At 65.9% G+C, this 54,857-nt stretch carries 55 protein-coding genes (2 of these 55 only partly in view); 24 read left to right on the forward strand and 31 right to left on the reverse strand.

What is annotated here, in order from left to right; all coding sequences use genetic code 11:
* The 3 genes in view from ACSSV8_RS13385 to ACSSV8_RS13395 are tightly spaced (at most 35 nt apart) and all read right to left on the reverse strand, a layout consistent with a single transcriptional unit that may run on beyond the window.
* Positions 1-177: the start of a hypothetical protein gene (locus ACSSV8_RS13385; RefSeq protein WP_354539234.1), read on the reverse strand. It extends 177 nt beyond the left edge of the window; 177 of the gene's 354 nt are visible here — the first part of the coding sequence; its start codon is at positions 175-177; its stop codon lies beyond the left edge, outside the window.
* Between the two features lie 35 nt (positions 178-212).
* On the reverse strand, positions 213-914 hold the full coding sequence (locus tag ACSSV8_RS13390) for a DUF599 domain-containing protein (RefSeq protein ID WP_454282766.1): 702 nt from the start codon (positions 912-914) through the stop codon (positions 213-215).
* 3 nt (positions 915-917) lie between these two features.
* Positions 918-1,328 (reverse strand): CopD family protein, encoded by a 411-nt coding sequence (locus tag ACSSV8_RS13395; RefSeq protein WP_354539232.1) that lies wholly within the window; start codon positions 1,326-1,328, stop codon positions 918-920.
* A gap of 118 nt (positions 1,329-1,446) precedes the next feature.
* Between ACSSV8_RS13395 and ACSSV8_RS13400 the strand changes: the two genes are divergently transcribed.
* From ACSSV8_RS13400 to ACSSV8_RS13425, 6 genes are all read left to right on the forward strand, one after another.
* Positions 1,447-2,880 (forward strand): FAD-linked oxidase C-terminal domain-containing protein, encoded by a 1,434-nt coding sequence (locus tag ACSSV8_RS13400; protein WP_354539231.1) that lies wholly within the window; start codon positions 1,447-1,449, stop codon positions 2,878-2,880.
* A gap of 34 nt (positions 2,881-2,914) precedes the next feature.
* Complete coding sequence (glcE, locus tag ACSSV8_RS13405) at positions 2,915-4,024, forward strand: glycolate oxidase subunit GlcE (RefSeq protein ID WP_454282767.1); 1,110 nt, start codon at positions 2,915-2,917, stop codon at positions 4,022-4,024.
* 10 nt (positions 4,025-4,034) lie between these two features.
* Positions 4,035-5,357: a glycolate oxidase subunit GlcF gene (gene glcF / locus ACSSV8_RS13410; protein WP_454282768.1), complete on the forward strand. Its 1,323-nt coding sequence runs from the start codon at positions 4,035-4,037 to the stop codon at positions 5,355-5,357.
* A gap of 66 nt (positions 5,358-5,423) precedes the next feature.
* Positions 5,424-6,221: a trypsin-like serine peptidase gene (locus ACSSV8_RS13415; RefSeq protein ID WP_354539228.1), complete on the forward strand. Its 798-nt coding sequence runs from the start codon at positions 5,424-5,426 to the stop codon at positions 6,219-6,221.
* The gene (locus ACSSV8_RS13420; protein WP_454282769.1) at positions 6,218-7,012 is read left to right on the forward strand and encodes a trypsin-like serine peptidase; all 795 of its coding nucleotides are present in this window, start codon (positions 6,218-6,220) and stop codon (positions 7,010-7,012) included. The genes ACSSV8_RS13415 and ACSSV8_RS13420 overlap by 4 nt, the downstream gene beginning before the upstream one ends.
* A gap of 134 nt (positions 7,013-7,146) precedes the next feature.
* Positions 7,147-7,617 carry an Hsp20 family protein gene (locus ACSSV8_RS13425; RefSeq protein ID WP_354539226.1) on the forward strand — a complete coding sequence of 157 codons (471 nt, stop codon included), beginning with the start codon at positions 7,147-7,149 and terminating at the stop codon, positions 7,615-7,617.
* A gap of 45 nt (positions 7,618-7,662) precedes the next feature.
* On the opposite strand, the gene ACSSV8_RS13430 is transcribed toward ACSSV8_RS13425, so the two are convergent.
* Genes ACSSV8_RS13430 through ectA form a run of 4 tightly spaced genes read right to left on the reverse strand, consistent with a single transcriptional unit; the run spans position 7,663 to position 11,396 of the window.
* Positions 7,663-9,102 carry an aspartate kinase gene (locus ACSSV8_RS13430; RefSeq protein WP_454282770.1) on the reverse strand — a complete coding sequence of 480 codons (1,440 nt, stop codon included), beginning with the start codon at positions 9,100-9,102 and terminating at the stop codon, positions 7,663-7,665.
* Between the two features lie 34 nt (positions 9,103-9,136).
* Positions 9,137-9,529 carry an ectoine synthase gene (locus ACSSV8_RS13435; protein ID WP_354539224.1) on the reverse strand — a complete coding sequence of 131 codons (393 nt, stop codon included), beginning with the start codon at positions 9,527-9,529 and terminating at the stop codon, positions 9,137-9,139.
* Between the two features lie 6 nt (positions 9,530-9,535).
* Positions 9,536-10,828, reverse strand: a complete 1,293-nt coding sequence (ectB, locus tag ACSSV8_RS13440; protein ID WP_454282771.1) for a diaminobutyrate--2-oxoglutarate transaminase — start codon at positions 10,826-10,828, stop codon at positions 9,536-9,538.
* 49 nt (positions 10,829-10,877) lie between these two features.
* Entirely contained in the window at positions 10,878-11,396 is a 519-nt protein-coding gene (ectA, locus tag ACSSV8_RS13445; protein ID WP_454282819.1) for a diaminobutyrate acetyltransferase, read from the reverse strand.
* A gap of 244 nt (positions 11,397-11,640) precedes the next feature.
* Between ectA and ACSSV8_RS13450 the strand changes: the two genes are divergently transcribed.
* A complete protein-coding gene (locus ACSSV8_RS13450; RefSeq protein ID WP_354539221.1) occupies positions 11,641-12,117 on the forward strand; it encodes a MarR family winged helix-turn-helix transcriptional regulator in 477 nt (158 codons plus the stop codon).
* Positions 12,118-12,123: 6 nt separating this feature from the next.
* Here ACSSV8_RS13450 and ACSSV8_RS13455 read toward each other — a convergent pair whose 3' ends face one another.
* Entirely contained in the window at positions 12,124-12,465 is a 342-nt protein-coding gene (locus ACSSV8_RS13455) for a DUF2853 family protein (protein ID WP_454282772.1), read from the reverse strand.
* A gap of 208 nt (positions 12,466-12,673) precedes the next feature.
* On the opposite strand from ACSSV8_RS13455, the gene ACSSV8_RS13460 reads away from it, so the two are divergent.
* Positions 12,674-13,348 (forward strand): GNAT family N-acetyltransferase, encoded by a 675-nt coding sequence (locus tag ACSSV8_RS13460; protein ID WP_454282773.1) that lies wholly within the window; start codon positions 12,674-12,676, stop codon positions 13,346-13,348.
* Here the strand turns inward: ACSSV8_RS13460 and ahcY are convergent.
* On the reverse strand, positions 13,342-14,730 hold the full coding sequence (gene ahcY, locus ACSSV8_RS13465; protein WP_454282774.1) for an adenosylhomocysteinase: 1,389 nt from the start codon (positions 14,728-14,730) through the stop codon (positions 13,342-13,344). The two genes, ACSSV8_RS13460 and ahcY, sit on opposite strands and share 7 nt — an antisense overlap.
* 70 nt (positions 14,731-14,800) lie before the next feature.
* Positions 14,801-15,115 (reverse strand): hypothetical protein, encoded by a 315-nt coding sequence (locus ACSSV8_RS13470; RefSeq protein WP_454282775.1) that lies wholly within the window; start codon positions 15,113-15,115, stop codon positions 14,801-14,803.
* Between the two features lie 155 nt (positions 15,116-15,270).
* On the opposite strand from ACSSV8_RS13470, the gene ACSSV8_RS13475 reads away from it, so the two are divergent.
* Positions 15,271-16,170 carry an FkbM family methyltransferase gene (locus ACSSV8_RS13475; RefSeq protein ID WP_454282776.1) on the forward strand — a complete coding sequence of 300 codons (900 nt, stop codon included), beginning with the start codon at positions 15,271-15,273 and terminating at the stop codon, positions 16,168-16,170.
* A gap of 393 nt (positions 16,171-16,563) precedes the next feature.
* Here ACSSV8_RS13475 and carB read toward each other — a convergent pair whose 3' ends face one another.
* Positions 16,564-19,863, reverse strand: a complete 3,300-nt coding sequence (gene carB, locus ACSSV8_RS13480) for a carbamoyl-phosphate synthase large subunit (protein ID WP_454282777.1) — start codon at positions 19,861-19,863, stop codon at positions 16,564-16,566.
* A 112-nt stretch (positions 19,864-19,975) separates the two neighbouring features.
* Positions 19,976-20,500, reverse strand: coding sequence for a hypothetical protein (locus tag ACSSV8_RS13485; protein WP_454282778.1), 525 nt, complete (start codon positions 20,498-20,500; stop codon positions 19,976-19,978).
* Positions 20,501-20,660: 160 nt separating this feature from the next.
* On the opposite strand from ACSSV8_RS13485, the gene ACSSV8_RS13490 reads away from it, so the two are divergent.
* Positions 20,661-21,782, forward strand: coding sequence for an aminodeoxychorismate synthase component I (locus tag ACSSV8_RS13490; RefSeq protein ID WP_454282779.1), 1,122 nt, complete (start codon positions 20,661-20,663; stop codon positions 21,780-21,782).
* Positions 21,783-21,786: 4 nt separating this feature from the next.
* On the opposite strand, the gene ACSSV8_RS13495 is transcribed toward ACSSV8_RS13490, so the two are convergent.
* The 3 genes from ACSSV8_RS13495 to ACSSV8_RS13505 form a co-directional block, all read right to left on the reverse strand.
* Positions 21,787-23,016, reverse strand: coding sequence for a cyclopropane-fatty-acyl-phospholipid synthase family protein (locus ACSSV8_RS13495; RefSeq protein WP_354539312.1), 1,230 nt, complete (start codon positions 23,014-23,016; stop codon positions 21,787-21,789).
* 306 nt (positions 23,017-23,322) lie between these two features.
* Positions 23,323-24,102, reverse strand: a complete 780-nt coding sequence (locus ACSSV8_RS13500; RefSeq protein ID WP_354539212.1) for a Bax inhibitor-1/YccA family protein — start codon at positions 24,100-24,102, stop codon at positions 23,323-23,325.
* 132 nt (positions 24,103-24,234) lie between these two features.
* Positions 24,235-24,429 carry a DUF1127 domain-containing protein gene (locus tag ACSSV8_RS13505; protein ID WP_354539211.1) on the reverse strand — a complete coding sequence of 65 codons (195 nt, stop codon included), beginning with the start codon at positions 24,427-24,429 and terminating at the stop codon, positions 24,235-24,237.
* 123 nt (positions 24,430-24,552) lie between these two features.
* Between ACSSV8_RS13505 and ACSSV8_RS13510 the strand changes: the two genes are divergently transcribed.
* Positions 24,553-25,446, forward strand: a complete 894-nt coding sequence (locus ACSSV8_RS13510; protein ID WP_354539210.1) for a LysR family transcriptional regulator — start codon at positions 24,553-24,555, stop codon at positions 25,444-25,446.
* A 54-nt stretch (positions 25,447-25,500) separates the two neighbouring features.
* Here ACSSV8_RS13510 and ACSSV8_RS13515 read toward each other — a convergent pair whose 3' ends face one another.
* Positions 25,501-26,481 carry an NADPH:quinone oxidoreductase family protein gene (locus tag ACSSV8_RS13515; RefSeq protein WP_454282780.1) on the reverse strand — a complete coding sequence of 327 codons (981 nt, stop codon included), beginning with the start codon at positions 26,479-26,481 and terminating at the stop codon, positions 25,501-25,503.
* Positions 26,482-26,796: 315 nt separating this feature from the next.
* Here ACSSV8_RS13515 and ACSSV8_RS13520 point away from each other — a divergent pair, with 315 nt between their 5' ends.
* A complete protein-coding gene (locus tag ACSSV8_RS13520) occupies positions 26,797-27,159 on the forward strand; it encodes a helix-turn-helix domain-containing protein (RefSeq protein ID WP_454282781.1) in 363 nt (120 codons plus the stop codon).
* 54 nt (positions 27,160-27,213) lie between these two features.
* A complete protein-coding gene (locus ACSSV8_RS13525; protein ID WP_454282782.1) occupies positions 27,214-28,005 on the forward strand; it encodes an inositol monophosphatase family protein in 792 nt (263 codons plus the stop codon).
* A gap of 2 nt (positions 28,006-28,007) precedes the next feature.
* On the opposite strand, the gene ACSSV8_RS13530 is transcribed toward ACSSV8_RS13525, so the two are convergent.
* The gene (locus tag ACSSV8_RS13530) at positions 28,008-28,244 is read right to left on the reverse strand and encodes a hypothetical protein (protein WP_454282783.1); all 237 of its coding nucleotides are present in this window, start codon (positions 28,242-28,244) and stop codon (positions 28,008-28,010) included.
* A 136-nt stretch (positions 28,245-28,380) separates the two neighbouring features.
* Between ACSSV8_RS13530 and mgtE the strand changes: the two genes are divergently transcribed.
* Together mgtE and ACSSV8_RS13540 are read left to right on the forward strand one after the other, a co-directional pair.
* Complete coding sequence (mgtE, locus tag ACSSV8_RS13535; RefSeq protein ID WP_454282784.1) at positions 28,381-29,778, forward strand: magnesium transporter; 1,398 nt, start codon at positions 28,381-28,383, stop codon at positions 29,776-29,778.
* Complete coding sequence (locus tag ACSSV8_RS13540; RefSeq protein ID WP_454282785.1) at positions 29,775-30,344, forward strand: 5-formyltetrahydrofolate cyclo-ligase; 570 nt, start codon at positions 29,775-29,777, stop codon at positions 30,342-30,344. Before mgtE ends, ACSSV8_RS13540 begins: the two co-directional genes overlap by 4 nt.
* A 13-nt stretch (positions 30,345-30,357) precedes the next feature.
* Here the strand turns inward: ACSSV8_RS13540 and murD are convergent, their stop codons facing one another.
* Positions 30,358-31,767, reverse strand: coding sequence for a UDP-N-acetylmuramoyl-L-alanine--D-glutamate ligase (murD, locus tag ACSSV8_RS13545; protein ID WP_454282786.1), 1,410 nt, complete (start codon positions 31,765-31,767; stop codon positions 30,358-30,360).
* Positions 31,768-31,942: 175 nt separating this feature from the next.
* Here murD and ACSSV8_RS13550 point away from each other — a divergent pair, with 175 nt between their 5' ends.
* The 3 genes from ACSSV8_RS13550 to rpmG all read left to right on the forward strand — a co-directional run bounded on the left by ACSSV8_RS13550 (position 31,943) and on the right by rpmG (position 35,554).
* The gene (locus ACSSV8_RS13550; protein WP_454282787.1) at positions 31,943-34,483 is read left to right on the forward strand and encodes a putative PEP-binding protein; all 2,541 of its coding nucleotides are present in this window, start codon (positions 31,943-31,945) and stop codon (positions 34,481-34,483) included.
* A gap of 172 nt (positions 34,484-34,655) precedes the next feature.
* A complete protein-coding gene (locus tag ACSSV8_RS13555; RefSeq protein WP_454282788.1) occupies positions 34,656-35,270 on the forward strand; it encodes a cell wall hydrolase in 615 nt (204 codons plus the stop codon).
* A gap of 116 nt (positions 35,271-35,386) precedes the next feature.
* On the forward strand, positions 35,387-35,554 hold the full coding sequence (gene rpmG, locus ACSSV8_RS13560) for a 50S ribosomal protein L33 (RefSeq protein ID WP_007799108.1): 168 nt from the start codon (positions 35,387-35,389) through the stop codon (positions 35,552-35,554).
* Positions 35,555-35,695: 141 nt separating this feature from the next.
* Here the strand turns inward: rpmG and gap are convergent, their stop codons facing one another.
* From gap to ACSSV8_RS13575, 3 genes are all read right to left on the reverse strand, one after another.
* Positions 35,696-36,697 (reverse strand): type I glyceraldehyde-3-phosphate dehydrogenase, encoded by a 1,002-nt coding sequence (gene gap, locus ACSSV8_RS13565; RefSeq protein ID WP_454282789.1) that lies wholly within the window; start codon positions 36,695-36,697, stop codon positions 35,696-35,698.
* Positions 36,698-36,852: 155 nt separating this feature from the next.
* Positions 36,853-37,548, reverse strand: a complete 696-nt coding sequence (locus ACSSV8_RS13570) for a sirohydrochlorin chelatase (RefSeq protein WP_454282790.1) — start codon at positions 37,546-37,548, stop codon at positions 36,853-36,855.
* A 17-nt stretch (positions 37,549-37,565) separates the two neighbouring features.
* Positions 37,566-37,904: a TraR/DksA C4-type zinc finger protein gene (locus ACSSV8_RS13575; RefSeq protein WP_454282791.1), complete on the reverse strand. Its 339-nt coding sequence runs from the start codon at positions 37,902-37,904 to the stop codon at positions 37,566-37,568.
* An 83-nt stretch (positions 37,905-37,987) separates the two neighbouring features.
* Here ACSSV8_RS13575 and cysE point away from each other — a divergent pair, with 83 nt between their 5' ends.
* Positions 37,988-38,809 (forward strand): serine O-acetyltransferase, encoded by an 822-nt coding sequence (gene cysE / locus ACSSV8_RS13580; protein WP_454282792.1) that lies wholly within the window; start codon positions 37,988-37,990, stop codon positions 38,807-38,809.
* Positions 38,810-38,814: 5 nt separating this feature from the next.
* Positions 38,815-39,168 (forward strand): DMT family protein, encoded by a 354-nt coding sequence (locus ACSSV8_RS13585; RefSeq protein ID WP_454282793.1) that lies wholly within the window; start codon positions 38,815-38,817, stop codon positions 39,166-39,168.
* 36 nt (positions 39,169-39,204) lie between these two features.
* Here the strand turns inward: ACSSV8_RS13585 and ACSSV8_RS13590 are convergent, their stop codons facing one another.
* The 5 genes from ACSSV8_RS13590 to ACSSV8_RS13610 form a co-directional block, all read right to left on the reverse strand.
* Positions 39,205-40,506: a pyruvate dehydrogenase complex dihydrolipoamide acetyltransferase gene (locus tag ACSSV8_RS13590; RefSeq protein ID WP_454282794.1), complete on the reverse strand. Its 1,302-nt coding sequence runs from the start codon at positions 40,504-40,506 to the stop codon at positions 39,205-39,207.
* An 11-nt stretch (positions 40,507-40,517) separates the two neighbouring features.
* Positions 40,518-41,903 carry a pyruvate dehydrogenase complex E1 component subunit beta gene (locus ACSSV8_RS13595; protein ID WP_454282795.1) on the reverse strand — a complete coding sequence of 462 codons (1,386 nt, stop codon included), beginning with the start codon at positions 41,901-41,903 and terminating at the stop codon, positions 40,518-40,520.
* Between the two features lie 15 nt (positions 41,904-41,918).
* The gene (locus tag ACSSV8_RS13600) at positions 41,919-42,143 is read right to left on the reverse strand and encodes a hypothetical protein (RefSeq protein ID WP_354539193.1); all 225 of its coding nucleotides are present in this window, start codon (positions 42,141-42,143) and stop codon (positions 41,919-41,921) included.
* Complete coding sequence (gene pdhA, locus ACSSV8_RS13605; RefSeq protein WP_454282796.1) at positions 42,140-43,159, reverse strand: pyruvate dehydrogenase (acetyl-transferring) E1 component subunit alpha; 1,020 nt, start codon at positions 43,157-43,159, stop codon at positions 42,140-42,142. Before pdhA ends, ACSSV8_RS13600 begins: the two co-directional genes overlap by 4 nt.
* A gap of 105 nt (positions 43,160-43,264) precedes the next feature.
* Complete coding sequence (locus tag ACSSV8_RS13610) at positions 43,265-43,561, reverse strand: FtsB family cell division protein (RefSeq protein ID WP_354539191.1); 297 nt, start codon at positions 43,559-43,561, stop codon at positions 43,265-43,267.
* Positions 43,562-43,692: 131 nt separating this feature from the next.
* Between ACSSV8_RS13610 and ACSSV8_RS13615 the strand changes: the two genes are divergently transcribed.
* The 3 genes from ACSSV8_RS13615 to ACSSV8_RS13625 all read left to right on the forward strand — a co-directional run bounded on the left by ACSSV8_RS13615 (position 43,693) and on the right by ACSSV8_RS13625 (position 47,140).
* The gene (locus ACSSV8_RS13615; RefSeq protein WP_354539190.1) at positions 43,693-45,333 is read left to right on the forward strand and encodes an acyl-CoA dehydrogenase family protein; all 1,641 of its coding nucleotides are present in this window, start codon (positions 43,693-43,695) and stop codon (positions 45,331-45,333) included.
* 276 nt (positions 45,334-45,609) lie between these two features.
* Positions 45,610-46,905 carry an adenylosuccinate synthase gene (locus ACSSV8_RS13620; RefSeq protein WP_354539189.1) on the forward strand — a complete coding sequence of 432 codons (1,296 nt, stop codon included), beginning with the start codon at positions 45,610-45,612 and terminating at the stop codon, positions 46,903-46,905.
* A gap of 10 nt (positions 46,906-46,915) precedes the next feature.
* A complete protein-coding gene (locus ACSSV8_RS13625) occupies positions 46,916-47,140 on the forward strand; it encodes a DUF2842 domain-containing protein (RefSeq protein ID WP_454282797.1) in 225 nt (74 codons plus the stop codon).
* A 35-nt stretch (positions 47,141-47,175) separates the two neighbouring features.
* Here the strand turns inward: ACSSV8_RS13625 and ACSSV8_RS13630 are convergent, their stop codons facing one another.
* The 3 genes from ACSSV8_RS13630 to ACSSV8_RS13640 all read right to left on the reverse strand — a co-directional run bounded on the left by ACSSV8_RS13630 (position 47,176) and on the right by ACSSV8_RS13640 (position 50,593).
* Complete coding sequence (locus ACSSV8_RS13630; RefSeq protein ID WP_454282798.1) at positions 47,176-48,396, reverse strand: MFS transporter; 1,221 nt, start codon at positions 48,394-48,396, stop codon at positions 47,176-47,178.
* Between the two features lie 44 nt (positions 48,397-48,440).
* Complete coding sequence (locus tag ACSSV8_RS13635; protein ID WP_354539186.1) at positions 48,441-48,947, reverse strand: flavin reductase family protein; 507 nt, start codon at positions 48,945-48,947, stop codon at positions 48,441-48,443.
* 119 nt (positions 48,948-49,066) lie between these two features.
* Positions 49,067-50,593 (reverse strand): polysaccharide biosynthesis protein, encoded by a 1,527-nt coding sequence (locus ACSSV8_RS13640; protein WP_454282799.1) that lies wholly within the window; start codon positions 50,591-50,593, stop codon positions 49,067-49,069.
* A gap of 221 nt (positions 50,594-50,814) precedes the next feature.
* Between ACSSV8_RS13640 and ACSSV8_RS13645 the strand changes: the two genes are divergently transcribed.
* Positions 50,815-51,930, forward strand: a complete 1,116-nt coding sequence (locus tag ACSSV8_RS13645; protein WP_354539184.1) for a polysaccharide biosynthesis/export family protein — start codon at positions 50,815-50,817, stop codon at positions 51,928-51,930.
* Positions 51,931-51,942: 12 nt separating this feature from the next.
* Here ACSSV8_RS13645 and ACSSV8_RS13650 read toward each other — a convergent pair whose 3' ends face one another.
* Both ACSSV8_RS13650 and gyrA read right to left on the reverse strand, forming a co-directional pair.
* The gene (locus tag ACSSV8_RS13650) at positions 51,943-52,488 is read right to left on the reverse strand and encodes a hypothetical protein (protein WP_354539183.1); all 546 of its coding nucleotides are present in this window, start codon (positions 52,486-52,488) and stop codon (positions 51,943-51,945) included.
* 144 nt (positions 52,489-52,632) lie between these two features.
* Positions 52,633-54,857, reverse strand: partial view of a DNA gyrase subunit A gene (gyrA, locus tag ACSSV8_RS13655; protein ID WP_354539182.1) — the 3' portion only. Its footprint extends 514 nt past the window's final position; the window shows 2,225 of its 2,739 coding nt (coding positions 515-2,739); its start codon lies off the right edge, out of view; it ends in the stop codon at positions 52,633-52,635.

Genomic DNA, 54,857 nt, shown 5'->3' on the forward strand with positions numbered 1-54,857 from the left:
ATCGAGCACTTCCCAGCCGTCGGCATAGTGATCCCAACCGGTATCCGGATGCGCGATCGTCACATCCACGCGATAGGCCGCATCGGTTCGCGTCAGGGTGGCATCGACGATTTCCGGCTCTGCCGCCATCGCGGGAGTGGCGGCAAGGCAGGCACAAAGGGCAAGCACATGTCTCATGACACCATTATAACGCAAACTCTTCCGCCGCGCAGTCACTTATCCGGGCGCATCAGCACCGCGCGCGATTCAGAGGCGAATTCGCGCCGCAAGAGCACCCCGAGCGTCAGCGCCACCGCCAGCAAGAGCGGCCAGGGTCCCAGCAGCCAGGCCGCCGCCGCCAGCGCGAAATAGAGCGCGCGCAAACCCCGGTTGAAGCCGCGCGCGGCGGTGATGTTGATCGCGCCGGCCTTGTGCGCACGCGGCAATGCGGCAGGGTCCGCAGGGTCATTGGGCACCGCCGCCATGACCACGGCGCAATAGCCGAAAAGGCGATTGGCCCAGACGAATTTCAGGAAGGCATTGGTCAGGAAGATGATGATGGTCAGGATCTTCACCTCCCAGACGATCACCGGATCGGTGCCGGCCGTCAGGTCGTCCGCGATCCCGATGAGCCGCTCCACATCCCCCAGAAGCGCCAGCGCGCCACCAATGGCAATCAGGGTGGCCGAGGCAAAGAACGACGTGCCCTGCCGCAGCTGTCCGATCACCTGCGAATCGAAGATACGCGGATCACGGGCGACGAATTGCACCATCCATTCGCGGCGATACCGCGCCATCAGGTTCGACGTGGAGGGAAACCGCGCGGGCGCGTGTTCGATCAGAAGCGTGACACAGGCCCATCCCATGATCAGCGCCGCCACCGCCCACAGGTCGAGCGTGGTGAAATGGCCAAGCGCCTGCGCCAGCACCTCCATCGCTCAGAACGGCTGCACGACCACGGTCCAGAGCACCGCGATGGCCCCGAACACGCTGATTTCGTTGAAAACGCGCAGGTAGCGGTCGCTCTCGGTAAAGACGCCCCGCCGCGCCCGCAGCACCAGCCGCCCGGTCCAGCCGTAATGCAGCGCCAGCGCCAGCACCAGCGCGATCTTGAGATGCGTCCAGCCCGGCCAGCCAAGCCAATGCGCGAGCAAAAGCCCGGTGGCGATGGCGATGATCCCGAGGCCGAGCGAGAAGCGGTAGAGCCGGATCGTCAGATCCCCGAGCGGGCCGAACTCGCCCAGCCGGTCCCATTCGCGGTGCCAGTAGATGAGGGCGCGCGGCACGGCGAAAATCGACGTCATCCAGCCCATGACGCAGAGAATATGAATGATCTTGACCCAGTCCATGTGCGATGACTGCCCGAGGCGCTCTGTCTGTGCAAGGGTCCGGGCTAGGCTAGGGTGAAAAAGGACTCGCCACATGGCAAAATTGGTTATATATTGTTACCAATTATGGGAGATGCTCATGGAAATGCCCGTTCCGAACCCGGCGATCCTGTCTCGCAAGGCCGAACTTGTGGCGCGGCTGCTCAAGGTCCTGCCCGCTGACGCGGTGATCTCGGACCCGGCGGAAACCCGCGCCTATGAATGCGACGCGCTCACCGCCTATAAATGCCCGCCGCTGGTCGCCATACTGCCCGGCTCGACGCAGGAGGTCTCGGACGCGCTGGCGATCTGTCATGAAATGGGCGTGCCGGTGGTGCCGCGCGGCTCGGGCACCTCGCTCGCGGGGGGCGCGCTGCCGACGGCGGACAGCGTGATCCTCGGTGTCGCGCGCATGAACGCGGTGCTGGAGACCGATTACGACAACCGCCTGATCCGCGTGCAGACCGGGCGCACCAATCTGAGCGTGACCGGCGCGGTGGAGGAACACGGATTTTTCTATGCCCCCGATCCCTCGTCGCAGCTTGCCTGCGCCATCGCGGGCAATATCGCGATGAATTCGGGCGGCGCGCATTGCCTCAAATACGGTGTCACCACCAACAACCTGATGGGCGTGACCATGGTGCTGATGGACGGCACGGTGGTGGAGCTGGGCGGCGCGCATCTCGATGCGGCGGCGTATGACCTGCTGGGCCTTGTCTGCGGTTCCGAGGGGCAGTTGGGCGTGGTGACCGAGGCCACGTTGCGCATCCTGCGCAAGCCCGAGGGCGCGCGCCCCGTGCTGATCGGGTTCGACAGCAATGAGGTCGCCGGGGCCTGTGTCTCGGACATCATCAAGGCGGGCGTGCTGCCGGTGGCGATCGAGTTCATGGACCGCCCCTGCATCCGCGCCACCGAGGATTTCGCCCATGCCGGATACCCCGATTGCGAGGCGCTGCTGATCGTCGAGGTCGAGGGCTCGGATACGGAAATCGACGCGCAACTCGCGCTGATCGAGGCGATCGCCCGCCGCCACGACCCGGTGGAACTGCGCCAGAGCAAATCGGCCGAGGAAAGTGCCAAGATCTGGCTGGGACGCAAATCCGCTTTCGGGGCGATGGGGCAGATCAACGATTACATGTGCCTCGACGGCACCATCCCGGTGAGCGCGCTGCCGCTGGTGCTGCGCCGCATTGGTGAGATGTCAAAGGAATATGGCCTTGATGTGGGCAACGTGTTCCATGCGGGCGACGGCAACATGCACCCGCTCATCCTCTTTGATGCCAACAAGCCGGGCGATCTGGAACTGTGCGAGGAATTCGGTGCCGAAATCCTCAAGCTCTGCGTCGAGGTGGGCGGGTGCCTTACCGGCGAGCATGGCGTGGGCATCGAGAAGCGAGACCTGATGGCGCATCAATACGCCCCCGACGATCTGGCGGCGCAGATGGATGTCAAGGACGTGTTCGATCCGGGCTGGCTTCTGAACCCGGCCAAGGTCTTTCCGCTCGAGGCCTCCCAAGGGCGGCGCGCCGCCTGAGAGCGATTGGCTTGAGTATTTTTGGAACAGTGAAATGACACCCCAGACAGAGGCCGAACTGGCCGCGATCATCAAGGCGGCGGACGGGCCGTTGCGCATCGAGGGCGGCGGCACGCGGCCCATCGGGGGCGCGACCAATGGCGCGCGTCTGTCCACATCGGCCATGCGCGGGATCGAGCTTTACGAGCCGGGCGCGTTGACGCTGGTGGCGCGCGCGGGCACGGCCCTGGACGAGGTGGAGGCGGCGCTGGCGAAAGAAGGGCAGCGCCTTGCCTTCGAGCCGATGGACCATCGCGGGCTGCTGGGCAGCGCGGGCACGCCCACCATCGGCGGGGTGGTGGCGGCCAATGTCAGCGGCCCGCGCCGCGTGCAGGCCGGGGCCTGCCGCGATTTCCTTCTGGGCGTGCGTTTTGTCGATGGGGCGGGACGGATCGTCAAGAATGGCGGGCGGGTGATGAAGAATGTCACCGGCTATGACCTCGTGAAGCTGATGGCCGGGAGTTACGGCACATTGGGTGTGCTGACCGAGGTGGCGCTCAAGGTTCTGCCCGCGCCGCAGATGGCGGCGACGTTGCGCCTTGACGGGCTGGACGATGCGCAGGCGGTCACGGCCTTGTCCCGGGCGCTCGGCTCGCCCTTCGAGGTCACGGGGGCGGCGCATCTGCCGGGCAGGGGGACGGTGTTGCGCATCGAGGGCTTTGCCGCGTCGGTGGCCTACCGGGCCGAGCGCCTGGCGGCGCTCCTTGCCCCGTTCGGTGCGGTGGCGGTGGAGGACGATCCCGACGCGGTGGCGGCCACCTGGCGCGATATCCGCGACGTGGCCGCCTTTCACGGGCGCGGGGGGGATGTCTGGCGGCTGTCGGTAAAGCCGTCGGACGCGCCCGGCATCGTGGCCGGGCTGAGCGGTGTCGAGGCGCTTTATGACTGGGGCGGGGGCCTTGTCTGGCTGCTGGCGCCCGAGGGGCGCGCGAACACCATCCGCGCGGGCGTCGATGCGAAAGGCGGTCATGCCACGCGGGTGCGGGGCGAAGGTGCCGACGCCTTCCATCCGCTGCCCGCGCCGGTCGCGGCCCTTCAGGCCGGGCTGCGGCAGCGGTTCGATCCGCGCGGCCTGCTCAATCCGGGCCTCATGGCGCGCGTGTGAGGGAGAGAGCATGAAAACCGAGTTCACGCCTGCGCAACTGGCCGATCCGAAAATTGCCCGCGCCAACCAGATCCTGCGGTCCTGCGTGCATTGCGGCTTCTGCACCGCGACATGTCCCACCTATCAGGTGCTGGGCGACGAGCTGGACAGCCCGAGGGGGCGGATCTACCTCATCAAGGACATGCTGGAAAACGACCGCGTGCCGGACGAAAAGACGGTGAAACATATCGACCGCTGCCTGTCGTGCCTGGCTTGCATGACCACCTGCCCGTCGGGGGTGCATTACATGCATCTTGTCGATCAGGCACGCGAATATATCGAGGAACGCTATCGCCGCCCCTTCGGCGACCGTGCCCTGCGCTGGATATTGGCGCGCATCCTGCCATATCCGATGCGGTTTCGCGTGGCGCTTCTGGGGGCAAAACTCGGGCGGCCCTTCGCGCGGCTGATGCCCGACGCGCGATTGCGCGCCATGCTGGAGATGGCCCCGAAACACATTCCCCCCGTCAGCCGGAATGACGACCCGCAGACATTCGCCCCCAAGGATGCACGCAAGATGCGTGTGGCGCTGATGACGGGCTGTGCGCAGCGTGCGCTCAACACCGATATCAACGATGCCACCATTCGCCTGCTGACGCGGCTTGGCTGCGAGGTGGTGGTAGCGGAGGGTGCGGGCTGTTGCGGGGCGCTGACGCATCACATGGGCAAGACCGCCGAGAGCCACGCGACGGCAGCGAGGAACATTCGGGCCTGGGCGCGCGAGATGGACGGCGCGGGGCTGGATGCCATCGTGATCAACACCAGCGGCTGCGGCACCACGGTCAAGGATTACGGGCATATGTTCCGGCTTGAGCCGCTGGCCGCAGATGCCGCGCGGGTCAGCGCCATTGCGATGGATATAAGCGAGGTGCTGATGCGGCTTGATCTGCCCGAAGGCGGCGACAAGGGGCTGACGGTGGCCTATCACGCTGCCTGTTCGCTGCAACACGGGCAGAAGATCAAGACCTTCCCCAAGGACCTGCTGAAACGTGCCGGGTTCACCGTGGCCGAACCCGCCGACAGCCACCTGTGCTGTGGCTCTGCGGGGACCTATAATCTGATGCAGCCCGCCATCTCGAAGCAGTTGAAGGAGCGCAAGCTGCGCACGCTGGAGGCGGTCAAGCCCGATATCATCGCCGCCGGGAATATCGGCTGCATGATGCAGATCGGCTCGGGAACGGCCGTGCCCGTGGTCCACACCGTCGAGTTGCTCGACTGGGCCACCGGCGGGCCGCAACCGCCTGCGATGTCGCGCGCGGCCGGGGGGCTTTCGGGGGTTCCCATTCTGCGCTGAACGCGGTCATATTCTGGCCCAGAACCCTTGCTAGCCGGAAAGGGTATTCGCGGACCCGGAGAGACCATGCTGCGTGCGCTTGCCCTTCTTGTCTGTCTTGCCTCACCGCTGGCCGCGCAGGACAGCCGCCTCGAGCGGCTTGACATGGGCGATGCCGCCCGCGCCTGGGAGGCCGTGGGGCGGCTCGAACTGGGCGGGCGCGGGTTCTGCACCGGCGCCCTCATTGCGCCCGATCTGGTGCTGACGGCGGCGCATTGCCTTTATGACAAGACGACCGGCGCGCGACTCGATCCGGCGCGGATCGAATTCATGGCAGGTTGGCGCAACGGGCGCGCCGCTGCCTATCGCTCGGTGCGGCGGGCCGTCACCCATCCCGCCTATGATTTTGCAGGCCAGGTCACCTCTGAGCGCGTGCGCAATGATGTGGCGTTGCTGGAGCTGTATCACCCGATCCGCAACAGCCATGTCACCCCGTTCGAGACCGATGAGCGCCCGCGAAAGGGCCAGCAGATCGGTGTGGTGAGCTATGCCAAGGACCGGTCCGAGGCCCCGTCCCTGCAACAGGTCTGCGAGGTTCTGGCGCGACAGGACGGGGTTCTGGTCATGTCCTGCGATGTGAATTACGGCGCGTCCGGCGCGCCGGTGTTTTCGTTCGAGGGGGGCCGCGCGCGCATTGTCTCGGTGGTGTCGGCCATGGCCGAGGTTGACGGGCGCAAGGTCGCGCTCGGCACGCAACTGCTCGAGCCGCTCGACACCCTGCGCGCGGCGCTTGATGCGGGGCAAGGCGTCTTTCAGGAGGCCGCTCCGAAAATGCTGTCCTCGGGCACGCGCCGCGACACGGGCGCTAAATTCGCGCGGCCATGAGGGGGCTTTTTGCTCTTGTGCTGGCGCTGATGACGGGCGGCGCGGCGCTGGCGCAAAGCGGGCTGGACCGGCTGACGCAGCGTGATCAGCTTTTCGGGTGGGAGGCGGTCGGGCGGCTCGATATCGGGCGGGCGGGCTATTGCACCGGGGTGCTCATCGCGCCCGATCAGGTGCTGACGGCGGCGCATTGCCTTTATGACCGCACCCGCGCGCCCGTGCCTGCAAGCAGCCTGCGTTTTCGTGCCGGGCTGCGTGACGGGGTGGCGATCGCGGAAAGCGGGATCAGCGGCTATGTGGTGGCGGCGGGTTACGACCCGGCCCGCGGCATGGCGGCGCAGAATGTGCGCCGCGACGCCGCACTTTTGCGCCTTGCCACCCCGATCCCGAGCGCCGTGGCCGCGCCTTTTGCCCTTCATGGCGCGCCCGCGCCCGGACAGCGGGTCAGCCTTGTGTCCTATGGCCGCGACCGCGACGAGGCCCCGTCCTGGCAGCGCGATTGCGGGATGCTGTGGCAGCAGGACGGGTTGATGGCGTTCGACTGTGACGTGATCTTCGGCTCTTCGGGCGCGCCGGTCTTTGCCCGCTCCGGCAGCCGCACACGGATACTGTCGCTGGTCAGCGGCGGCACCACGGCGGGGCGTCAGGTGGCGTTCGGGATGGACCTTCCCGCGCTTGTCGACGATCTCAAGCGCGCGTTGCGCGCCCAAGGGGCCAGCCCTGCGGCACCCGGCTTCAAGCGCGCCACGGTCGGGCAGGGGCAGGCCTCTGGCGCGCGTTTCGCACGGCCCTGAGGTGTCTTTCGGGGGTCTTGACAGGCCGCTTTCCCCTTCCCAAATCTGTGTGGTCCCGGTGCCATTACGGGCCGGGCAGATGCGCCTGTCCCGTGAGGGAAGGCAAAATTGTTATCGCTTCAAGGAGGATGACCATGCGTAACTTCGATCTTGCACCGCTTTACCGGGCCACCGTCGGCTTTGACCAGATCGCCGACCTGCTTGACCGGGTGATGGCCAGCGACGTGAGCCAGCCGACCTATCCGCCCTACAACATCGAAAAGACCGCCGATGATGCCTATCGCATCTCGATCGCGGTCGCGGGCTTTGCCGCCGAGGATCTGGGCGTCGAGGTCAAGGAGGGCGCGCTCGTGGTCACGGCGCGCAAGCGCGAGGAGGATGAGGGCCGCACCTATCTGCATCGCGGCATCGCCACCCGCGCGTTCGAGCGGCGCTTTCAACTGGCCGATCATGTCCGCGTGACCGGGGCCAGCCATGCCGACGGGATGCTCCATATCGAGCTTCAGCGCGAGGTGCCCGAGGCCCTCAAGCCCCGCCGCATCGCCATCTCCAGCGCCTACAAGGCGTCCGACAAGGACGTGATCGACGCCGAAAAGGTGAACTGATCCGAAAGGGCTGGCCCGGTCGATCCGCGACCGGGCCTTTGACCTTTACGCCGCCTTGACCATCCGCGCCACCGGGGCGCTCCCTTCGATCAGGGCGCGGTGAAGGGCGATAATGCCCTGCTCCATCTCTCCCGCCCCGATCACGAATTGCACATCCACCCCGCGCGGCGTCTGATGGGCGGCAACCACGTCGATCTCTGCATTTTCCAACGCGACGAGGCCACGGCTGAGCACCTTCAGCCCCTTGAGATCCCGCCCGATGGGCGACACAAGCGCGAGGGTCCGCGCGGAAACCTGCGCCGCCGGATAAAGCGCCTCCAGATCCCGCGCCACGCGCCGCACCGTTTTCAAGGAGGCCTGCACGTAATGGGTGATCGTGTTGGCGTTCGAGGTCTTGGAGACGATCCAGACATTGTGCCGCTTGAGCGCGTCGAGAATCGCGGCGTCATAACCCTTGACGCCCACCATGTCCTGTTCGAACAATTCCAGCGCAACCACCTTGAGACCGGTCACGATCTCGACCGCCGGGGTATCGGTCGGCTGATCGTCGATCAGCGTGCCGGGATCGCCGGGATCGAAGGCGTTAGTGACGCGCAAGGGCACCTCGGCCTGCCGCAGGGTCTTGGCGGCCTTGGGATGAATCGCCTCCATCCCCAGGTTGGAGAGCTGATCGGCCACGTCATAATTGGTGTGCCCCAGCTTGCGCACGGCGTCTTCGCCCACCAGTTTCGGATCGGCCGAGGAGAGGTGAAATTCCTTGTGAATGATCGCCTCGCGCGCGCCCGTGTGGGCGGCGATGCGGGCGAACGTGACCTCGGAATAGCCCCGATCAAACTCGCGCATCAGGCCTTCGCTGCATTGCGCATAGCCGGTCACGATGGGCATTTCGGTCTCGAGATCCACATCGCTCAACCCCGCCGCAATCCGCTCGGCCAAGGTATGCTCGGTCTCGTCGCGCCAGCCGCTGAGGTCGATGAACCGCGCATTGACGCCCGCGCGCTGCAACAGAAGCGTGGTGACAAAGGCCGAATGCGCCTCGCCGAGACCCGAGAGCAATTCGCGGATGACCATCATGTGATCGCTGAGGCGAAAATGCCCGTAGGAACAAAGCCGTTGCAGATCGAAGAGGCAGGACCGCGCGCCCTCAATCCGCTCGCGCACGAATTCATCGGCCATGCTGCGGTCGCCGGGATTGTCGAGGATGTCGCCATGCGCGGCGCGCATCGCGTGGCCCACCTCGGTCAGCGCATCAAGCCAGCCGTGATCGTCATCGTTGTTGGCAAAGCGCGCATAGACGCCCGGTTGCCCGGATTTCTTGTGCTCCAGCAACAGGTTGGTGATGCCGCCAAAGGCCGAGACGACGAACGCGCGCCCATAAAGCGCCGCGCCCGTCCGGTCCCCGATAAACAGTGTGTCCAGCAGTTCATTGACACGGCTCATTGACGTGCCGCCGATTTTCTCGACGGTATGGGTTGGAAATGTCATATCCCTCATGCCGGGGCTTTGCGCCCCGACCCTCTCAGCTTGTTTCGAGCGAATAGGAGCCGTCGGCCTGATGCACTTCCTTGCCGGTCACCGGCGGGTTGAAGCAGCAGGCCATCACAAGCTCTTCGTCGGCGCGCAGAGTGTGGCGGTCGTGCTTGTCGAGCGCATACATGACGCCGGGCTTGATCTCATGCGTCTCGCCAGTTGCCAGATCGGTGATCGAGCCTTTGCCCTGCATGCAATAGACGCTCTCGAAGTGGTTCTTGTATTCGAACGTGTGTTCCGATCCCGGCTCGAGGAACGTGATGTGGAACGAAAACCCCATCCCGTCATCCGCGAGCAGCATCCGCACGCTTGACCATTGCGCATCCGAAACAACCCGGTTGCGTTCTTCCTCGATGATCTTGTTGAAGTCTCTGACGATCATTTTGCGTTACTCCGCAGCTATTTTCTGGGTCTCGGTCACATCCCGCACCGCCTGCGCGAGGATGTCCAGCCCTTTGGCAAATGTGTCTTTCGGCGTGGTCAGCGGAGCAAGCACCTTGACCACCTCATCGCGTGCGCCCGAGGTCTCGATGATGAGGCCCTTCTCAAAGGCCCGCGCGCAGATAGCGCCCGCCAGATCACCGCAGCCCACATCGACGCCCTGCATCATGCCGCGCCCCTTGAGGCGGGCACCGGGGATTGTGTCGGCGATGCGCGACAGCGCGTCGCGCAGCATCGCGGCCTTTTCGGCCACCTCGTTCTGGAAGGTGTCGTCCTTCCAGAACTTCTCCAGCGCCACGCGCGCGGTGACAAAGGCATGGGTGTTGCCCCGGAACGTGCCGTTATGCTCGGCCGGGCCCCAGATATCATGCTCGGGCTTGATCAAGAGCGCGGCAAAGGGCAGGCCCATGCCGGAAAAGCTCTTGGCCATGGGAATGAGGTCCGGCTCGATGCCCATTTCCTCGAAGCTGAAGAAGGTGCCCGTGCGCCCGCAGCCGGCCTGAATGTCATCGACAATCAGCAGCGCGCCGTGATCCTTGGCGATCCGCGCGATGCCCTGCATGAAGGCGGTGGAGGCAGCGTTCAACCCGCCCTCGCCTTGCACCGGCTCGATGATGAACGCCGCAGGCGCATCGACACCGCTTGACGGGTTGCCAAGCATTTCCTCGATGATGCGCAGGCTGTCCATGTCCGGCCCGAAGGCGCCCTCGAACGGCATATGCGTGGTGCCGCAGAGCGACCCGCCGCCCGCACCCGCGCGTTTGCCCGCGTTACCGGTGCACGAGAGCGCGCCCATGGTCATGCCATGAAACCCGTTGGTAAAGGCGATGATGTTGCGCCGCCCCGTGACCTTGCGCGCCAGCTTCATCGCGGCCTCAACCGCGTTGGTGCCCGTGGGGCCGGTCATCATCACCTTGTAGTCCATGTTGCGCGGTTTGAGGATGATGTCCTCGAAGGCGCGCAGGAAATCGGCCTTGGTGCCGGTGTGCATGTCAAGGCCGTGGGTGACGCCATCGGCGGTGATATGCGCGATCAGCGCGGCCTTCATGTCGGGGTCATTGTGCCCGTAGTTGAGCGACGAACACCCGGCGAGAAAGTCGATATAGGTGTTTCCCTGCGCATCGGTCAGCTCCGACCCCTGCGCCTTGACGAACGACCTGGGAAAGCTGCGGCAATAGCTGCGCGCCTCGCTCTCGCGGCGGGCATAGATTTCAAGATCGTCTGATTGCTCAGTCGGCATGGCATGTTCCTTCATGTGATCGGGGGATGGCGGAGAGGGGGCCCGAGGCTCAGGCCGCCTTTTTCATCCGCTCTTTCATGGTGATCGTGACCATGTATTCGGTGTCGTGCAGATCGTCGAAATGCTGTGCTTTCGTGAAATAGGGCGCGCTGGTCAGGGCGGCGTCCTTGATGCTGGTGAACTTGCGAAAGAGCGCCCAGCTCGCGGCATTGTCGCGGGTGATCGTGGTCTGCAGCCGCGTCACGTTCTTGCACACCTCGCGCGACAGAAGCCCGCGCAGCATCAGCGTGCCAAGACCGGTGCCGCGCGCCTTTTCCGAAACGGCGACCTGCCAGACAAAAAGTGTCTCGGAATCGTCCGGCAGGAGATGGCCCGACACCCAGCCCACGATCTCGCCGTCCATCTCGGCGACGATGCAGGTGTCGCGGAAATGGTCGCACTGGATCAGGTTGCAATACATGGAATTTTCGTCGAGCGGCTTGCACTCGCGGATCAGGCGCCAGATCGCGGCCCCGTCCTCTGCTCCCGGCTTGCGCAGGGAAGGCATGGTTTTTCGAAACATTTCCATCGCATGTCGCATGAGTGCAGGCCTCTGTTGTTGCTTTGATTGACTAAATAAAATACTTAGCTTATAAAATCAACACCTGATCCGAAAATATCACATCTCCGTCAAACAAGTCTAAAAACGGTGGTTTTCGGGGAATAATCCGTAATTTAAATGTTCAATATGCGAATTAAAGACCACAGGAGGCCAGAGATTGCAATTGAGTGAAAGCTTTGCGACCATTGCTTCGATCACCAAAGGAGGCCGCATGGATCGCACTGACCAGAGCCTGATCGCGCTGCGCCGCATCCTGCGCGCAACCGAGATCTACGGACAGAAACTCGCCAATGCGGCTGGGGTGACTGCGGTGCAGTTCCGCGTGCTGCAAATCGTCGCCGAGCGCGGCCAGACCACCGCCACCGACATCGCGCGCCGGATGCGCGTCAGCCAGGCGACGGTGACCTCATTGGTGGACAAGCTTGTGAAACACGGCATGGTCACGCGCGAGAAATCCGCAGCCGACCGCCGACAGACGAACATCGTCATCACGCCGCGCGGGCGCGACACGATCCGCCGCGCGCCCGATGCGCTGCAACAGCGCTATGTGCGGAAATTCGAGGCGCTTGCCGATTGGGAGCAGGCGCAGCTTGTCGCCTCGCTCGAACGCATCGCAGCCATGCTCGATGCCGACGCGCTGGATGCATCGCCCGTGCTCGACACGGGCGATCTGCGCGACGCGTCCTGATCGGGCTCAGCCGTAGACGGCTTCCTTGCCGAAATGCTTGGTCAGCATGTAATAGACCACCGCGCGATACTTGTTGCGCTCGGACCGGCCATAGGTTTCCAGCACCTGATTGATCGCATCCATCAGTGCGGGGCTGTCGGCAAGGCCCAGCTTCCTGATCAGGAAATTGGTCTTGACCGTTTCAAGCTCTGCGGGCTGTCCCGCCGCCACGGTCGCCGCATCGGCGTTGTAGATCGCGGGGCCACACCCGATGGTCACCTTGGTGAGCAGGGCCATATCCGGCTCCATACCGCATTTGTTGCGCAAATCGTCCGCATAGCGCGCAATCAGATCGTCACGTTTTCCCATGAAATCACTCCCTATGTCCCGGCGCATCCCGGACGGCCATTCACCGCCGCCCGTACGCACGCACCGCCGGAAACATACCCAGACAGGCGCGGGCCGCAAAGGGAAAACGCGCAGCCTCTTCCCCGCGCATGTCTTGAACGGCGGAAAACACTTCTTAGATGCAGGCGAACGTCTTTGAACCTTGACTCGACGCCGGGGACCCGACGCCATGAGCCAGACGATCACAGCCGAAATCGGTTTGCCGCAAAACCCCTCGCGCCGACGCTCTGACGGCCCGCTCTGCCCTGAACGGCAATCCGCCTGTCATGCGGCGGGCCTGCCGCTTGCCTATGATCCCGCGCAAACGGGCTGGGTGCCATCGGGGGCCATCGACGATTTTCACACGCAGGCGATTGTGCCCTCCGCCTCCGCGCGTCTGGGCTTTCGCGCGTGGCGGAGCGGGGATATCGACCGGTTTCATGCCCTGCTCGACGATCCGGAGGTCTGGGCCTTTCTGCCGCAGCCCTATCCCGCCCCGCTCAGCCGTGCCAATGCCGCCACCCTTGTCGAGTTGGCCAATGCCAGCCCGCACCACATGGTCCATGCCGTCACGCACCGGGGCGCGCCCATCGGACAGGCGCGGCTTGAATTCGCAGGGCAAGGCCGCGCCGAAATCAGCTATTGGCTGGGCCGCGCCCATTGGGGTCAGGGGTTTGGCCGCGATCTTGTGCGCGGCTACACGGCCTTTGTGGCGACCGAGGCGGGCGATATCCACACGCTCTTCGCCCGGATCCACCCGAAGAACACCGCGTCGCGCCGCGCGGTGCAATCCGCAGGCTACAAATACGACGGGCCGGACCCACAGGATCCAGCCCTCGATCTCTTTTCGCGCGCCGTTCAGTAGCGGTAGTGCTCGGGCTTGAAAGGGCCCTCGGGTGACACGCCGATATAGGCCGCCTGTTCGGGGCTGAGCTGCGTGAGCTTGACACCGATCCGGTCGAGATGCAGCCGCGCGACCTTTTCATCGAGATGCTTGGGCAGCACGTAAACCTCGTTGCCGTAGTGATCGCCCTTGGTCCAGAGTTCGATCTGCGCCAGCACCTGATTGGTGAAGGACGCCGACATGACAAAGGACGGGTGCCCGGTGGCATTGCCGAGGTTCAGAAGACGCCCCTCGCTGAGCAGGATGATGCGATTGCCCGAGGGCATCTCGATCATGTCCACCTGCTCCTTGATGTTGGTCCATTTGTGGTTCTTGAGGGCTGCCACCTGAATTTCGTTGTCGAAATGGCCGATATTGCCGACAATCGCCATGTCCTTCATCTCGCGCATATGCTCGATGCGGATCACGTCCTTGTTGCCGGTGGTGGTGATGAAGATATCGGCCGTGGCGACCACATCCTCCAGCAGAACCACCTCGAACCCGTCCATCGCCGCCTGAAGCGCGCAGATCGGATCGGCCTCGGTCACCTTGACGCGGGCACCGGCACCGCGCAGCGACGCGGCAGAGCCTTTGCCGACATCGCCATAGCCCATGACCACGGCCACCTTGCCCGCCATCATCGTGTCGGTGGCGCGGCGGATACCGTCGACGAGCGATTCCTTGCAGCCGTATTTGTTGTCGAATTTCGACTTGGTCACGCTGTCGTTGACGTTGATCGCCGGGAAGGGCAGTTGGCCCTGCTTGTGCAGATCATAGAGACGGTGCACGCCGGTGGTGGTCTCCTCCGACACGCCCTTGATCTGGTCACGCACTTTCGTGAACCAGCCGGGGCTTGCCGCCATGCGCTTGGCGATCTGCGCCTTGATCACCTCTTCTTCCTCGGATTGCGGCACGGCGATGATCTCCTCGCCCGCCTCGGCGCGCGCGCCAAGCAGCACGTAAAGCGTCGCATCGCCGCCATCGTCGAGGATCATGTTCGGCCCATCCGGAAACTGGAACGAGCGGTCGAGATAATCCCAGTGCTCTTCAAGGCTCTGGCCCTTGATTGCGAACACGGGCGTGCCACCCTCGGCAATCGCCGCCGCCGCGTGATCCTGCGTCGAGAAGATGTTGCAGCTTGCCCAACGGACCTCGGCCCCGAGCGCGTTGAGCGTCTCGATCAGCACGGCGGTCTGAATGGTCATGTGCAGGCTGCCCACGATCCGCGCGCCCTTGAGTGGCTTTGCCTCGCCATATTCGGCGCGCAGGGCCATCAGGCCCGGCATTTCGGTTTCGGCAATATCAAGCTCTTTGCGGCCATAGGCGGCGAGAGAGATATCCTTGACGATGTAATCCTGTGCCATCGGGGGTGGCTCCTTGCGATGCAAATTTGCAAGGCAGATAGCACCCACCCCCCCGATGGGCAATGCGCGTTTATCCGGCTACGCCTTCGGGTGCGGAGGCGGTCACACTGTTCCAGTGCTGGCCCGTGGCGACGACGCAAGCGACCCCGTCAGGGCGCGTCACGAAGACGGTGAAGCTGCCGGTTTCGTCCGAGGCCCAGACCTCGAGCAATTGTTGCGGGGATTGCAGCCCGCCCCCGGCGAGATGTTCCTTGTAGCGCCCTTCAAGCCGCTCGATGAGCGCAGCGCGCGGCAGGCAGGCCAGGCCCTGCGCCTGCGCCATGTCGGGCGGGGCGAGGGCTGCGGCGCCAAAGATGATCGCGGTGGAGCAAAGACGTTTGAACATGGGGTTCTCCTTTCATTCTGGCGCGGGATGCGCCGGTTTCATGTCAGGAATCTGGGAAACCCCGCGCCGTTTCGCACTAAAACTCGATGCACAAGCGCGTGTGGCGCGCGTGCGCGCCTCTGGCCTTGGCGCGCGCGCCGGGTTAGGTCTGGCCGATGACCCGGCTTACCTTCTCATCTCGCTCGGCACGGCTCCAGTATCATCTTTTGATGGCGCTCTTCCGGCTTGCCGTGACGCGCGGCCTTTATGGCCGGTTCGCGCGGGGCCTTGCGCGATTGTTTCCCGAAGGTAACGCCGTTTCTGTCCACGAGGGTGACGCCCCTCCGTTCCGCATCGCGCTCGGCGACGGTTACTGGACCCGCTTCGCGCTTTACCGCGCGCCCTATGAGCCCGAGGTTGCCGCCGTCCTGCGCGCTTGTGCCGGGGCCACGCCGCTCTTTTGCGATCTGGGGGCGAACAAGGGCTGGTGGACGACCCGCGCCGCGCCGCTCTTTGCGCGCGTGATCGCGGTCGAGGCGTCGGCGGCTACCTTCGCCGACTTGCGGGCCAATGCCGCGCACCTGCCCAATGTGACCCTGCACCGGGCCGCCATCCATGCGCGCTCGGGCCAGACGCTCCGCTTCGTGAACACGCATCTCAGCCACGCCTCGGCGCGGCTGATGGGCGACGCCCCGGCGGCGGCCGTGGACAAGATCGAGACCGTGCGGACGCTGGCCATTGACGACCTCGTGCCCGAGGGCGTGGCCGCGGTGATCAAGCTCGATATCGAGGGAGCGGAGAGTGCCGCCATCGACGGGGCTGCGCGCGCGCTGGCACAAGGGGCGGTGCTGATCTACGAGGACCACGGCAATGATCCGGCCTGCACGGTCAGCGCGCGCCTTCTTCAGGACCCCGATATGCTGCTATTTTCCATAAATACGGGCTTGGTTCCCATGCCCGATCTCGCCGCCATCGCGGCGCGCAAGAGCGATCCCTACACGGGCTACAACTTTCTTGCCGCACAGGCCGGATCACCGCTTTTGGCGGCGCTCCGGCGACGTTTTTCGGAAAAGTGATCCGTGGGGCAGGGTCCGGCAGGGCCGAAGGGCCGTTCCGTCAGAGGATCGCCATGGCCGACAGCACAAAAGTGCCGATGATCGCGCCATAGACGATCACGACGGCCTGCCAGGAGGCCGAGTGCATACGCAGTTCGCGGTTCAACTCGTCGCGGGTCATATCTGGCCTCCGTATCCTGAGGGTTGTCATCGCGCGACCGGCCTGTCGATCACACCCGCCACATAATGGAAATTTCTGTCCGCACAATGGCTGGAAACAGTTTTATTCATGCGTTTTCGGCAAGGTGTTGCAGCGCAGCATGCATAGCGCACGAAAGCGGAATTCCGGCGTTCGGAACCGGCATCGCGCGCCCGCCTTGACAGGCCCCGTCAGGCGATGACGGAGCCCGCCGATCAGGCCGGTATACCCTGCAACGGCATCACCTCGAGCACGCCCTCGCGCCGTGCCCGGATCGCCTGTGCGGCCGCGTGAGAGCCCGCCAGCGTGGTGAAATAGGGGATGCGGTCATAAAGCGCGACCGCACGGATCTCGCGGCTGTCCTCGACCGCCTGCGCGCCCTCGGTGGTGTTCATCACCAGAGCAATCGCGCCATCCTTGAGCATGTCCACGATGTTGGGGCGGCCCTCATAGACCTTGTTGACCACCTCGCAGGCGATCCCCTTCTCCGTGAGGAAGGCACCCGTGCCGCGCGTGGCGACAAGCGCGAAGCCAAGGCTGGTGAGGATGTCCGCCGTGTCGATCAGTTGCGCGGTCTTGTCGCTGTCGCGCACCGACACGAACACCGTGCCGCCTTCGGGCAGGGTCACGCCCGCGCCCATCTGCGCCTTGAGAAAGGCGCGCGGGAACGACACGTCCCATCCCATCACCTCACCGGTAGAGCGCATTTCGGGGCCAAGGATCGTATCGACGCCGGGGAAGCGGGCAAAGGGCAGCACCGCCTCCTTGACCGAGAACCACGGCATGTCCGGGTCCGCCAGCGTCATCTGGTCAGCCATCGGCAGGGTGCCGGGGCGCGTATCGCGCGGATAGGGGCCGCGATGCGGAAATGCCTCAAGGCTTTCGCCCGCCATGAGCCGCGCGGCGATGGAGGCAATGGCCGAATCCGTGGCCTTGGCCACGAACGGCACGGTGCGGCTGGCGCGCGGGTTCACCTCGATCAGGTAGATGTCATCGCCCTTGACCGCGAATTGCACGTTCATCAGGCCCACGACGCCAAGCGCGCGCGCCAGCGCCTCGGTCTGGCGGGTGATCTCGTCGATGATCGCGCGCGAGAGCGAATAGGGCGGCAGCGAGCAGGCGGAATCGCCCGAATGCACGCCCGCCTCCTCGATATGCTGCATGATGCCCGCGACATGCACGCGGGTACCGTCGCAGAGCGCATCGACATCGCATTCGATGGCCCCCGAGAGATAACTGTCAAGCAGCACCGGGCTTTTGCCCGACACGACCACCGCCTCGGAAATGTAGCGCTCCAGATGGGCCATGTCGCGCACGATCTCCATCGCGCGGCCGCCCAGAACATAGGACGGGCGGATCACCAGCGGAAAGCCGATTTCCTCGGCGATGGCCAGCGCCTGCGCATCCGTGCTGGCGATGCCGTTATGCGGCTGTTTCAGCCCCAACCGGGTAACGAGCGCCTGAAACCGCTCGCGGTCCTCGGCCAGATCAATCGCGTCGGGCGTGGTGCCGAGAATGGGGATGCCCTCGGCCTCGAGCGCGCGGGCGAGTTTCAGGGGCGTCTGCCCGCCGAATTGCACGATCACCCCGTGCAGCGTGCCGCGCTCCTGCTCCACGCGCAGAATTTCCATGACATGCTCGAAGGTGAGCGGCTCGAAGTAAAGCCGGTCGGAGGTGTCGTAATCGGTGCTGACCGTCTCGGGGTTGCAGTTGATCATGATCGTCTCGTAGCCCACGTCCGAGAGCGCGAAGCAGGCGTGACAGCAGCAATAATCGAACTCGATCCCCTGTCCGATCCGGTTGGGGCCGCCGCCGAGGATCACCACCTTCTTGCGGTCCGAGGGGCGCGCCTCGCATTCCACCTCGCCCATCATCGGGGCCTCGTAGGTGGAATACATATAGGGCGTCTGTGCCTCGAATTCGGCGGCGCAGGTGTCGATGCGCTTGAACACGGCGTGCACGCCAAGGTTCCGGCGCGCGCGGCGCACCTGATCCTCGTCGCGGCCCGTCAGCGTGGCCAGCCGCGCATCGGTAAAGCCCATCATCTTGAGGCGGCGCAGGCCCTCCTCGGTCACGGGCAGGCCGTCGCGGCGGATACGTTCCTCGGCCTCGACGATCTCGCGGATGCGGGCGAGGAACCACGGATCATAGGCCGTGGCGGCGTTGATTTCGTCATCTGTCAGGCCATGGCGCATCGCCTGCGCGATGGTGCGCATCCGGTCAGGGGTGGCCACCGAGAGGGCGCGGGTGATCGCGGCCTTCTCGGGGGCACCCTCGATGGCGATTTCGTCAAAGCCCGTGAGGCCCGTCTCCATCGAGGCAAGCGCCTTTTGCAGGCTCTCGTGGATGGTGCGGCCAATCGCCATCGCCTCACCCACCGATTTCATCGCGGTGGTGAGATGCGGCTTGGCTCCGGGGAACTTCTCGAAGGCAAAGCGTGGGATCTTGGTGACGACATAATCAATCGTCGGCTCGAAACTGGCGGGCGTCACCCTCGTGATGTCGTTGTCCAACTCATCCAGCGTATAGCCCACGGCCAGCTTGGCCGCGATCTTGGCAATCGGGAAACCGGTGGCCTTGGATGCCAGCGCCGAAGACCGCGACACGCGCGGGTTCATCTCGATCACCACCATGCGGCCATCGGCGGGGTTGATCGCCCACTGCACGTTGGACCCACCCGTCTCCACCCCGATCTCGCGCAAGACGGCGATGGAGCCGTTGCGCATCATCTGGTATTCCTTGTCGGTCAGCGTCAGCGCCGGGGCCACGGTGATCGAATCGCCCGTATGCACGCCCATCGGATCGACGTTTTCGATGGAACAGACGATGATCGCGTTATCCGCGCGGTCGCGGACCACCTCCATCTCGAATTCCTTCCAGCCCAGAAGGCTCTCGTCGATCAGGATCTGGCTCACGGGCGAGGCATCGAGGCCGGATTTGCAGAAATGGATGTAATCGTCGCGGTTATAGGCGATGCCGCCCCCCGTTCCGCCAAGGGTAAAGGCCGGACGGATGATCGCGGGCAGGCCCACGTAATCAATCGCCGCCATGCACTCTTCCATGGTGTTGGCGATGGTGGCCTTGGGGTTCTCGATGCCGAGCCGGTCCATCGCCTCGCGGAAAAGCTTGCGATCCTCGGCCATTTCGATGGCCTGCCGGTTGGCACCGATCAACTCCACGCCGAATTTTTCCAGCACGCCCATATCGGCCACCGCCAGCGCGGTGTTGAGGCCCGTCTGCCCGCCCATCGTGGGCAAGAGCGCATCGGGGCGTTCCTTCTCGATGATGCGCGCGACCACCTCGGGCGTGATCGGTTCGATATAGGTGGCGTCCGCCAGCCCCGGATCGGTCATGATCGTGGCGGGGTTGGAGTTCACGAGGATGACGCGGTAACCCTCTTCGCGCAGCGCCTTGCAGGCCTGAGCGCCGGAATAGTCGAACTCGCAGGCCTGTCCGATGATGATGGGCCCCGCGCCGATGATCATGATGGATTTGATATCGGTTCTCTTCGGCATGTCGGTCCCCTGACGGCTGGCAGCGGGCGCAGGCCGAAGGGGCCGCGCGCCCAAATTCTCGGGGGTTATAGCTATCGTCCGCCGGGGCGCAAGGGGCATTGCCGACCGGCCCTCAGGACATGCCCGGACCCTCCGGCGCGGTATCGAGAATCACCCGGTCGAGCGCGCCCATCCCCGCGCCATCGCGCTGCGGATAAAGGATCAGCCGGTCGATCACCTGCCCGGCCAGCGCCCCGGCCTCGAAGGTCACGTAACCGGCCTCGCTCGAGGTGAATTGCTCGCGCGCCACCAGATGCGCGCCCAGATAGCCCTCGGCCCGGATCACCGGCGTGCCCGCCTCGGCCTGCCAGTCGAGCGAGACGAAGGTGAAGGGCGCGTCGCGCAGGATCGCCAGCGCGCCGGGCGCGCCCATCCCGCCCTCTATTTCATGTGGCCCGTCGGTGCCGTCGCCCGATTTGCCGGGGCCCGAGATCACGAGGTTGCGCGTCACGAGGCGAAATCCGTCCTCGGCCATCTCGGGCGGGGCCGCGCCCGCACCATATCCCTCGAACCCGAGCGAAACCGGCCCGGCCCCCGCGGCCCCTGCCAAGAGTGCAAGCACGGCTGCCCCCGCGTGCCGTTTGACCCTCGCTGCCATGTCCCCGCTCCGTGCACGCCCCTCGCGCGCCAGCGTCGCGCGCGCCAGCCACGCTGTCAACGCCATCCCCCTGCGCGAATCCGTGGCAAAGCGACGTTTTTGTGGGTGGCGCGTGCGGGTAGCAAGGCTAAATAGCCCCTACCACGCTGGCGGAGTCATCATGCGGATCAGGTTCGACCACGGCCCCGACGGGGCGGCTTGCGCCTTTGCTGCCCCCGAGCGCCTCATCGTGGCGCAGGAGGCGGCGGAGGTGGCACCTGCGCTTGCCGCGCTCGATGCGGCGCGGGCGGGTGGGGCCTGGGTCGCGGGCTTTGCCAGCTACGAGATGGGCTTCGCGCTCGAGCCGCGCCTTTTGCCTCTGATGCCCGCACGCCGCCGCCTGCCGCTCTTGCAGTTCGGGGTCTATGATGGCCCGCAGGCGGCGGCGGCGCTGGCCGCCTGTCGCGCCGCACTGGGCCGCGCACGGCCCGACTGGGACGCCGCGCGCTATGCGCAGGCCTTCGCGCGGGTTCACGCGCTGATAGGCGCGGGCGACATCTATCAGGCCAACCTGACCTTTCCGCTTGCCCTTGCCGCCACCGGCAGCGCGCAGGCGCTTTTTGCCGCGCTCGCCGCAGTGCAGCCGGTGCGTTATGGTGCCCTGATCGAGGCCGACGGCTTGCCCGCGATCCTGTCGCGCTCGCCCGAGCTTTTCTTTCGCACCGATGCCGCAGGCGGGATCGAGACGCGCCCCATGAAGGGCACGCAACCCCGCAGCACCGACCCGGCCGAGGATGCGCGGCGGCGCTTCTTCCTGCAATCGGACGAGAAGAACCGCGCCGAAAACCTGATGATCGTGGACCTTTTGCGCAACGATATCAGCCGGGTGAGCCTGTCCGGCTCTGTCCGAGTGCCCGAGCTTTTCACCGTCGAGAGCTATGAGACCGTCCACCAGATGACCTCGCGCATCACCGCGCGGCTTTTGCCCGGCACGGGCCTTGCCGCGATCCTCGGCGCGCTCTTTCCCTGCGGCTCGATCACCGGCGCGCCCAAGATCCGCGCGATGGAGATCCTCGCCGGGGTCGAGGCGCGCGCGCGCGACATCTATTGCGGCACCATCGGCTGGGCCGCCCCCGATGGGCGCGCCGAATTCAACGTGGCCATCCGCACGCTGATGCTGGAGGGGGGCGCGGCGCGGCTCGACGTGGGGGGCGGCGTGGTTCATGACAGCACGGCCGCGGGCGAATACGAGGAGGCGCTGTGGAAGGCGCGCTTTGCCCGCCTTGCCGCGCCGGTGACATGAGCGGCTATTCTGCCGCCCGCTTCAGCCCCGCCGCTTCGTCCCGATAAAGGTAGTCGCGGGTCAGCGGCACCGCGTCCTGTTTCGGTGTCATCTGGAACTGGAACACCACCTGATTGTAGAGCCGAAAGGTCAGCTCGCTGGCAATGAGGTAATAGCGCCACATCCGGCAGAACCGATCATCATAGAGCGCGCGCGCCTTGTCGATATTGGCCTCGAACCGCGCGCGCCATTCGCGCAGCGTCTCGGCATAGTGCAGACGCCAGACCTCGACATCGGTGGTCACCAGCTTGTGCCGCTCCACCGCCGACACCGCCTCGGACATGGACGGGCAGTAACCGCCGGGGAAGATGTATTTGAGGATCCACGGGCTTGTCGCCGCAGGCGGCCCCGCGCGCCCGATCGTGTGGATGAGCGCCACGCCGTCATCGGCCAGAAGCCGCCGCACCGTGGCGAAATAGGCGTCGTAATGCGGCACGCCGACATGCTCGAACATGCCCACCGACACGATGCGGTCGAAATGTCCCGTCACGTCGCGGTAATCCATCAACTCGAACCGCGCCCGGTCTGCCAGCCCCGCTTTTTCGGCGCGCATGTTGGCCATGGCGTGCTGTTCGCGCGAGAGGGTGACGCCCGTGACATCGGCCCCGAAGTCGCGCGCGAGCATCAACCCCATACCGCCCCAGCCGCAGCCGATATCGAGCACGCGCATCCCCGGCTCTATCAGCAGCTTCTTGGCGATATGCTGTTTCTTGGCCTCTTGCGCCTCTTCCAGGGTCATGCCCTCACGTGCGAAATAGGCGCAGGAATATTGCCGGTCCGCATCAAGGAAGAGATCGTAGAGATCGCCCGACAGGTCATAATGATGCGCCACGTTGGCCTGTGCGCGCGCCGCCGGGTTGAACTGATCCCACCGCCGCTTGAGCCAGCGCAGCGCCTCGAGCGGGCGGCGGAACGCGGGCTGTCCCTGTGCCGCGATGTTGACCATGGCAAGGCTGAGAAAGCCGTAGACATCATCGCCCTCGACGGTGAAGGAGCCGTCCATATACCCCTCTCCCACCCCCATGTCGGGCGAAAGCACGATGCGGCGCGGCAGGCTCGGGTCGCTCATCGCCACGGAGATTTCGGGGCCATCGCCGGGGCCATAGCTGCGCCGCACCCCGTCGGGATATGTCACATGAAGCCGCCCCTGGCGGAAGAAATGGCGCAACAGCCGGTCAAGCGCACTGGTCCACATCGCACACCTCCAATCCCGCGCCTCATCGGCGCATTCTTCGGCGGTCTGTTCCTGCTCCACTCCCCCCTATTCTACCGAAATCGCCTTGTCTGTAAACGGCTTCTGCCGTGCCCCCGAGACGAACGCATTAGGCCGGTATCGGTGTGCGCAGGACAGGCCGACGCCGAGGGAGGGGCGCTATCGCTGCGTTTCGAGGACGGGCAGGCGGCCTTGCGATCCGGGCCTGGTGGCACGTCAGGACGCGGGTCGCAAAGAAAAAGGGCCGGTCCTCACGGACCGGCCCCCGACATGATCTTTCGGCAGGACCTATTCCTGCTGACCCATGAACATGAGCAGGAACTGGAACATGTTCAGGAAGCTGATGTAGAGGCTCAGCGCGCCGTCATAGGCGGCCTTGTCCAGCCATTCCTGATCGCCATGCGCGGCATGGGCGACATAGGTGCTCTTGATCTCCTGCGTGTAGAAGGCCGTCAGCCCCGCGAAGATCAGCAGGCCGATGGCCGAGATGGCGAACATCATCGCGGGCGATTGCAGGAAGATGTTGAGGATCATCGCCACGATCAGGCCGATCACGCCCATGATCAGGAAGGTGCCCCAGCCCGAGATGTCCTTTTTCGTGGTGTAGCCCCAGAGCGAGAGGCCGGCAAAGGCAATCGCCGTCACGAGAAAGGTCTGCACGATCGAGAAACTGGTAAAGACCAGAAAGATCGAGCTGAGCGAGATACCGATCAGCGCCGCGAAGCCGAAGAAGGCAAGCTGCACGCCCGCAGCCGACGCGCGGCGCATCACAGCGCCCCAGCCAAGGAAGATGAACGCAAGCGGTGCCAGCATCACCACCCATTTGAGCGGCGAGAGATAAAGCGCCGCACCAAGGCCCGAAAGCAGCTTGCCGTTGGGAAGCTGCGCGGCGGCCGCCGAAGGATCGGTGGTCACCGCCAGCCCGGCTATGGCCCATGCCGCCAGCGCGGTGATGAGCATGCCGACGGACATGGTGCCGTAGACCTTGTTCATGTGCGCGCGCAGGCCCGCGTCAATCTCGGCGGTGCGAACGCCCGGCGCCGTCCGGATTGTGTTGAACTCTGCCATAGATACCTCCAGTTGAATGGCCACCCCGTCGCGGGGCTTTGGGGGTAATATCGGCAAGGCAGGCGGGCGTTTCAAGTATTTCCGACGGTTTCCGACATGTTTTTGCGCGGGGGCCGCGCAACGGCCCGTGAATCACGCAGGCAGGTCCCAGAACGGGCGTCCCGCCTCGTGCTTTGCCTCGGCGCGGGTCAGGCCCAGATCGGCCAGCGCGGCGTCATCCAGCCGCTCGAGCGCGCGGCGCTGCTGCCAGACCGCGATCATGCGCAAAACGGCAGAGCGGTGCGGCAGGTCAAAGGGCAGGGCGGGGGCAAGGGCGCGGGGCGACATGGGTTATCCTTCTCTTGACGTGACGCGGTGGTCATGGTCCATCTCTCGCGTTGATCTTTTCGCGCAATCGGATCAATTTTGAAAATGAATGTTTGTGGAATGCACCATCACAAGGATTGAACGATGCGCAACCTCGACATCGCCACCCTGCGCGCGATCGTCGCCGTGGCCGATCATGGCGGCGTCACGCGGGCGGCGGCCATGCTCAACCTCACGCAATCCGCCGTCTCGATGCAGATCAAGCGGCTGGAAGAGATGCTGGGGCTTGCGCTGTTTGACCGGGCCAACCGGCGCGTGGCGCTCACGGCCTCGGGCGAGCAGCTTTTGCGCTATGCCCGGCGCATTCTCGACCTCAATGACGAGGCCGTGGCGCGGCTGACCGAGCCGGTCTATGAGGGCGAGTTGAGCCTCGGCATCCCGGATGACATCGTCTACCCGGTCGTGCCGCGCGTGCTCAAGCAGATCAACGCCGCCTATCCGCGTGTCAACGTCAACCTGCGCGCCAGCAATACCGTGCGGTTGCGTGCGGCGCTTGCGCGCGGCGAGATGGACCTGATCCTGACCACCGAGGAAGGGGTGGAGCCCGGCGGCGAGACCCTGACCGAAATCCCCCTGCGCTGGAGCGGGGCGCGGGGCGGGCACTGCTGGAAGCGCCGCCCGCTGCGCCTTGCCTTCACGCGCACCTGCATTTTCCGCAGCGTGGTGGAGCGCCGTCTCGATGCGGCGGGGATCGACTGGGAAATGGCGGTCATCTCGGACGATGTGCGCGCGGTCGAGGCGTTGGTGAGCGCCGATCTTGCCGTGGGGGCGCTGCTGGAGACCTCGATCCCGTCGCAGCAAGAAGCGATTGCGGCAGGCGATGCGCTCCCCGATCTTGGGGCGCAGAAAATCAACCTCTATGCGCGCGCGGGCGGCGATCCGCTGATCGGGGCGATGGCCGGGTTTCTGCGGCAGGGCTTCGGCTGCGAGGCGGCGGTGGCGGCGCGGCCCCGCCCGGCGCAGTCGGACGCGGCCTGAGCGCCCCCGAGGTGCCGATACCACCGGGCAGAGCTTGCACGTCAATGGTGGGGCTTACCTGTCGTCGTGACCGGGGGCGGTCGTGACCACGACCTTGCCGGTGGATTTGCGCGCGCGCAGCAACTCGAGCGCCCCGCCCGCGCGGTCCAGTGGCAGGACATGGCTGACATGTGGGCGCAACTGCCCGGCCTCATACCAGGTCAGAAGCTGGCGCAGGCTGTCGGTCACCACCTCGGGTCGGAACGCCAGGTAGCCACCCCAATAGAGACCCATCACGCTCAGGTTCTTGACCAGAAGATGATTGGCGGGGATTTGCGGCACCTCGCCACTGGCAAAACCGATGCTGAGAATCCGCGCCTCGGGGCGGCAGGCGCGCATCGCGGCCTTGAACTGATCGCCGCCCACCGGATCATAGACCACATCCACCCCGCCAAGTGCGCGGCAGGTATCGCGGATATCGTCCTTGGCCGCGTCAATCAGGTGATCGGCACCTGCGTCGCGCGCCACTGCAAGCTTGTCCTCACCGCGCGCGCAGGCGATGACCCGCGCGCCCATCAGCTTGCCGATCTCCACCGCCGTCAGGCCCACGCCCCCCGCCGCGCCGAGAACGAGCAGCGTCTCGCCCTGCTGAAGCCGCGCCTTGTGGTCGAGCGCGACATGGCTGGTGCCATAGGCGATCTGAAAGGCGGCGGCGTCGATAAATCCCATTGCCTCGGGCAGGAGCACGGCGCGCGCCGCCGGGAAGGTGCCGAATTCGGCAAGCCCCCCCTGACCGCCGAACACCGCCACCCGGTCGCCGCGTGCCAGCCCCTCGACGCCGGGGCCAAGTGTCTCGACGGTGCCCGCCACCTCCATGCCGAGGGTAAAGGGGGCCTCGGGCGTGTCCTGATACCGGCCCTCTATCATCAGCAGGTCCGCGAAGTTGAGACCGCAGGCGGCGATCCTGACGCCGATCTCACCCGGTCCGGGGGTTGGCGCGACGATTTCGGCCATGGTGGGGGCGGCCCCTGTCCGGGCGATGTGATAGGCGCGCATGGCGATCCTCCGGTTTTGCCTGGGCGTTGTGGGTAAGCGGGTGCGGCGTGTCTGTCTATCCGATTCGCGCGTCTGCGGGCCATGTGATGCTTACGTGATGATGACGTTACGTAAGGTTCTATCCAATCGGGTACATACCCGCATAAATTGCGGGACCTTTGATCAAATCCCTCGCGGTAAGCGCGAAAAATCTTGTAACGCAAAGGAATTTTGGTAGGGTCGCGCTGACGCTGCTGGGATGCGTGGCGGTCGTTTGTCGACACGGGGATGTGATCGCCCGTGTCTTTGTCAGGTACTTTATTGAGAGGAAAGAACATGCCGCACCCCGTGGATGTCCATGTTGGAAAGCAGATCCGTCACCGCCGTTGGCTGACGGGTATGACCCAGCAACAACTGGCAGAGGCGGTCGGGATCAAGTTTCAGCAGATCCAGAAATACGAGACCGGCGCGAATCGTGTGAGCGCATCCCGGCTCTGGGATATCGCCGAGGCTCTCGAGGTGGACGTTTCGTTCTTTTTCGACGGACTCACCAAGGAAGAGGGCGGCGGGACGACGCTTCCGGCCGATATCATCGGTGACAAGGAGGCGCTCGATCTGGTGCGCTCCTATTACGCGATCCCGGAAAACCAGCGCCGCCGCCTGTTCGATCTTGCCCGCGTGTTGAGCGAGGTGGCTTGAGGCCAACCGCCCCGCAGGCTATGGCACCCACAAAGACTGTGGTGGGGCCGGACAATGGATCACGATGCGATCATGACAACGGCGCACGCGCTGGCAGATGCCGCGCGGGCGACGATCCTGCCGTATTTCAGGGGCGATGCGCTCGATACCGAGAACAAGCACGCCTCGGGCGGGTTCGATCCCGTGACGGCCGCCGACCGCGCCGCCGAGCGCGCGATGCGCGCCGTGCTGGCGCGGATGCGCCCCGAGGATGGTATCCTGGGTGAGGAATACGGCGCGCAGGCCGGTCAAAGTGGCCTGACCTGGGTGCTTGATCCGATCGACGGCACCCGTGCCTTCATGGCGGGCGCGCCCACCTGGGGGGTGCTGGTCGCGGTGGCGAACGGCAGCGGCCCGATCTACGGTCTCATTGATCAACCCTATATCGGCGAGCGGTTCGAGGGCGGCTTTGGCCGCGCCCGGATGACCGGGCCGCAGGGCACGCGCGTCTTGCGCACCCGTGGCAACCGGCCACTGGCAGAGTGCGTGCTCTTCACCACCTTCCCCGAAGTGGGCAGTCCCGAGGAGGGGGCCGCTTTCGCCGCCCTGTCGCGGCAGGTGAAGCTGACGCGCTACGGGCTCGATTGCTATGCCTATGCGCTGCTCGCCGCCGGACAGATCGATCTGGTGGTGGAGGCGGGGCTGGCGGCCTATGACATTCAGGCCCCGATCGCCGTGATCGAGGCCGCAGGCGGCATCGTGACCGACTGGAACGGCGACCCTGTGCATGAGGGCGGGCGCGCCGTCGCGGCGGCAGGCCCCGAGCAACACGCGGCGGCGCTGGAAATCCTGTCGCGCCTGGCCTGATCTCAGCCGAAGATGCGCGGCTTGAGCTTCAGGATTGTCGCACCCATCTCCGCGCTGATCTCGCGCGCTGCCGCCAGCGCCTCCTGATGCGCGCCGTATCCCTTGGCCACCGCCGCCTCGATGGTGGCGCTCTGCACCATCGCGGCCACGAGTTCGGGATGATCACGCGCATAGCCCGGCCCGAAGGCCGCATCTATGGCGGCAATGGCCTCCGAGAGATGGCGGGCGGGATCGGTCATGGGCGGCTCCTTTCTCGTTGTTCGAAGAAAGTAGCGCGTCCGCCTGCGCGGTAAATCTCGGTCCCTGCGATTGTTTTCCGCGCCCGCACTCCCTATTCAGGCGCAAGACGACACCGACCGCGCGAAAGGGGAGACCATGGCCGAGACCGATGACGACCTGACCCCCGATACGGCCCCCGAGGCCGAGGATGACACGCCGCTCAGCCGCGCGCGCATCTCGCGCATCATGTATGCGCTCGACACAGAGGACCGCGATCTTCTGTGGTCCGAGATGGAGCCGCTCCACGCCGCCGACATCGCCGACCTTCTCGAACAGATCAACGCCTATGACCGGCGCCGCCTGATCACGCTTTACGGGCAGGAATTCGACGGCGAGATCCTGTCGGAACTGGACGAATCGATCCGCGAGGAGGTCATCGGCCTGCTGACGCCCGAGGTTCTGGCCGAGGCGGTGCGCGAGCTTGATTCCGACGATGTGGTGGACCTTGTCGAGGATCTGGAGGACGACCAGCAGGCCGCGATCCTCGACATTCTCGAGGATAGCGACCGCGTCGCCGTCGAGCAATCGCTCACCTATCCGGAATATTCCGCCGGTCGCCTCATGCAGCGCGAGGTGGTCATGGCCCCCGAACACTGGAGCGTGGGCGAGGCCATTGATTTTCTGCGCAATGCCGAGGAATTGCCCGAACAGTTCTATCATGTCACTCTGGTCGATCCGCGCCTGCACCCGGTGGGCAATGTCACGCTTGGACGCCTGATGGCCTCGCGCCGCGCGGTGCCGTTGCGCGATCTGGTGGAAGAGACGTTTCACCTCTTCAAGGTGACCGATGAAGAGGCCGATGTCGCCTATGCCTTCAACCAGTATCACCTGATTTCCGCGCCGGTGGTGGACGAGGCCGGGCGGCTTGTGGGCGTCATCACCATCGACGATGCGATGATCGTTCTGGACGAGGAACACGAGGAGGACATCCTGCGCCTTGCCGGTGTGGGCGAAGAGGGCGGCTTTTCCGGGCCGCTGATGGTGACGATCCGCAACCGGGCGCTGTGGCTTTTCGTGAACCTGCTGACGGCGATCCTTGCCTCTCTGGTGATCAACCGTTTCGCCGATACGATCGACCAGATGGTTGCCTTGGCGGTGCTCATGCCCATCGTCGCCTCGATGGGCGGCAATGCGGGCACGCAGACGATGACGGTGGCGGTGCGGGCGCTGGCCACGCGCGACCTGACCGCGCGCAACGCGCTGCGGATGATCGGACGCGAGATCACCGTGGGCGCGGCCAATGGTGCCGTTTTCGGCGTGGTGATGGCGCTTGTGGCGGGGGTCTGGTTCGGTGTGCCGGTGCTGGCCGCCGTGATCGCAGTGTCCATGCTGCTCACGCTGGTGGCCGCGGCGTTTGGCGGAATCGCCATTCCCATGGCGCTCGAGCGCGCAGGGATCGACCCCGCGCTTGCTTCGGGGCCGTTCGTGACCACGATCACCGATGTGGTGGGGTTTCTCACCTTTCTGGGCCTTGCCTCGCTGGTGCTGCTATGAGCGATCTGGCCGATGCCAAGGCCGCCGCGCGCAAGGCGGCCCTGGCCCGCCGCGCCGCCGCGCACCGCGCCTGCCCGCCGGGTGCGGCGGCGCTTTTGTCGTCGGTGCTGGCAGGCTATCGCGGCGTGCCGCTGGCGGGCTACATGCCGATCCGCTCCGAGATCGACCCCCTGCCCGCCATGGCCGAGGCCGCCGCGCATGGCCCTGTTGCGGTGCCGGTGATCGAGGGGGCGGGGCTACCTTTGCAGTTTTCAAGGTGGTCACCGGGCTGCGCGCTGCGCGACGGGCCGTTCGGGGCAAAGGTGCCGGAGGTGAATGACTTCATCACACCCGAAATCCTGATCGTGCCGCTGGTGGCGTTTGACCGCGCGGGCGGGCGGCTGGGCTATGGCGGCGGGTTCTACGACCGGACGCTGCAAGGGCTGCGCGCCCTGCGCCCGACCCTTGCCATCGGCTTTGCCTATGGCGCGCAGGAGGCCGAGGGCCTGCCGCTGGAGCCTACGGATCAACCCCTCGACATGGTCGTGACCGAAGCCGAGGTGATCGACAGGCCGCGCCGGGGCTGAACCGGGGCGGCGCTCAGGCCTCTGGACCAAGCCGGGCCCGCACCTCGGCCATGAAATCCTCGCCGCGCTTCTCGAAATTGTCGTATTGGTCAAAGCTGGCGGCGGCGGGGGCGAGCAGTACCACCTCGCCCGGCTGCGCCTCGGCCATGGCGCGGTCGACCGCGCGGGCCATGGTGGTGCAGATCTCGACCTCCACCCCCGCAAGCCCCATGGCAAACTGCGCCGCCTCGCGCCCGATCACATAGGCCTTGGCGACATGGGGCAGGGCGGGGGCAAGCGCGCCCAGACCGCCCTCCTTTTCCAGACCGCCGCAGATCCAGCGGATGCGCTCGAAGGCCAGAAGCGCCTTCAGCGCGCTGTCCACGTTGGTGGCCTTGCTGTCGTTGACAAAGCGCACGCCGTCCGCCTCGGCCACAAGCTGCGAGCGGTGTGGCAGGCCCCTGAAACTGTGCAAGCCCGCCTCGATCACGCGCGGGGCAAGGCCAAGGCTGCGGCAGGCGGCATAGGCGGCGCAGGCGTTCTGGTGGTTATGCGCGCCGGGCAGGCCGGGGATGGCGCGCAGGTCGATGGCCCCCACCTGACGGCCCTTGCGGTATTCGCTCAGAAACCCCTTGCGGGCAAAGACCGTCCAGCCGGGGCCGGTCAGCTTGCCGCTGACCGAGATGCGGATCACCCGGTCATCGCCCGGCGCTTCGGAGAGTTGACCGGCAAGATAGCGCCCCTCGGGCTCGTCCACGCCGATCACGGCGCGGTCCGGTCCGCCCTCCGCAAAGAGCCGCCGCTTGGCCGCGAAATAGCCGCCAAGCCCGCCGTGACGGTCAAGGTGGTCAGGTGAGAAATTGGTGAAAAGGGCGATATCGGGGGTAAGCGCGCGGGCAAGATCGGTCTGGTAGCTGCTGAGCTCCAGCACCACCACGCCGCCCTCTCCGGGCGGGTCGAGATCGAGCACGCCGCGCCCGATATTCCCGGCAAGCTGCGCGGGATGGCCCGCCTCGGTCAGAATGTGGTGAATGAGTGCCGACGTGGTGGATTTGCCGTTCGAGCCGGTGACGGCGATGACCTTGGGCGGCTGCTCGAACCCGTCCCACTCGGGCGTGGCGAGCGAGCGGAAGAAGAGACCGATATCGTTGTCGACCGGCACGCCCGCGGCCGTGGCCGCCGCAATGGCGGGATGCGGCGCGGGGTAGAGATGGGGGATGCCGGGGCTGGTGACGAGGCTGGCGATACCGTCAAAGGCCCCGGCGCGGGTGAGGTCCGTGACGGCGAGGCCCTCGGCCTCGGCGCGCGCGCGGCTCTCGGGGTTGTCGTCCCAGACCACCACCCCGGCCCCGCCCGCCAAGAGCGCGCGCGCCGCGGAAAGCCCCGAGCGCCCGAGGCCCAGAACCGCCGCGCGCTGCCCCTCCATGCCCCGCACCCTGATCATTGCGCCCGTCCCTTCCCGAAGCCATCGGCGGAGCGAGAGTGCCCCGGCACCGCAGCGCGCGCAAGCGGGTTCGTCCGGGTCTTGCGTGACGGGGGGATGTCGCGCCGCGCGCGCAACCTCCCCCTTGCCATACCCGGTGTGCGGCGTATGGTGCGGGCAAGCGAGAGGTGCCGCAGTGCAGCAAGACGAGACCCATATCACCCTCATCACCCCGTCGGCCCCGGTGCAGATCGCCACCCATGGCGGGCGGGCGAAATGCCTGCAACGGCTGGTGCGGCTCCATCTGCCGGTCCCGCGCACGCTGGCGCTGTCCTTTGCCGCCGTCCACCGGATCGCGGCCGGAGACATGCCCGACATGGCGCGCCTGCTCGATCCGTTCGGGCCGGGCACGCTTCTTTGTGTGCGCCCCTCCTCGGAGGACCCGGATTGGGGCGGGCCGGGGGCGGTGCTCAATATCGGGATCAACGATGCGCGCTTTGTGGGGTTGTCCGAGCAGATCGGCAAACGCGCGGCTTCGGAAATCTACCTGCGCTTCGTTCAGGGCTACGCGATCCATGTGGCGCGGCTTGACCCGGATATCTTTGACGATGTGGACAATGACCCGGTGAGGGGCCTGTCACAGGCCCTGCGCGCCTATGAGGACGAGACCGACGAGGAATTTCCCCAGGATCCGGCGGTGCAGCTTTCGGAGGTGCTGCGCTCCATGGCGCGCGCCTGGGAAGGCACGACAGCGCGGCTCTTGCGGCAAGCCAAGGGCGCGCCCGCCGATGCGGGCCTTGGCCTTGTGGTGCAGGAACTGGCGCTCGGGCTTGGACCGGGCGAGAGCGGATCGGGTGTCATGCAACTGGTGGACAGCCGCACCGGTGCCGACCAGATCACCGGGCGCTACCTGAGCCAGAGCCAGGGGCGCGACGCGCTGCGCGGCGGCGAGGACGCGCTCTATCTCACGCGCGACCCGCGCGGCCCGTCGCTTCAGGAGCTTGCCCCCGACGCGTTCGACGAGATCCTCGCCCATACCCGTCTCATGCGCGAAAAGCTGCGCGAGGAGATGCAGACCGAATTCACCATCGAGGATGGCCGCGTCTGGATTCTCGATGGCCTCCGCGTGGCGCGCAGCGCGCGCGCGGCGGTGGCCATTGCGGTGCGGATGGCCGAGGACGGTGTCATCACGCGCGAAGAGGCGCTGATGCGGATCGAGCCGCGCGCGCTCAACGAATTGCTGCACCGGCAGGTGGACCCCGACGCGCCGCGCGACATTCTTGCGCGCGGGATTGCCGCGAGCCCCGGCGCGGCCTCCGGCAAGGTCGTCTTTTCGGCAGCCGAGGCGCAGGCGGCGGCGGCGCGTGGCGAGCCCTGCGTTCTGGTGCGCCGCGAGACCAGCACAGAGGATATCCGCGGGATGCATGCCGCGCGCGCCGTGCTGACCGAGCGGGGCGGCATCACCAGCCATGCGGCCGTGATCGGGCGCGGCATCGGCCTGCCCTGCGTGGTGGGGGCCTCGGAGATCCGCTTTCAGACCCGGCGCAAGATGCTGACCATGCCTGACGGGCGCGTGGTCAAGGCGGGCGAGACGATCACCATCGACGGGACCAACGGCCATGTGCTTGCCGGCGAGGCCCCGCTTCTGGAGGCGGCGCGCGACGACGCGTTCCAGACGCTGATGAGCTGGGCCGACGGCACCCGCGACATCGCCGTGCGCGCCAATGCCGACACCCCTGCCGATGCGGAACTGGCGCGCCATTTCAACGCCAAGGGCATCGGCCTGTGCCGGACCGAGCACATGTTCTTCGAAGCCGACCGCCTGACGGTCATGCGCGAGATGATCTTTGCCGACACGCCGGCCGACCGGGCGGCGGTGCTCGAGCGCCTTTTGCCCATGCAGCGCGCGGATTTCGCGGAGCTTTTCCGCATCATGCAGGGGCAGCCTGTCTGCATCCGTCTCTTTGACCCGCCGCTGCACGAGTTCATGCCCGCAGATCGGGCGGGGCATGTGCAACTGGCCGAAGCGCTCGATCTGCCGGTGTCCGATGTCACCCGCCGGGTCGAGGCGCTGGCCGAATACAACCCCATGCTGGGGATGCGCGGCGTGCGTCTGGGCATCACCATGCCCGAGATCTATGACATGCAGGCGCGCGCCATCTTCGAGGCGACGCTGGAGGCCAGCCGGGACGGCGCGCCGGTCGTGCCCGAGATCATGATCCCGCTGGTCAGCGCGCGCCGCGAGGTGGAACTGGTCAAGATGCGGGTGGATGCCGTGGCCGCCGCCGTGCGCAACGAGACCGGGCGCGACTTTGCCTTTCGGCTGGGCGTCATGGTCGAGACGCCGCGCGCGGCGCTGTGCGCCGGAGAGATCGCGCCGCTGGTTTCGTTCCTCAGCTTCGGCACCAACGACCTGACACAGATGACCTATGGCCTGTCGCGCGACGATGCCGGGCGCTTCATGTCGACCTATGTGCAGCAGGGCGTCTACCCGGAGGACCCGTTTCATGTGCTCGATGTCGACGGGGTCGGAGAGCTTTTGCGCATCGGTGCCGAGCGCGGGCGCGCGGCCAACCCGGACGTGGTTCTGTCGATCTGCGGCGAACATGGCGGCAATCCCGAATCAATCGGCTTCTGCCGCGATGTCGGTTTTACCTATGTGAGTTGCTCGCCCTTCCGGGTGCCGGTGGCGCGACTTGCTGCCGCACAGCTTGCCGTGCGCGACAAGATGGGGTAGCGCGCCGCCCGATACGCGCAATATCTGACATGACAAGCCCTTGTTTCTGGACATAAACCGCCATAGGCGGAGCCTTGCCGACCGCTCGGGTGGACCTTTGGACGGCTTTCGTCTAGTGCGCTCGCAACTGACGAGGCGGGCCGCTGGCCTGTCCAAGGCAAGGAGACGATGCATGAAACGGATTCTGTGGACCGTAGCGCTGGCTGCGGGGCTGACAGGCCCGGTGCTGGCGGATACCCCCGTAACACGATTGATGGAACAGGAAACGCGCGCGCTGCGCGCCATTCCGGGCGACCGCATGGCCAGCTATATCAGCCGCCCCGAGATCGGGATCGACTATTCCCGAGAGTGGCTCAGCCAGCAGCGTGTGGGCACGCTCGACCGCGAGACGCACTGCCTCGCCGAGGCGCTTTATTTCGAGGCCCGCGGCGAGAGCGTGCGCGGGCAGTTCGCGGTGGCCGAGGTGATCCTCAACCGCGTTGACAGCACCGCCTTTCCCGATACGCTCTGCGGCGTGATCCATCAGGGCACGGGGCGCAAGTATCAGTGCCAGTTCACCTATACCTGTGACGGCAACTCCGACACCATCGCCAACAAGGGCGCTTTTGATCAGGTGAGCCGGGTGGCCCGCCTGATGGTCGAGGGTGCGCCGCGGCGTCTGACCGACGGGGCCACGCATTACCACACCCGCGCTGTCAATCCCCGTTGGGCCCGCGTGTTCCCGCGCACCGCCAGCATCGGCGTGCATCACTTCTACCGCCAGCCGACGCAGCTCTCGCAGAACTGACAGCGGACAACCCGCCTTTGCGCCAGAATCGCGGTTGACTCGCGCGCGCGCGCCGCTAAAAGGCGGGGTTCATGGGATATTCGCGGATGCACGTCATCCGCCGCAGGAGACGACACATGGCGAAGCCGACCACCATCAAGATCCGCCTCAATTCGACCGCGGGCACCGGGCATTTCTACGTGACCAAGAAGAACGCCCGCACCATGACCGAAAAGATGACAGTGCGCAAATACGACCCCGTCGTGCGCAAGCATGTCGAATACAAGGAAGGCAAGATCAAGTAAGATCGCCCCTTGCGACGGTTGCGAAAACCGCGCCCGGTTGGGCGCGGTTTTTCTTTGCGCAATCCGCCCCGAGGCACGGCCCCCGAAATGCAAAACGCCCCGGCGCGGGGGCCGGGGCGCGTCATGTCCGGAAGGCCGGGCTTATTGGAGGCGGCCCATGGCCACGGCCACATCGGCCATGCGGCACGAAAAGCCCCACTCGTTGTCATACCAGGCCAGCACCCGCACCAGCCGCTTGCCGGTGACCTTGGTGAGGTCCGGCGCGAAGATCGAGCTTTCCTCGGTATGGTTGAAGTCGATGGAGACCTTGGGCTCCGGGTCATATCCCAGAACACCCTTCATCGCGCCCGCTGCCGCCTCGGCCACGACCTCGTTGACGTCCGCCTTGGTCACGTCACGCTCGGCGATGAACGTCAGGTCCACCGCCGAGACATTGGGCGTGGGCACACGGATGGCCGAACCGTCAAGACGCCCTGCAAGCTCCGGCAGCACCTCGCCAAGCGCCTTCGCGGCCCCGGTGGAGGTGGGGATCATCGACATGGCGGCGGCGCGGGCGCGGTAGAGGTCATTGTGGCGGCGGTCCAGCGTCGGCTGATCGCCGGTATAGGCGTGGATCGTGGTCATGATGCCCGATTCGATGCCGATCCCCTCATGCAGCACCTTGGCCAGCGGCGCGAGACAGTTGGTGGTGCAGGAGCCGTTCGAGATCATCTTCTCGCCCGATTGCAGCATCGCGTCGTTGACGCCGAAAACCACGGTGCGGTCCACGTTCTTGGCAGGCGCCGAGATCAGCACCTTGCGTGCGCCGCGCTCCAGGTGCGCGCGGGCCTTGAGGCCGTCGTTGAAATTGCCGGTGCACTCGAGCACCACATCGACACCCTCCCAATCCAGCTCGTTGAGATCGTATGTCGACATCACGTCAATCGGTCCGCGCCCCAGATCGAGCGTGCGGCCCTCCACCGTGACCGTGTGGCCAAAGCGGCCATGCACGCTGTCGTAGCGCATCAGATGTGCGGCGGTCTCGATCGGGCCGGTGGCGTTGACCTTGACGACCTTGATATCGTTGCGCAGGCTCTCGGAAATGTGGGCCAGCGTGCAGCGGCCGATGCGGCCGAAACCATTGATGCCGACGGTAATTGTCATGGGGCGACTCCTGTTCGGAAGGTTACGCGCGGTATAGACGGCGCGCGCGCGTTCGGGAAGCCGCAATGCGGTTGTTTTTGACTGATTTTCAGTATGTTAGCGATAACCGTTATCGCAAAGGCCGTGGACGGGGTGATGGTTGCGCTAACGGTGCGTCAGCCCGCGCCCGCGATTTCGCGCGCGACAAGGCCGGACACGGCGGGCGCGCAGCCTATGGGGCGCAGGCGCAATCCGGCAAAGCCCGCCGCATCGAGCGCCTCGGGAATGTCGTCCACCACATGCCCGCCCTCGGCGGCGAAGAAGGGCAGGCAAAGGCTGCGCGCGCCCAAGCCCTGTGCCGCGTCGGCCAGATAGGGGGCCTCCTCGACAAAGCCCACGCGGATCTCCGCAAGCGGCAGATGCGCGGCCAGCGCCTTGGCAAAGGCATTGGTGTCGCGCGCGGAATTGGGGCTGCGACCCGAGCCATGCGCGGCGATGAAGGCGCGCACGTCGTCGGCTTGCCAGCCCGCCGTCGCAATCTCCGCGCGCAGAAGATCGGCGGCAAGCGCGGGCAGGGCGGGCGAGACGCCCAAGGGGCGCAGGATCACGGCCTCGGGCGCGGCGCTCAGCCGATTGCGCAGGTTCTCGCCGGTAAACCAGCCCTCGGTCATGAAAAGCGGATAGATGCGCGGGGCGGTGCCAGCGGCGGCCAGCGCCGCGTCGAGCGCGCCGGGTTTGGCCAGCGTTGCAGCCCCCACATGCCAGCCGGGCAGGGCCTGTGAAACCTTGTGCGCGAACCCCAGAAGCTCCGCCTCTGCCGGGTCCGGGTCGGAGGGTTGGCCGTGGCTGACGATGATGGCGGATAGCTGCATGGTTCCCTCCGGAGGGGTCATCCCCTTGCGCAAGAGATGCAGCGCGTGAGGCCGGGATCAAGGGCCAGCCGCGCCTCGGCAATCTCTTCGCCGCAATCCTCGCAAGTGCCGAATTCTCCCTCGTCGAGACGCGAAAGCGCCGCGCGCAGCCGCCGCCGCTCGATGTCGCGGCGCACATGGGTGGCGCGCGCCATGGCCTGCGATTGCAGCGCGTCCTGACGGCTCAGTCGCCCGACGGACTGCTGATCCAGCTCCACCGTCGCCTGTCCCCCGCGCCCGCGCGCGTCCTCTTCGTCGATCTCGTCCAGCCGCGCCATGATCCGTGTGCGAAAAGCGGTTTGCGTTGCGTGGTCCATCGCCCTACATCCCCTCTGCCGGAGTGGATTTTCTCCACGAAGCGCCTCTGGTATAGTGAAGGCCCGAGAAGGAGACCAGCCCCGTGCCCACCATCAAGACCAAACTGGCCGCATTCGATCCCGTCTGGGTCCAGATCGCGCAAGAGGCGCGGGCGGCGATTGCCGATGAGCCGCTTTTGGGCGGCCTCATTCATTCCAGCGTGCTGCACCATGGCAGCTTCGAATCGGCGTTGGCGTACCGGATTTCGCTCAAGCTCGCGTCGCCCGAGATGCCCGAGCAGATCCTGCGCGAGATCTGCGACAAGGCGCTGGCGGCGGATGCCACCATCGGCCTTGCGGCGCGCGCCGATATCGTTGCCGTGCGCGACCGTGACCCGGCTTGCGACCGGTTTCTTTTGCCGCTCTTGTTCTTCAAGGGCTATCAGGCGGTGCAATGCTACCGGATCGCGCATTGGCTCTGGCGCGAGGGGCGACGCGATCTGGCACGGTTCTACCAGATGCGCTCGTCCGAGGTGTTCGGCGTGGATATTCACCCCGCCGCCCGCATCGGCAAGGGCATCATGATCGACCATGCCCATTCCATCGTCATCGGCGAGACGGCGGTGGTGGGCGACAATGTCTCGATGCTCCATTCGGTCACCCTTGGCGGCACCGGCAAGGAGGAGGAGGACCGCCACCCCAAGATCGGCGACGGCGTGCTGATTGGCGCGGGGGCCAAGGTGCTGGGCAATATCCGCGTCGGCCACTGCTCGCGCATCGCGGCAGGATCGGTGGTGTTGCAGGAGGTGCCGCCCTGCAAGACGGTGGCGGGCGTGCCGGCAAAGATCGTCGGTGAGGCGGGTTGCGATCAGCCGTCGGTCAGCATGGATCAGCTTCTGGGCGTGCGCGGCAGCGAGGACGGCTGACGCGCATGACCGCGCTCTGGCCCTGGCTCGCGCCTGTTCTCCTGCTGAGCCTGTCCAATATCTTCATGACCTTCGCGTGGTATGGGCATCTGAAATTCCCCCATGCCGCGCTTTGGGCCGTGGTCTTGATAAGCTGGGGCATCGCGCTTTTCGAATACATGCTTGCCGTGCCCGCAAACCGCATCGGCCACCGTGTGTATACGGCGGCCGAACTCAAGACCATGCAGGAGGTGATCACCCTGACGGTGTTTGCCGGGTTCTCGGTGCTGTGGCTGAAAGAGCCGCTGACGGTCAATCACCTCGTGGGCTTTGCCCTGATTGCCGCAGGCGCATTCGTGATCTTTCGCGCGCCGCTCTGACGGGGCACCGTTGCGCGGTGCCCCCGGATATGGGCGTCAGGCCAGCATGACCATGGGATTTTCGAGGTTGCCCACGATCTGTTCCAGCAATTGCGCGCCGAGCGCGCCGTCGATCACCCGGTGATCCACCGAGAGCGTGACCGACATGACGGTGGCGACGGTCAATTCGCCATCCTTGCCCACCACCGGCTTTTTCAGCCCCGCGCCAACGGCGAGAATCGCGCCATGGGGCGGGTTGATGACGGCATCGAAATTCTCGATCCCGAACATCCCGAGGTTGGAAATGGCAAAGGTGCCGCCCTGATATTCCTGCGGGGCCAGCTTGCGGTCGCGGGCGCGCTTGGCGAGGTCTTTCATCTCCGCCGACAGCGCCGAGAGCGATTTCATCTCGGCATCCTTGAGCACGGGGGTGAAGAGCCCCCCCTCGATGGCGACGGCCACGGCCACGTCCGAGGGTTTCAGCCTGAGCACCTTGTCGCCTGCCCAGACCGCATTGGCGTCCGGCACCGCCTGAAGCGCGAGCGCACAGGCCTTGATGATGAAGTCGTTGACCGACAGTTTCACGCCCCGTGCCTCAAGCTGCTTGTTGAGGTCGGCGCGGAATTTCATCAGCGCATCAAGACGGATTTCGCGGCGCAGGTAGAAATGCGGCACGGTCTGCTTGGCCTCGGTCAGGCGCGCGGCGATGGTCTTGCGCATTCCGTCAAGCTTGACCTCCTCATAGTCGCGGCCCTGATACATGGCGACCACGGCATCGGTGGAGGGGCCAGAGGGGGCCGCTGCCGGGGCCGCGGCCTTCTCGGTCGGTTTGGCGGCCTCCTTGGCGGTGGATGGTTTGGCGTCCTCGACATCCGCCTTGACGATGCGGCCATGCGGGCCGGAGCCGGTGATCTGCGCGAGGTCCAGCCCCTTCTCGGCGGCGATGCGCCGCGCGAGCGGCGAGGCAAAGACGCGCCCGCCATCGGAGGCTTTCGGCGCGGCAGGGGCCTCGCCCGCCCCTTTCGTGGCAGTCTCGGCGGTGGCTGCGGGCGCGGGGGCCTCGGATTTGGCCGCGTCCGGTTTGGCGGTGCTTGTGCCAATATCCGCCGCGCTCTCGCCCTCTTCCAGCAGCACGGCGATGGCCGTGTTGACCTTTACCCCCTCGCTGCCTTCGGCCACGAGGATCTTGCCGATCACGCCCTCGTCCACGGCCTCGAATTCCATCGTGGCCTTGTCGGTCTCGATCTCGGCCAGCAGGTCGCCCGCCGCAACGGTATCGCCCTCCTTGACCAGCCATTTGGCAAGTGTGCCCTCTTCCATCGTGGGCGAGAGGGCGGGCATGAGAATCTCGGTTGGCATCGCGTCTCTCCTCAGCGGTAGGTCACTTGGCGCACGGCGTCGATCACCTCTGCGGTCGAGGTCAGCGCCAGCTTTTCGAGATTGGCGGCATAGGGCATGGGCACGTCCTTGCCGGTGCAGTTGATCACCGGAGCGTCGAGATAATCGAACGCCTTTTGCATCAGCACCGCCGAGATGTGGTTGCCGATGGAGGCCACCGGCCAGCCCTCTTCCACGGTCACGCAGCGGTTGGTCTTCATCACCGAGGCGATCACCGTGTCGGTATCCATCGGGCGCAGCGTGCGCAGGTCGATCACCTCGGCGCTGATCCCGTCCTCGGCCAGCTGTTCGGCGGCCTCCAGCGCATAGGTCATGCCGATGCCGAAGCTGACGATGGTGACATCGCTGCCCTCGCGCCAGATCTTGGCCTTGCCGAAGGGGATGGTGAAATCGTCAAGCTTGGGCACCTCGAAGGAGCGGCCATAGAGGATTTCATTTTCCAGGAACACAACCGGGTTTGGATCGCGGATCGCGGTTTTCAATAGACCCTTGGCGCAGGCCGCCGAATAGGGCTGCACCACGCGAAGCCCCGGCACCTGCGCATACCAGGCGGCGTAATCCTGGCTGTGCTGCGCGCCCACGCGGGCGGCGGCGCCGTTGGTGCCGCGAAAGACGATGGGGCTGCCCATCTGGCCGCCGGACATATAGAGCGTCTTGGCGGCAGAGTTGATGATCTGGTCAATCGCCTGCATGGCGAAATTCCAGGTCATGAATTCCACGATGGGCCGCAAGCCCCCCCAGGACGCGCCCACCCCGATCCCGGCAAAGCCGTGTTCGGTGATCGGCGTGTCGATCACGCGCTTGGGGCCGAATTCGTCGAGCAGACCCTGGGTGATCTTGTAGGCGCCCTGATATTCGGCCACCTCCTCGCCCATGACGAACACCGTGTCGTCGCGGCGCATTTCCTCGGCCATGGCGGAATTGAGCGCCTCGCGCACGGTCATCTTCTGCATGTCCGTGCCCTCGGGCCAGTCGGGTTCCGCCATTGGCGGAACCTGTCCCGCACCTGATGCGGGACCTCTTGCCGCCTTCGCCTCCGCCGGGGCGCGGGCGGGCTGAGGTTCCGGCTCGGGGGCCGGGGCGGGCGATTCGCTCGCGATATCGTCCGCGCTCTCGCCCTCTTCCAGCAGCACCGCGATGGGCGTGTTGACCTTCACCCCTTCGGTGCCCTCTTCCACGAGGATCTTGCCGATGGTGCCCTCATCGACGGCCTCGAATTCCATCGTCGCCTTGTCGGTCTCGATCTCGGCGAGGATATCGCCCGATTTGACGCTATCGCCTTCCTTCACCAGCCATTTCGCCAGCGTGCCCTCCTCCATCGTCGGCGAGAGGGCGGGCATGAGAATTTCGGTTGTCATGGTCGTCTCTCCTCGTCAGATGTCGTCGCGCAGGTCAAGGCGCTGTTCGATGCGCGCAAGCCGGGCCGCAAGCTCGGCAATGCGCCCGTCCTGCGTGGCCTCGCCTTGCAGGAACGCCGCCTGATGCACCTTTTGCTGACGGATTTCGGACAGGATTTCCACTTGTCCGCCTTCGAGCCGGGCGAGGCGATCCTGAATGCGCTTGAGATGTTCGATGATCAATTCCTGCGGCGCGGTCATTGGGTGGCTTCCTCCTGCGGGGCCACGTCGGCGATGATGTCGGTCCACAGCTCTTCGAGCGCGGGTTCCGGGCTTTCCTTGGCGAACTCGGCGGATTTGTTCACGACATCCTTGATGTCCTTGTCGATCGCCTTGAGGTCCTCCTCGGAGGCGTGACCACCCGACAGCAGCAACTCGCGCACATGCTCGATGGCGTCCTTCTCGTCGCGCATCTTCTGGACCTCCTCGCGGGTGCGGTATTTCGCGGGGTCCGACATCGAGTGGCCGCGATAGCGATAGGTCTTGATCTCGAGGATATACGGGCCCTTGCCCGCGCGGCAATGCGCCACGGCCTTTTCGCCCGCCGCCTTGACGGCCAGCACGTCCATGCCGTCCACCATCTCGCCGGGGATGCCGAAGGCTTCGCCGCGGTGATAGATATCGGGGCTGGAGGTGGAGCGTTTCTGCGAGGTTCCCATCGCATACTGGTTGTTCTCGATGACGAAGATCACCGGCAGCGCCCAGAGGGCGGCCATGTTGAAGGTCTCGTAGACCTGCCCCTGATTGGCCGCGCCATCGCCGAAATAGGTGAATGTCACGCGGTCATTGCCAAGATATTTGTCGGCGAAGGCCAGCCCCGCGCCAAGCGGCACGTTGGCGCCGACGATGCCATGGCCGCCGTAAAAGCGCTTCTCGGTCGAGAACATGTGCATCGAGCCGCCCTTGCCCCGGCTATAGCCGCCCTCGCGCCCCGTCAGCTCGGCCATGACGCCCTTGGGGTCCATCCCGCAGGCGAGCATATGGCCGTGATCGCGGTAGGTGGTGATGCGGCGGTCGCCTTCCTCGGCGGCGGCCTCGAGGCCCACGACAACCGCCTCCTGCCCGATATAGAGATGGCAGAAACCGCCGATCAGGCCCATGCCGTAAAGCTGCCCCGCCTTCTCTTCGAATCGGCGGATGAGCAGCATGTCGCGGTAATACTGTTTGAGATCGTCGGCGGAAACGTTTGGTTTCGCGGCGCTTTTCCGGGGGGCCATGCGGGTGCTCCTCCTTGGTGGCGGAAATGGTTTAACGCTAAACCAATTCCTACACCAATCCCGCGACGGTTGCGAGGGCGAATTTGCCGTGGCGTCAGTCCAGCGTCAGCGGATCACGATTTCATCCGCGCGCAACAGGCCCAGCACGTCGCGGGCCTGCTCGTCGAGCAGGTCGAGGTCAAGAAAATCGTCCGAGAGCCGCCGGGTCAGGATTTCCATGCGCGCCACCTCGGTTTCCAACTGCGCGAGCTGCACGCGCAGCTCGGCGCTCTGTGCCTCGATCTCGGCGCGGCGGAAGAGGCCGTAATCCCCTTGCACTGCGGCAAAGGTGAAATAGGCCGCCAGAAAAAACGCGACGGAGAGCACGGCAAGGCTTCCCCAGACGGTGGTGTTCTTGGTCATTCTTCGCTCATGCCTCCGGCTGCGCCTCTGGGGGCGCTTCGAGGTGACAATGGCACAGGCTTGCGGTTTTGTGAATCCCCTTTCGCGTTCCGCGCCAAGGGCCTAGCATCGCGGCCGAAAGGAGCGCCGCGATGCCCCAGACCCCCGGCACACCCGGCCATGAGCACCTCGGCACCCATGAGGTTGCCAATCAACCCGCGCCGCGCGGCGATCTGGACCTCTGGGCCGATGATCCCGCGCTCAATGATCACGCGGTGGCGGCGGGGACGGATACGGCGCGGCTTGGCGATTTCGGGGCGATGATCGGCACGGGCGAGATGCGCGCCATGGGCCGCGACGCGAACCGCCACGCGCCCGAGGCGGTGCTTTTTGACGCGGGCGGGCGACGGCTTGACGAGGTGCGCTTTCATCCCGCCTATCACCGGCTGATGCAGGTGGGGCTGGGCGCGGGCTATGCCGCGATCCCGTGGGAGGGGGCGAAGGGCGGTCATGCCACCCATGCCGCCATGGTCTATCTCATGTCCCAGGTGGAGCCGGGCGTGTGCTGTCCGATGACCATGACCTATGCCGCCGTGCCCGCGCTCAAGGCCGACAAGGCGCTGCTGGCGGATTGGGTGCCAAAGCTGACGGCGCGGCTTTATGATCCCGCGATGCGCCCGCTGCGGGCCAAGGGCGGGGCCACGATGGGCATGGCGATGACCGAGAAACAGGGCGGCTCGGACATTCGCGCCAACACCACGCGGGCAGAGGCCGAGGGCGATCAGTATCGCCTCACGGGGCATAAATGGTTCTGCTCCGCACCGATGTCCGACGGATTCCTGACGCTGGCGCAGGCGGAGGGGGGGCTTACCTGTTTTCTTGTGCCGCGCTGGCTGGAGGGGGGGCGCAACGCCATCCATATCCAGCGGCTCAAGGATAAATTGGGCAACCGCGCCAATGCCTCGGCCGAGATCGAGTATCACGGTGCCATCGCGCACCGGCTGGGCGAGGAGGGTGCGGGCGTGCGCACGATCATCGAGATGGTGCATCACACCCGCCTCGATACCGCCATGGCCCCGGCGGGGCTGATGCGCGCGGCACTCTCGGAGGCGCATCACTGGGCCTGCCATCGCAGCGCCTTTCAGAAACGTCTCATCGACCAGCCGCTGATGCGCGCCGTTCTGGCCGATCTTGCGCTCGACTGGGAGGGGACGCTCGCGCTGGGCCTGCATGTGGCGCGCGCCTTTGACGGGCAGGGCGAGGCGGCGCGCGCCTTTGCGCGCCTCGGCGTGGCGCTGGCCAAGTTCCTCGGCAACAAGCTCTGCCCGGGCCTCGTCTACGAGGCGATGGAGACCTTGGGCGGCATGGGCTATGTCGAGGATACGCCCCTGCCGATGCTCTACCGCGAGGCGCCGCTCAACTCGATCTGGGAGGGGTCGGGCAACGTGATCTGCCTCGACATCCTGCGCACCCTGCGCCGCGAGCCGCTGGCGGGCGAGGTGCTCGGCGCCGAACTGGCGACGGTGGCGGGGCAGGACCGGCGCTTTGACGCGGCGATGCAGGCGCATATGCAGACCTTTCCCAGACTGCCCGAGGAAGGGCAGGCGCGGTTTTACGCCGAGAGTCTTGCCACCTTGCTCACGGCTTCGGTGCTTTTGCGCCACGCACCGGGGGCGGTGGCGGGGGCCTATGTGGCCACCCGGCTGGCCGAACCGCGCGGGCGCGTGGCGGGGGCCGTCGCGGGGATCGACACGGGCGCGGTGCTGGCGCGGCTCGGTGATCGGTCCGATTGAAAGCAAACCGAACAGTATACTTGCAAAATCAAAGGGAAGCGGAAATACAGGCAAGGCATGGTTCAGGATATCCCGGCCATGAAGGGCCGCCTCACACCGTCGCCCTCGGGTTCGAGTGCCTTGCGTAAACGGTAGGGGACGAGACTGCGAGGCGGCCCGATCCGGAACCGGTGTCCGCGTCAAGACGATCGGGGTCCGGGCTTGAAATTCCGGTTTCCCCCCGCGCCGCGCCCCGCTATACCGGCGCGCGCACTCCAGCTTGCCGAGAGGATCATCATGGCCAATGTCGTCGTCGTGGGCGCCCAGTGGGGCGATGAGGGAAAGGGCAAGCTTGTCGATTGGCTGAGCGAGCGCGCCGATGTGATCGCGCGCTTCCAGGGCGGGCACAATGCGGGCCATACCCTCGTGATCGACGGCAAGGTCTACAAGTTGAATGCGCTGCCCTCGGGCGTGGTGCGCGGCGGCAAGCTCTCGGTGATCGGCAATGGCGTGGTGCTCGATCCCTGGCATCTGCTGAGCGAGATCGCGGCCATCCGCGAGAAGGGCGTGAGCATCACGCCCGAAACGCTGATGATCGCCGAGAATACGCCGCTGATCCTGCCGATCCACGGCGAGTTGGACCGCGCGCGCGAGGAGGCGGCAAGCAAGGGCACCAAGATCGGCACCACCGGGCGGGGCATCGGCCCGGCCTATGAGGACAAGGTCGGCCGCCGCGCGGTGCGCGTCGCCGATCTGTCCGACGAGGCGACGCTGATCGCGCGGGTGGACCGCGCGCTCCAGCATCACGATCCGCTGCGCCGGGGGCTGGGGATCGCGCCGGTGGACCGCGACGCGCTGATTGCCCAACTGCAAGAGATCGCGCCGCAGATCCTGCCCTATGCCGGGCCGGTCTGGAAGGTGCTGCTGGAGGCACGCCGCGCGGGCAAGCGTATCCTGTTTGAGGGCGCGCAGGGCGCGCTTCTGGATATCGACTTTGGCACCTATCCCTTTGTCACCTCCTCCAACGTGATCGCGGGGCAGGCGGCCACCGGCGTGGGCCTCGGGCCGGGGGCCATCGACTATGTGCTGGGCATCGTCAAGGCCTATACCACCCGCGTGGGCGAAGGCCCGTTCCCGACCGAGCTTGACGACGCCGATGGCGAGCGGCTGGGCACGCGCGGCCATGAATTCGGCACGGTCACGGGGCGCAAGCGGCGCTGCGGCTGGTTCGATGCCTGCCTCGTGCGCCAGACCTGCGCCACCTCGGGCATGAACGGTATCGCGCTGACCAAGCTTGACGTGCTCGACGGGTTCGAGACCCTGAAAATCTGCGTGGGCTACGATCTGGACGGCACACGGCTCGATCATCTGCCGATGGCCGCCGAGGCGCAGGCACGCTGCGTGCCGATCTACGAGGAACTGCCCGGCTGGGCCCAATCCACCGAAGGCGCGCGAAGCTGGGCCGACCTGCCCGCCGAGGCCATCAAATACGTGCGCCGCGTGGAAGAGTTGATCGGCTGCCCGGTAGCCCTACTTTCCACCTCACCCGAGCGCGAGGATACCATCCTCGTGACAGACCCGTTCGCCGATTAAGGAATAGCCCATGCCGCTCAGCCACCGCGCGCGCAAACGCTGGTCCCTCGTGGTTCTGATCGTGGGGATGCCGCTCTGGATCGTGGCGGCGGTGACGGTGGTGGGCCTCTTCGACCGCCCGCCCTTCTGGCTGGAAATCCTCGTCTATGTTGGCCTCGGGATCGTCTGGATCGTGCCGCTCCGGCGGCTTTTCCTTGGTGTGGGTCAACCGGACCCCGATGAGCGGCAGGACTGAGCCCCCGTTTCATCGTTCCACAAATACTCGAAAGATCACGCCGTCCGCGGGCGCAGCGCCAGCCAGATGAGCGCTGCCCCCGCCAGGGTGAGAAACGGGATCATCGCCAGGTTGACGGCGGTCCACCCTGCCTCCGGCGTGCCGCCCGAGCAGTTCATCAGCCCGCCCGACGAGAGCGAGGCGAAGGTCACGCCGCCGAACACGATCAGATCGTTCATCCCCTGAACACGGCCCCGCTCATGCGCGCCGTGCTCGCCTGCAAGCATCGTGGTCGCGCCGATAAAGCCGAAATTCCATCCCAGCCCCAGCAGGATCAGCGCGACAAAGAAATTCTCCAGCGCCACGCCCGAGAGCGCCACCGCCCCCGCGCCCGCAAGGATGACAAGGCCCGTGGCCACGATCTTCTCCACCCCGAACCGCACGATCAGGTGGCCGGTGAAGAAGGACGGGATATACATGGCCAGCACATGCGCCGAGACGATATCGGCGGCGTGGCTTGGCGTGAAGCCGCAGCCCACCACGGCGAGCGGCGTCGAGGTCATCACGAGATTCATCAGCGCATAGGAGACGGTCGCGCAGATCACCGCCACGGCGATTCGCGGCGTGCGCAACAGCTCCATGCGCGAGCGCCCGCGCGGCGCGTCATGGGCGGGCACGGGCGGGCGCGGGATGTCCAGAAGCAGGAACAGAAGCGCGCCCAGAAGGTTCACCCCGATCACCGCCAGATAGGTGCCGAGAAACGGAATCACCATCGCCTGCGAGGTGAGCTTGACCAGTTGCGGCCCCACGATGGCACTCAGAAGCCCGCCCGCCATGACATAGGAGATGGCCTTGGGGCGGAACGTTTCGCTGGCCGTATCGGCGGCGGCGAAGCGATAGAACCCCTGCGCCGACATGTAGGTCCCGGTCAGAAAGCTGCCCAGCAGAAAGATCGGAAAGGACGCCTCGTATAACCCCCAGGCCCCGACCGCGCCGCCCATGGCCCCGAAGAGCGCACCGATGAAGAACCCCGCGCGCCGCCCGAATTTCTGCATCACATGCGACATCGGCGTGGCCGAGAGCATCGAGCCCAGCACGATGAGCGAAATGGGCAGCGTGGCGAAACAGATATTGGTGGCGAGCGACTGTCCCGCCAGCCCGCCCACGACGAAGATCATCGGCAATTGCGCGCCAAGGATCGCCTGCGCGCCGACGAGCACGGCCACGTTGCGGCGCGCGCGGGTGTCGTCAGAGCGGGAGAGGGCGGTCTCGGTCATGCCGCTTTGCTAGACCTGCGCCGGGGCGGGCGCAAGGGGGGCGCTCAGCCCTCGTGCGGGTGCAGGCGATGATAGCTGCCGCTCAGGTAGGTGAGCGGCTTTTCGCCCCCCGCCACCGTCAGCCCCGCCACGGTGCCGATGCAGATCGCATGGGTGGCGTGCAGCACATGACCGGTCAGGGTGCAGGCAAAGGCCGTTGCGCGCGGCAAGCGCGGACCGTGCGGGTCGGGGGCTATGGCAAGGCCGGCAAAGCGGTCGGCGGGGTCGTCCGGCGAGGGGCCGGCAAAGGCGCGGGCCACCTCGACCGCATCCTCGGGCAGGATGTTGACGCAGAACACCCCGTTTTCCACCACCGCCTGCGCGATGCGGCTGTCGGCGCGCAGGCAGACCAGCACCGAGGGCGGATCGGCCGAGAGCGAGGTGAAGGCACTGACCGTCGCGCCGACGCGGCCTGCGCTTCCCTGGGTCGTCACCACCGTGACGGTTGCCGCCACCTGCCGCATGGCGGCAAGAAAGGCATCGCGTCCGACTTGGGGGCAGGGGGTGTTCACGCGCGTCTCCTCTGGCAGGCCGGACCTTGGGTAACGGTCAAATGCGTCATGGTAAAGACGTGACCGTGTCGGCGGCAGATAGGGCCGAAAAGACAGGAGGAAAGGCCGTGCGTCCCGGTTCAGCCCTCTTCGCGCGCAGGCTCGGCCTCGGTCTGCTCGATCCATTGCCCGAGGATTCGCCGCAAAAGGGCCACGTCGCGGGTCTCGATCGCCTCGGACAGAGATTTCAGCGCCTTGACCAGTTCCAGTTCGGACAGGTGCCCCTCCTGCGCGCGCAGGATACGCGGGTGCGGCGTGGTCAGCATGTCCGACCCGATCAGCAATTCCTCGTGCAGCTTCTCGCCGGGGCGCAGACCGGTGACGGCGATCTCGATATCGCCGTCGGGGGTGTCGGCATCGCGCAGGCGCAGCCCCGACGCCTCGATCATCCTGAGGGCTATGTCACGCACCCGGACCGGCGCGCCCATGTCGAGCACGAAGACATCCCCGCCGCGCGCGAAAGTGCCTGCCAGCAACACCAGCCGCACCGCCTCGGGGATGGTCATGAAATAGCGCGTGACATCCGGATGGGTCAGCGTGATGGGACCGCCGCGCGCGATCTGTTCGGCGAATGTGGGGATGACCGAGCCCGAGGAGCCCAGCACATTGCCGAAGCGCACCATGGAGAACCGGGTGCCGGGCGAGCGGGTGGCGAGATCCTGCACGATCATTTCCGCAAAGCGTTTGGACGCCCCCATGACCGAGGTGGGGCGCACCGCCTTGTCGGTCGAGACGAGGATGAACCGCTCCACCCCCGCCTCGCGCGCGGCATGGGCAACGGTGCGGGTGCCGATCACGTTGTTGCGCATCCCCTCGATGGCGTTCAATTCCACCATCGGCACATGCTTGTAGGCAGCGGCATGGAGCACCACGTCGATCTTCTTGGCGCGCATCAGCACATTGACGAGCGCCGCCTGCGTGACCGAGCCAAGTATGGGAATGATCTCGACCTCGGGGGCCAGATCCCGCAACTCGCGCTCGATCTGAAAGAGCGCGTGCTCGCCATGATCGAGCAGCACCAGTGAGGCGGGCGCGCAGGTCACAAGCTGGCGGCACAGCTCCGAGCCGATGGAACCGCCCGCGCCGGTCACAAGGATGCGCCGCCCGGCATAGGCACTGGTGACACCGGGCAATTCGTGTTCCAGCGCGTCGCGGCCCAGAAGCGAGGCCGGGTCGATGGGCCGGCTGTCATAGAGTGCGACTGCGCGGCCGGTGATCAGGTCCGCGAAGGAGGGCAGCGCATGAACCTCGCAGCCGGTCGCGGCCAGGCGGCGGCTGAGCCGCGCGCGCGCGGCCTCCGTGGCGCTTGGCATGGCCAGGATGATGCGCGCGACGCCGTGTTGCGCGATCAGCGTGTCGATGGCCTCGGGGCCATGGACGCGCAGACCGGCGATGATCAGCCCGCGCAGGCGCGGCTCATCATCGACAAAGGCCACGATGCGCATGCTGTTATCGGTCCTGAGTGCCGCGGCAAGCTGTTGCCCGGTCTGGCCCGCGCCATAGATCAGAATCGGCAGGCGGGACGTATCCGGGTCTGACGGTGCGGGGGCGGGGCGCGTGATCCGTCCGCGAAAGCGGCGCAGGGCGCGCGACAGGCGGTCGGGCATGGGCGTCTCCGTTTCAGGCGCGCTCCGAGGGCGGGCGCGCGCTTTGCGTCTACACTAAGGACTGTAGGACGTGTGGGGCAATGGTCTTCACCGCAGTGTGACGGGAAGGAGCGTCCCCGTCGCACGAGCCTTGCGCCAAGTTTTTGATTGTGTCCTTCGCGCCTTGCACGGTAGGAGGTCATGTACTTGAAATCAGTCATTCGGATCGGGGGGTCTTGACTGTGCTGCCATTCTGCCGGGGTCTCGGGGCTTTGCTCCTGTGTCTTGTCGCAACCGCCTGCACGCTTCCGAGCGGGGCCGCTCTGCAATCCGATGTGCTGCGCCCGCACGGCTCCGGGACGCCGACCTTTCAGGTTGTCGAGGTCACGCGCGCCCGGGTGCCGGAACTGGCGCGCTGGCCCGTCACCGGCTGGAGCGGGCGCTATCACTGGCCGCAGGCGGGGCGCGGACCGGACTCCTCGGTGATCCGCAGCGGCGACCGGATCGACCTGTCGATCTGGGATTCGCAGGAAAATTCGCTGCTCGCCACGCCCGACGCACGGCTCACCGCGGTGCCGACGATGACGGTCTCTTCCTCGGGGGCGATCTTCATGCCCTATGTGGGCGAGGTGGTGGTGGGCGGCATGAGCACCGATGAGGCGCGCGCGCATGTGCAAAGCGCGCTTGCCGATATCGCCCCCAACGCGCAGGTGCAGCTTGCCGTTGAGGCGGGGCGCAACAACACCGTGGATGTGGTCTCGGGCGTTGGCACGCCGGGGCGCTATCCGCTTGACAGCCGCAATACGCGCATCCTGAGCGTGCTGGCCGAGGCAGGCGGCATTGCCGCCGATCTGCGCCATCCGCTCGTGGTGTTGCAACGTGACGGCCACCGCTTCGAGGCGCGCGCCGAGACGCTGCTGCGCGATCCGGCCCGTAACGTGCTCTTGCGCGGGGGCGATCAGGTGGTGGTGATCGAGGATGACCGCAGCTTCAACGCGCTTGGCGCGGCAGGCACGCAAAAGGTGATCCATTTCGAGAAAGAAGCCATGACCGCGATGGAGGCGGTCTCGGCCATGGGCGGGCTGAGCGCGGCGCGCGCCGATCCCAAGGGCCTTCTGATCCTGCGCGATTTTCCCGCCGAGGCCCTGCGCGCACAGCCGGGGCCACAGATGGCGCAGGTGGTGTTCAGCCTCGATCTGAGTGCCGCTGACGGGCTTTTTGCCGCGCGCGCCTTTCCGATCCATCCCGGCGATACCGTTCTGGCGACCGAATCGCCGGTCACGCGGGTGCAGACCATCCTTGGCCTGTTCGGCACCGTGGTCGGCATCGGGGCCACGGCCAACAACGTCTCGGATTGACGACCAACCGCCTCAGATATTGGCAAAAATGTTGGTTTCTTCCTCGTCCGTGACCTTCGGACGGGGGCGGCGCGATGCGGATTTGTCCGTCTCGGGGCCAGAGGCCACGGGGCGCGGCTTGATCCGGCGCAGTGCGGCAATCCGGCGGAGCCGCGCGCGATGCGCGAAAATCGAGGCGCGGCGCATGTTGCGGGTGTCGAGTGTCATATAGCTGAGCAGCACCGCGCAGGCGAGGGTCAGATCATACCAGAAGGCCGACAGGTTTTCGGTCGGGCCGACGATGAAATTCGCCATGAAACTTGAACTGAGCACGAGGAGCGCAAGGCTCAGCGCCGCAAGCCGCAGCGCGGTGCCCAGCATGAACCAGATGGCGAGGCTCAGCAGCAGTGTCGCGCCAAGGGTCTCGGCGGCAGCGGGTCCCATGAGAGGACGGAAGAGGGCGGCGGAATCGAAGCCTTCGATCAACCCGAGGGCCAGAGCCATGAAATAGGTGCCGGTCACGATGCGCAGCAGGTTGAGGCCGATCTGATCGACGACGGGGGCGGGGGCACGTTTCATGACGGGTGGTCCTGTTCATCGTTAAAAGGGGAAAACCGGACACCATATACAACTATTGCGAATGTAGTCGGCCCGACTGTCACCTGACAATCGGGCCGAAATTCGGCAAATAAAAGGTTAATAAAGGCCCGGCGGCCGCGCGGGTCAGACCTCGGGCGCGTCGCTTTCATCCGCCTGATCGGCGATCCAGGCGACGGAGACCACCTCTTCGCCCGCGCCGGTGTTGAACACCCGCACGCCGCCCGCCGCGCGCGAGCGGAAGGAAATTCCCTCAACGGGCACACGGATGGATTGGCCGGTGGAGGTGGCGAGCATGATCTGATCCTCGCGGGCAACCGGGAAGGAGGCGACAAGCGGACCGCCGCGCATCGTTTTCTCGATGGCGGTCACGCCCTGGCCGCCGCGCCCGCGCACCGGGTAGTCGTGGCTGGACGAGAGCTTGCCCGTGCCGCGCGCGGTTATGGTCAGGATCAGGTCCTGCGCGGCCAGCATTTCCTGATAGCGCGCCTCGGGCAGGGCGGCATCGGCATTGCCCATGGCTTCGGGGTCGGTGATGTCTTCCTCGGGGTCGGCACCGAACTCGGCCCGGAACCGCTTGAGGAAGGCCGCGCGCTCGTCCGGCGTGGCCTCGAAATGGCGGATGACCGACATCGACACGACACGGTCGCCATTGAGCAGGCGGATGCCACGCACGCCGGTGGATTTGCGCCCCTTGAACACGCGCACATCGCCCACCTGGAACCGGATCGCGCGGCCCGAATCTGTGACAAGCATCACGTCCTCGTCGTCCGAGCAGATGCGTGCATTGACCATCTCGACGCCCTCGGGCAGGTCCATGGCGATCTTGCCGTTGCGCTTGACGTTGACGAAATCGCTCAGCGCATTGCGCCGCACGTCGCCCGCCGAGGTGGCAAAGACGATCTGGAGATCATCCCAATCCTCTTCGGCGCGGTCCACGGGCAGAAGGGCCGCGATCGACACCCCCGCCGGGATCGGCAGGATGTTGACGATGGCCTTGCCCTTGGAGGTGCGTCCGCCCTGCGGCAGCCGCCACGTCTTGAGCTTGTAGACCATGCCATCGGTGGTGAAGACCAGAAGCGGCGTGTGGGTATTGGCCACGAAAAGCGAGGTGACAACATCCTCGTCCTTGGTGGCCATGCTCGACAGACCCTTGCCGCCGCGCTTCTGGGAGCGGAACTCGTCAAGCGCCGTGCGTTTGATGTAACCGCCCTGGGTGATCGTGACCACCATCTCCTCGCGCTCGATGAGGTCCTCGTCCTCCATGTCGCCGGACCAGTCCACGATCTCGGTGCGGCGCGGCACGGCGAAAAGCTCGCGCACCTCGCGCAGTTCGTCCGAGATGATCTCCATGATCCGCTCGCGGCTGGCGAGGATGGCGAGGTAGTCCTTGATCTTGCCGGCAAGGTCCTGCAACTCGTCCGTCACCTCCTTGACGCCCAGTTGCGTGAGCCGTTGCAGGCGCAGATCGAGAATCGCGCGGGCCTGCACCTCGGACAGGTTATAGGTGCCGTCCGCGTTGGCGCGGTGGGAGGGGTCGTCGATGAGCGCGATATAGGGCAGGATGTCGCCTGCGGGCCAGCGCCGCGTCATCAGCTTCACCCGCGCCTCGGCGGCGTCGGCAGAGGCGCGGATCGTGGCCACAACCTCGTCCACGTTCGAGACCGCGACCGCGAGACCGCAGAGCACATGCGCCCGCTCGCGCGCGCGGCGCAGCTCGAACGCGGTGCGCCGTGCCACCACCTCTTCGCGGAACTGGATGAAGAGCGACAGGAAGCGGTGCAGGGTCAACTGCTCGGGCTTGCCGCCATTGAGCGCCAGCATGTTGCAGCCAAAGGATGTCTGCATCGGGGTAAAGCGGAAAAGCTGGTTGAGGACCACATCGGCGGTGGCGTCACGTTTGAGTTCGACCACGACGCGCACGCCGTTGCGGTCGCTCTCGTCCTGCACATGGGCGATGCCCTCGATGCGCTTGTCGCGGGCGGCCTCGGCGATGCGCTCGATCATCGTGGCCTTGTTCACCTGATAGGGGATCTCGTCGATGACGATGGCAAAGCGGTCCTTGCGCAACTCCTCCACATGGGTGCGGGCGCGGATGATGACGCTGCCGCGCCCCTCCAGATAGGCCTTGCGCGCGCCCGAGCGGCCCAGCATCAGCCCGCCGGTGGGAAAATCCGGGCCGGGGACGTAGCGGATCAGGTCCTCGCTCTCAAGCTCCGGATCGTCGATCAGCGCCAGCGTGGCATCGACCACCTCGCCCAGATTGTGCGGCGGGATGTTGGTGGCCATGCCGACGGCAATACCACCCGCGCCATTGACCAGCATGTTGGGGAAACGCGCGGGCAGGACGC

Source organism: Roseovarius sp. MBR-79 (genome assembly GCF_053628555.1).

What these genes read in the sequence shown, in the direction of transcription:
- ACSSV8_RS13390 (WP_454282766.1), bottom strand. Translation starts at nt 914, where the DNA reads ATGGAGGTGCTGGCGCAGGCGCTTGGCCATTTCACCACGCTCGACCTG.
- ACSSV8_RS13395 (WP_354539232.1), bottom strand. Translation starts at nt 1,328, where the DNA reads ATGGACTGGGTCAAGATCATTCATATTCTCTGCGTCATGGGCTGGATG.
- ACSSV8_RS13400 (WP_354539231.1), top strand. Translation starts at nt 1,447, where the DNA reads ATGGAAATGCCCGTTCCGAACCCGGCGATCCTGTCTCGCAAGGCCGAA.
- glcE (WP_454282767.1), top strand. Translation starts at nt 2,915, where the DNA reads ATGACACCCCAGACAGAGGCCGAACTGGCCGCGATCATCAAGGCGGCG.
- glcF (WP_454282768.1), top strand. Translation starts at nt 4,035, where the DNA reads ATGAAAACCGAGTTCACGCCTGCGCAACTGGCCGATCCGAAAATTGCC.
- ACSSV8_RS13415 (WP_354539228.1), top strand. Translation starts at nt 5,424, where the DNA reads ATGCTGCGTGCGCTTGCCCTTCTTGTCTGTCTTGCCTCACCGCTGGCC.
- ACSSV8_RS13420 (WP_454282769.1), top strand. Translation starts at nt 6,218, where the DNA reads ATGAGGGGGCTTTTTGCTCTTGTGCTGGCGCTGATGACGGGCGGCGCG.
- ACSSV8_RS13425 (WP_354539226.1), top strand. Translation starts at nt 7,147, where the DNA reads ATGCGTAACTTCGATCTTGCACCGCTTTACCGGGCCACCGTCGGCTTT.
- ACSSV8_RS13430 (WP_454282770.1), bottom strand. Translation starts at nt 9,102, where the DNA reads ATGACATTTCCAACCCATACCGTCGAGAAAATCGGCGGCACGTCAATG.
- ACSSV8_RS13435 (WP_354539224.1), bottom strand. Translation starts at nt 9,529, where the DNA reads ATGATCGTCAGAGACTTCAACAAGATCATCGAGGAAGAACGCAACCGG.
- ectB (WP_454282771.1), bottom strand. Translation starts at nt 10,828, where the DNA reads ATGCCGACTGAGCAATCAGACGATCTTGAAATCTATGCCCGCCGCGAG.
- ectA (WP_454282819.1), bottom strand. Translation starts at nt 11,396, where the DNA reads ATGGAAATGTTTCGAAAAACCATGCCTTCCCTGCGCAAGCCGGGAGCA.
- ACSSV8_RS13450 (WP_354539221.1), top strand. Translation starts at nt 11,641, where the DNA reads ATGGATCGCACTGACCAGAGCCTGATCGCGCTGCGCCGCATCCTGCGC.
- ACSSV8_RS13455 (WP_454282772.1), bottom strand. Translation starts at nt 12,465, where the DNA reads ATGGGAAAACGTGACGATCTGATTGCGCGCTATGCGGACGATTTGCGC.
- ACSSV8_RS13460 (WP_454282773.1), top strand. Translation starts at nt 12,674, where the DNA reads ATGAGCCAGACGATCACAGCCGAAATCGGTTTGCCGCAAAACCCCTCG.
- ahcY (WP_454282774.1), bottom strand. Translation starts at nt 14,730, where the DNA reads ATGGCACAGGATTACATCGTCAAGGATATCTCTCTCGCCGCCTATGGC.
- ACSSV8_RS13470 (WP_454282775.1), bottom strand. Translation starts at nt 15,115, where the DNA reads ATGTTCAAACGTCTTTGCTCCACCGCGATCATCTTTGGCGCCGCAGCC.
- ACSSV8_RS13475 (WP_454282776.1), top strand. Translation starts at nt 15,271, where the DNA reads ATGACCCGGCTTACCTTCTCATCTCGCTCGGCACGGCTCCAGTATCAT.
- carB (WP_454282777.1), bottom strand. Translation starts at nt 19,863, where the DNA reads ATGCCGAAGAGAACCGATATCAAATCCATCATGATCATCGGCGCGGGG.
- ACSSV8_RS13485 (WP_454282778.1), bottom strand. Translation starts at nt 20,500, where the DNA reads ATGGCAGCGAGGGTCAAACGGCACGCGGGGGCAGCCGTGCTTGCACTC.
- ACSSV8_RS13490 (WP_454282779.1), top strand. Translation starts at nt 20,661, where the DNA reads ATGCGGATCAGGTTCGACCACGGCCCCGACGGGGCGGCTTGCGCCTTT.
- ACSSV8_RS13495 (WP_354539312.1), bottom strand. Translation starts at nt 23,016, where the DNA reads ATGTGGACCAGTGCGCTTGACCGGCTGTTGCGCCATTTCTTCCGCCAG.
- ACSSV8_RS13500 (WP_354539212.1), bottom strand. Translation starts at nt 24,102, where the DNA reads ATGGCAGAGTTCAACACAATCCGGACGGCGCCGGGCGTTCGCACCGCC.
- ACSSV8_RS13505 (WP_354539211.1), bottom strand. Translation starts at nt 24,429, where the DNA reads ATGTCGCCCCGCGCCCTTGCCCCCGCCCTGCCCTTTGACCTGCCGCAC.
- ACSSV8_RS13510 (WP_354539210.1), top strand. Translation starts at nt 24,553, where the DNA reads ATGCGCAACCTCGACATCGCCACCCTGCGCGCGATCGTCGCCGTGGCC.
- ACSSV8_RS13515 (WP_454282780.1), bottom strand. Translation starts at nt 26,481, where the DNA reads ATGCGCGCCTATCACATCGCCCGGACAGGGGCCGCCCCCACCATGGCC.
- ACSSV8_RS13520 (WP_454282781.1), top strand. Translation starts at nt 26,797, where the DNA reads ATGCCGCACCCCGTGGATGTCCATGTTGGAAAGCAGATCCGTCACCGC.
- ACSSV8_RS13525 (WP_454282782.1), top strand. Translation starts at nt 27,214, where the DNA reads ATGGATCACGATGCGATCATGACAACGGCGCACGCGCTGGCAGATGCC.
- ACSSV8_RS13530 (WP_454282783.1), bottom strand. Translation starts at nt 28,244, where the DNA reads ATGACCGATCCCGCCCGCCATCTCTCGGAGGCCATTGCCGCCATAGAT.
- mgtE (WP_454282784.1), top strand. Translation starts at nt 28,381, where the DNA reads ATGGCCGAGACCGATGACGACCTGACCCCCGATACGGCCCCCGAGGCC.
- ACSSV8_RS13540 (WP_454282785.1), top strand. Translation starts at nt 29,775, where the DNA reads ATGAGCGATCTGGCCGATGCCAAGGCCGCCGCGCGCAAGGCGGCCCTG.
- murD (WP_454282786.1), bottom strand. Translation starts at nt 31,767, where the DNA reads ATGATCAGGGTGCGGGGCATGGAGGGGCAGCGCGCGGCGGTTCTGGGC.
- ACSSV8_RS13555 (WP_454282788.1), top strand. Translation starts at nt 34,656, where the DNA reads ATGAAACGGATTCTGTGGACCGTAGCGCTGGCTGCGGGGCTGACAGGC.
- rpmG (WP_007799108.1), top strand. Translation starts at nt 35,387, where the DNA reads ATGGCGAAGCCGACCACCATCAAGATCCGCCTCAATTCGACCGCGGGC.
- gap (WP_454282789.1), bottom strand. Translation starts at nt 36,697, where the DNA reads ATGACAATTACCGTCGGCATCAATGGTTTCGGCCGCATCGGCCGCTGC.
- ACSSV8_RS13570 (WP_454282790.1), bottom strand. Translation starts at nt 37,548, where the DNA reads ATGCAGCTATCCGCCATCATCGTCAGCCACGGCCAACCCTCCGACCCG.
- ACSSV8_RS13575 (WP_454282791.1), bottom strand. Translation starts at nt 37,904, where the DNA reads ATGGACCACGCAACGCAAACCGCTTTTCGCACACGGATCATGGCGCGG.
- ACSSV8_RS13585 (WP_454282793.1), top strand. Translation starts at nt 38,815, where the DNA reads ATGACCGCGCTCTGGCCCTGGCTCGCGCCTGTTCTCCTGCTGAGCCTG.
- ACSSV8_RS13590 (WP_454282794.1), bottom strand. Translation starts at nt 40,506, where the DNA reads ATGCCAACCGAGATTCTCATGCCCGCCCTCTCGCCCACGATGGAAGAG.
- ACSSV8_RS13595 (WP_454282795.1), bottom strand. Translation starts at nt 41,903, where the DNA reads ATGACAACCGAAATTCTCATGCCCGCCCTCTCGCCGACGATGGAGGAG.
- ACSSV8_RS13600 (WP_354539193.1), bottom strand. Translation starts at nt 42,143, where the DNA reads ATGACCGCGCCGCAGGAATTGATCATCGAACATCTCAAGCGCATTCAG.
- pdhA (WP_454282796.1), bottom strand. Translation starts at nt 43,159, where the DNA reads ATGGCCCCCCGGAAAAGCGCCGCGAAACCAAACGTTTCCGCCGACGAT.
- ACSSV8_RS13610 (WP_354539191.1), bottom strand. Translation starts at nt 43,561, where the DNA reads ATGACCAAGAACACCACCGTCTGGGGAAGCCTTGCCGTGCTCTCCGTC.
- ACSSV8_RS13615 (WP_354539190.1), top strand. Translation starts at nt 43,693, where the DNA reads ATGCCCCAGACCCCCGGCACACCCGGCCATGAGCACCTCGGCACCCAT.
- ACSSV8_RS13620 (WP_354539189.1), top strand. Translation starts at nt 45,610, where the DNA reads ATGGCCAATGTCGTCGTCGTGGGCGCCCAGTGGGGCGATGAGGGAAAG.
- ACSSV8_RS13625 (WP_454282797.1), top strand. Translation starts at nt 46,916, where the DNA reads ATGCCGCTCAGCCACCGCGCGCGCAAACGCTGGTCCCTCGTGGTTCTG.
- ACSSV8_RS13630 (WP_454282798.1), bottom strand. Translation starts at nt 48,396, where the DNA reads ATGACCGAGACCGCCCTCTCCCGCTCTGACGACACCCGCGCGCGCCGC.
- ACSSV8_RS13640 (WP_454282799.1), bottom strand. Translation starts at nt 50,593, where the DNA reads ATGCCCGACCGCCTGTCGCGCGCCCTGCGCCGCTTTCGCGGACGGATC.
- ACSSV8_RS13650 (WP_354539183.1), bottom strand. Translation starts at nt 52,488, where the DNA reads ATGAAACGTGCCCCCGCCCCCGTCGTCGATCAGATCGGCCTCAACCTG.